This window comes from Streptococcus huangxiaojuni (assembly GCF_040930515.1).
Taxonomy (GTDB): domain Bacteria; phylum Bacillota; class Bacilli; order Lactobacillales; family Streptococcaceae; genus Streptococcus; species Streptococcus huangxiaojuni.
Genome location: NZ_JBFQEG010000006.1, coordinates 1 through 56418, shown reverse-complemented (window position 1 = coordinate 56418; position 56418 = coordinate 1). Strand labels below are relative to the sequence as shown.

Below are 56418 nucleotides of genomic sequence, written 5' to 3'. Positions count from 1 at the left end.
ACAGATTTGAAATGGGCACTGAATTTGGTTTGAAACAGAAAAAAACGGGAGAAAAGCAGAGTTTCTATAAAACTGCTCTCTTGCCCGCCCTCTTCTGCACAGAACAATCAGCTTCCTTAGCCCTAAACTTCCAACAGCTCTTTTTCTTTATTAGCTGTCATCTCATCAATATGCTTAACAGCATTATCGGTTGCCTTTTGAATATCCTTTTCCAGCATTTTCAGCTCATCTTCTGTGATATCCTTATTTTTTTCTTGCTGCTTCGCTTCATCCATTGCATCACGGCGAATATTGCGAATAGAAATTTTGGCATTTTCCCCTGTCTTTTTCACTTCTTTAGCCAATTCTTTGCGCCGCTCCTCTGTCAAAGCCGGAATCACCAGGCGGATAACAGAACCATCATTAGCCGGATTAATCCCTAAATCTGAGGCATTGATAGCATGTTCAATATCTTTCAAAGAAGATTTATCAAAGGGTGAAACCAAGAGGACACGTGCCTCAGGCACCGTAATCGACGCAAGCTGGTTAAGGGGAGTTGGAACCCCATAATATTCCACCTGAATCCGATCCAGAAGGCTGGCGTTAGCACGCCCCGCACGGATAGCTGCAAATTCACGCGACAGAGACTGATGAGACTGCTCAAAACGTTTCTGCGCTTTCTCAATAATAGCATTAGTCATAAAAATATACACTCCTTACAAGAAGATACAAAGCCCGTTAAAAGAGCAAAGCAAAAATAGGAGCCTGACCGATGAGTCACCAAAGACTCAAGGGAGGGCTGTCTTTTTTGCACAGCTCTTAGGGCGTGTTCAGTTACATCAAGATACAAAGCCCGTGAAAAAATCCGTATGAAAATAGGGGGATGGCAAGTGATGTCTTGCATCACGCTGACAGCCATCTTTTTCACTAGGATTTTAGGGCGTGTTCAGTTTAAATAAGATACAAAGCCCGTTTAAAGAGCAAAGCAAAAATGACGGTAAGCCAGAAATCTTCGATTTCGTCGGCGCACCTCTGCCAAGACGACTAGAAAGGTGCGGTCGGCTGCTAAGACGACAAAGCCTTCAGACGGCTACATCTTTCTCATCAATTGCTGGTTCTGAACCATAGCCTACGCTATATTTTCATTTAGGATTTTAGAGCGTCAGTTTTCAAAACATTGCTTCCAGCCAATTGGCCAAACCAGTAAATTCGCTAGGTTGCTGAAAACTCTCAGTTTAAAACCCTCATTAACTTTAACAGCCTTACTCATTGGACTTATTGGAGACCGTTGTCCCAATCTGTTCCCCGAAGACAACCCGTTTAATATTTCCCGGTTCATTCATGTTAAAAACAACCAAATCGATATCATTGTCCATTGACAAAGTTGAAGCGGTCGCATCCATAATTTTCAGACCTCGCTTAATGACTTCAACATGCGTCAGTTCATCAAACTTCACAGCATTGGCATCCTTTTTAGGATCTGCATTATAGACGCCATCTACACCGTTTTTGGCCATCAAGATAGCATCCGCCTCAATTTCGGCAGCCCGCAGAGCTGCTGTTGTGTCCGTTGAGAAATAAGGAGAGCCAAGTCCTGCACCAAAAATAACGACACGGTTTTTTTCTAAATGACGGAGAGCCCGTCCACGGATATAAGGCTCTGCCACAGACTGCATAGCAATAGCCGTTTGAACACGAGTATCGACTCCCACCTGCTGCAGACTGTCGGCCATAACCAGAGCATTCATGACCGTCCCAAGCATTCCTGTATAGTCGGCCTGTACCCGATCCATTCCTGCCTCCGCTGCCGGCTCACCTCGCCAGAGATTGCCGCCGCCGATAACTAAGGCAATTTGAACACCCGAATGGTGAACTTCGGCAATTTCTTTTGCCATTGCCTGAACAGTAGGCAGGTCAATACCGCTTCCTTTTTCTCCTGCCAAAGCCTCACCGGACAGTTTAATCAAAATACGATGATATTTAGGTTCCACCATTTTCCTACTCCTTACTCTATCCTCATTATTCTATCACAATTTCGCTGATATTTATAGCCCTAATTTATGATTTCTATCTTAAGTAAGAAGCAGGCCCTTTTGCATTCTTGTAAGAGACAGTCAATTCCGGCAATAAGGTGTCTCAAAGCAGACTGTTCAAATTTTTCGTTAGCCATTAATAGAGACAGGTTGTTCCTGAAATAAAATACAGCCTCTACTCCTTACCCTTTTGTCCCCAGCGGAACAAAAGTTTGAGTCAGCAGCCACAGGCCATTGTAAACAAATAATTTATAACTGATTGCATCGATACTATTAAATAAATCATGATGCCCTACCCATATAATCAGAATTTGTAAAAAACTGGATATATAGACAAAAACCATCGGCCAAAAGTGAAGGAGCGATGAAAAAGCTGCTATTCTGTTTTTATTCATATTTACCTCTAGTTGTCAAAAAGCAACTAAACAGTTTTTACACTTAAAAGAGCTTAGGATAATGCCCCAAACTCTTACATATGCCAGGCAGTAATTGACTGACTGCCTTTATCCCTCATTATACAAAAGTAAGAAAGCAGCCCAGAACAGCAAAGACTGAAAAAGCAGGGTTAAATCTGCCAACACATGCAATTAGGCTGAAAGAGTAAGACTAATCTCACATAAGCAGTCCATTCCTAACCACAAAACCCTCATTAGGACTGTCCACCTAATGAGGGTTTTAGGGATTGCTTTTTTCTGTGTTTGCGGAAACTGCGGAACAGTTACGGCTGTCCTTCTGCTTCCTTTAGACCGCAGAAAAATTTATCAACCATTTGATATTAAAGAGAGTTAGCATCAACTTTGATACCGACACCTTGTGTAGAGGTGATGGAAAGATTAGTGATGTAAGTTCCCTTAGCTGTTGACGGCTTAGCCTTGACAATCACATCGTTGAATGCTTTAAAGTTTTCAACCAGTTTATCATTATCAAAAGACACTTTTCCGATAATGGTCTGCACATTGCCCGACCGGTCTGCACGGTAAGTTACCTTGCCGCCCTTAGACTCTTCGACTGCCTTAGCAAGGTCTGTTGTCACAGTACCGGTTTTAGGGTTAGGCATCAGATTACGGGGACCAAGGACACGTCCCAGACGGCCGACAACAGCCATCATATCAGGTGTTGCAATCACAACATCGAAGTCAAGCCAGCCGCCTTGAATACGCTGAGCCAAGTCTTCTTCACCAACAACATCCGCTCCTGCCGCTTTAGCTTCCTCAGCTTTAGCACCGCGCGCAAAGACAACAACACGCGCTGTTTTACCAGTACCGTTGGGCAAAACCATTGCACCGCGAATCTGCTGGTCAGCCTTTTTGACATCAATATTTAAGTTATAAGCAACTTCAACAGTTGCATCAAATTTTGCAAAGTTAGTTTCTTTAATCAGTGCTACAGCTTCTTCAACACTGTAAGCTTTTGTGCTGTCAACTTTTTCCAGAGCAGCACGCATTTGTTTGCTTTTTTTAGCCATTTCAATTTCTCCTTGTAATGTGGTAGTATCGATTTTCATCTCCCACGTCACTTATCAAAATATGATCAAGTTTTTGCGGGCAACAGGACAGCGTTACAATTAATCTGTAACAGTGAATCCCATAGAACGAGCAGTCCCTTCAATCATACGTATTGCAGCATCAATATCTGCAGCGTTCAAATCTGGCATTTTCGTTTCAGCAATCTCCTGCACTTGCGCCCGAGTCACTGAAGCAACTTTGTTTGTATTTGGTTCTCCGGAACCTTTTTCAACACCTGCTGCTTTTTTCAAAAGCACTGCAGCCGGCGGCGTCTTCGTTACAAAATCAAATGATTTATCTTCGTATACTGAAATAACAACCGGAATAATCATACCGGCCTGATCAGCTGTACGGGCGTTAAATTCTTTGGTAAAGCCCATAATATTAATCCCTGCCTGACCTAGCGCAGGACCAACTGGCGGCGCCGGTGTCGCTTTCCCAGCAGGAATTTGCAGCTTAACAACATTTTCGACTTTTTTAGCCATTTTAAAATCCTCCTTTGTGGTTTTGGCGGTAAATAAAAGATTTTTACCTCCCACAGCTGTGCCCTAAGCACACTTAATTAGTATACACTATTTGGACAAAAAAGCAAGATTTTTCAGCGATTTTATTTACTTTCTGCAGCATTCATTATAAAATAACATTATGGATATTTACAAATTAATGGCTGCTGCCTTTATTATCTTGACGCCGCTTTTTGCTTTTATTATCGTGAAATTTTTCCGGCTGGGAAAGCTGGGGTTAAAATCCCCTGATTTAGCTCTGCCCTTATTTGCAGCAGAGATTGTTCTGGTTTCCGCCCATTTTTTTGTTCACAGCCTGCTTCCTTATTATCTGATTGTCATGTCTTTGCTGGCCATAGCATTGACCTTTGGCTTTATTCACAGCCGCTCATCCTTCTCTTACCGCCGTTTTTGCAAATTTTTCTGGCGGGCCGGCTTTATCCTGACCTTCATTTTTTACTTAGGCTTAGTTATTTTAATCTTCACATTGTAAACCAGAAACTGTTATTAGAACTGAACACAGCCTGAACGCTGTCTTAAAAGCGCCGTACCTGTTATACGGCGCTTTTTTATGAATAAGATAAAATTGCTGATTTTAACTTTCGCTGGCAAGGTGAATTATTCCCCTATTTTTATTATATCTGAGAATTCAGTCAGTCAATCTGTAATCCTGGATTCCCTTCTACTGAACATCTTTTAAGAACTTGTCTTTATAGTAATTGAAAAAAGTTTTTTTGCCAATAACACTGACTACCTTACCTTGCAAACCATATTTTAATTTAGAACTGTCTTGTTTATTGACGGGAGCTGTTGCAGTAACTTCAAAAAGATTGCCTTCTCTTGTGCTTGTTGCTGAAGCAGCAATTTTGCTAATTTTTCCTGTTACAGTGATTGAGTGATTACCTATTTTTTCCAATGTCAAACGAACTTTTTGTCCTTTTTTTAGTTGGCTGATATGTGCAGAATCAACATAATAATGAATAGCTACTTTTTGAGTTTTAACAATGTCTGGATAAATTTCAGCAACTTGACGTCCTTGAGGCAGGAGCGTTTGCCCCTCATATTCATCAGCAACATGCAAAATACCGTCTTGCTGTGCTTCCAATACAGTATTTGCTTTTAAAAGTGTGGTTTGATCGAGCTGCACCTGCAGATTTTCTTTTTCTTGCGTTACCTGAACTAATTGGAGTTCTGCCTGAGTGAGTTCTTGCTGGCGCAGACTTTCAATTTGGCTGCTGGCACTAGTATCGTAACTGCCTGATGAATAATTTGAAGCAGCCTGTGTTTGTAAACTGGAGATAGATGAATTAAGACTGTCAATCTGTCCTTGAAGATCTGTCAAAAATTGGTTCTTAAGAACCTCTTTACTGTAGTTGTTTTTGCTAACTCTCTTAAGTGAGCCAGCGAGAAATCTGAACCATAATGTTTGGCAACTGACGCCAAAGCTGCCACACCACAATCTCGTAAATCAATCTGACTAACATATTTATATCTTTTCATAGCCCTTCCTTTAAAAAAATAAACTGAAACTATTGTGCCACAAAATAGAAAGGTAAGACTTTTCAAGTCGTAAAAAGTTTAAAAAAAGTCGCAAATGGTAAAAAAATTACTATTTACGACCTAAAAACGACAAATGATGACTTGGCCATGCATTGAATTAAAAATCTGTTAAACTAAAGTCTGTCAGTTGCAACGACAAAAATATTTTTGGGAGGTAATTCAAATGAATACAAAAACTTTTGAACAATTTGCTACATTGACAGATACAGAACTTTCAGCCGTTGAAGGTGGAAAAAACAAAGACGGAAGAGATCTTGCATGTGTACTAGGAACTGCAGGGATGGCCGGTGCAGGTTTTTTGTTTGCTGGACCAGGAGGAGCTGCTGTACTCGGCGGTGCAACGGCACTTAGAGTTTGTAGATAAACTTATTTTTATGAAAGAGGTATTATTTTATGGAACAGTTTCAGTTAATTGAAGATAATGAACTAGAGATGATTGTTGGTGGAAAAGTTAGCCCAACATGCGCTGCCTTAGTAGCAGCATCTATATATGGCGGACTAGCAATAGCAGGACCTGTTGGGGTAGGTGTAGCTATGGCGGCTGGTGGGGTAGCAGCTGGAAGTTTTTGTAGATGAAAAATTGGAGAACTATCCTAAAAAATCTACTGTTTTTATCAATGGGAGTGAAAGCAATTTTATCAACAGATGATATTTTAGTGGGAACAATTCTCGTTTTTTTCACAGTGCTTATACTGTATAACATAAATAAAGCAAATTAATCCCTATGACCTACTCAATTTTTGTTATTTTACTTTGTACTATCCTAGTTATATTAGAACAATTTGAAACAATGACAGATACACAGCTTTCGACAGTTGAAGGTGGAGTCATGGAATGGATTGGAGCTGTATTGGGTGCTATAGGTAATGCTGCGCATCCTGTTGATCCTCGTCAAGTGGTAGATCAATTAAACGGAAAGTATCCACGCCGTGGTCCTGTTCGTTCTTGCCCTCCTGGAGGAACTGGAGGGACACCTAATGCTTGTTGATATTTATTTGTCTGTAAAAATTTCTAAATAATGTTATTTTAAAGATAATTTAGAAGTTTTTTAGCAAAAAGAAATACGGTATGTAAATTATGAAAGCATTATATAATGGTCGTCTGTCTGATGTATGGGAAATAAGCAAGACGAATGTTCAACCAGTATGGGTTCAGCAAGCTTTTAAACAAAATTATCTGAGATGGAACGATAATAAATTGGTAATTTCTATGAGTGGAATAAATCCGTCTATGAAATTTAATTTGAAAATCAGCTTATTGAGTTATCCTGGTTATGCCTCTTATCCTGTGGGATATATCGGAGATTTTTTAGACATTACTAATCATCGTGTTGTTTCAAAAAAACAATTTCAGAAACATTATCAAATTATTGAGGAAGACCCTCTATAAATCTCACTTATATCTAAAACTAAAGTTTAAAGCAACTCTATTGTGTACTGACCCCAAAAAGTTGGACAATTAATTATTGAAAGGACCTAGCCCTGTATTGTACAGGGCTAAGTCTTTATTGAGTTTGACTTCAATGCGTTTGTTTAAGCAAAGTTTTTCTCAGCAATAGTATACTCATTTTTCTTGTATTGTACTAGCTAATTGGAAAGGATTCTCTTATTGGGAAACGCATAATCAAGGGAGAGTGACATTTTAGAACGCTCTTCAAGAAGGACTTTATACTTTGGTTCAGGAGGATAGTAGTTATTTTGACTTTTTCGAACAACCTCTACACCATACCGATTCATGAATCTAATCATGTATTACAGGTATTAGGAACTGACAGCGCACTTTTGTCTATCGGCTTTTGTTTTAACCAAGTTTTACCATTTACGACCTAAAAACGACAAATGATGACTTGGGCATTTATCTTCCAGAAAATTTGTTAAACTAAAATCTGTCAGTTGCAACGACAAAAATGTTTTTGGGAGGTAATTCAAATGAATATAAAAACTTTTGAACAATTTGCTACATTGACAGATACAGAACTTTCAGCCGTTGAAGGGGGAGGGTGCAATTGGAGAGACGCAGATAAAGCTGGTGTAGCAGGCGGTATTGGAGGTCTTATTGGTGGTGGACCAGTTGGTGGTATAGCTGGCATTGCAGGCGGTCTGGCTGCTTATGGAGCGACTTACTGGTGGTAAATGTTATATGATGAAAAAAATAAATACAAAAAAGATACTGTACTTTCTCTCCATTGGAGGAATTGCGGGAGTAATAACTTCTTTTTGGGGAACAAAGTATTTACTTCCTTATCTTGTTGGTTTGTTTCTTTCAGTAGTATATAAGACTATTTCAAAGTAAAAGATATCTTTATATTATTCTAAGCTGGTAGTTTATCTACCAGCCTTTTTGTTATTTAGTCAAAGTCAAATCGGGAATGGTAAAAATCATGAAAATACAAAAAAATGACTATTTACGACCTAAAAACGACAAATGATGACTTCGGCATTTATCTTCCAGAAAATTTGTTAAACTAAAGTTTGTCAGCTGCAACGACAAAAATGTTTTTGGGAGGTAATTCAAATGAATACAAAAACTTTAGAACAATTTGTTACATTGACAGATACAGAACTTTCAGCCGTTGAAGGTGGAGGAAAAAACAGTGCTAATGCATTTTTGACAGGATTTGGCGGAGCTGTCGAGGGGGTAGTGCTGTGTGCTCAAACTGGAATGTTTTTACCACCTTATGCATATGCAGCATGTGCGGCTGGAGGAGCTGCCGCTAGCTTAATTTGGCCGCATTAATACAGGAGAATTATTACTATGAATGCAAAAAATTTGAAATCAGTTAATATATTGGATAGCAACCAACTTTCTGTTATTAAAGGCGGGAATAGTATTTCAGCAGGAGAATTTGGACAAGCCCTTGGGGTTTGTACGGCTGGAGGGGCAGCTGTTGGCGGTTTAATCGGCAATGTCCCTGGTGCAATAGCAGGTGGTATATACGGTGCTCAATACTGTACCTCGGTATGGGCTTTGTTAAGGACCCATTAATTCTTGGCAGGTGTTCTTTTGAATAATCAAATTCGTGTTTTAACCGCAATAGTCCTGTCTGAATTATTGATAGAGTGGGCAGGGTATCTAATAGGAATTCCGATTTCTGCAATTATTGTTTTAGTATTGACAAGTACAGTTATCGAGCTTCTTCTTCATATTATTTTTTATAGAAAATTTCATGAGGAGATAAGCTTAAAGCAATGTTTAAAAAATTATATTTCTTACGTCAAAAAAACACTTTGGTTTTTGTTAATGGTTTTATTATTACTTATCATTAATACTGTACAAAAGCATGCTTTCTTGCTATTTTTTGAATGGCATATTTTAGTTATGTTTTACACAATAGGTTTTATTGTAAGTTCAAATAATGTCCCCATAAAAAAATAATTTATAACACGGTCGTATGACATCAGTCGTCTATTTTCATCGTAATTGATCATTTTTTCAAGCTGATAGCTGGTCCTATCAGCTTTTTAACTGGACAAAAAGGCCTATAGATTATTTAAAAAGTTTGGTTTCAAGACAGATCACCATTCACGACTTAAAATTAACAATTTATGACTTAAACGACTTTCAAAACAAAACTTTGTTAAAATAAAGTTGTCAGCCATGATAGCAAAGATAATAAAAAGAATCAGGGAGCAGAACATGAAAACACTAGAGCAGTTTAAAACAATGACTGATACAGAACTTTCAGAAACGGAAGGTTTCGTTAATGGTTAGTAAACGAAAACAGAAGAAACAGCAAGAATTTTATCATCAAATAGAGTTGGTATACAATAATCCCACTTTAATGATTAGCGGAGATCTCCGACAAGAACTTCTGGAAAGCGCTGCTGGTCTTGAAAACGGCGACCGTATAAGCTACTTGGCCTATAAATTATATCCATTTGTTAGTGATGAAATATTGCATCATAAAGCTAATCGCAATGACGAGCTAATTATTTTAAAAAAATATTTAGAAAGAACACGCTGGAAATATTATTGGGGTTCAGTCCTGAGTATGGCATTTGCTCGTAATTAACAGTAAAAGACATACTTAAATGACAGCTACTCCTGCCAACGTTGTTCCATATCTATATGTTTATCAAGCAAAAGAGAATGCCTTTCTTGCTTCTGCTCAACCACTTTTTTAGTTTGATAGGTAGTTTATGAAAGAAAAAATGAAAATGGTGTTTTTCCCTAAATTAGGCGCACTTTTCTTTATTGGTCTTCATTTATTCGGTATTGAGACAGCGCTGAGTTTGATTATTTGGAAATTCAATTGGTCTTCGACAAACTTTTTTTATCCCGTTCTTGATATATTGACATCTGCTTTAACAATAGGAGCAGTTATCTATTTACGGAGGATAAGACCCGAACTTTTTAGTCTGAAGTCACTTCGAAAATTAGACTTTTTCTTGATTTTTTTGTGCTTTGGCGCGCTGTATATTTATTTCGGAAAGCTTTTATTTGTGGGAGGGAATCCCAATATTGATTTAGTCTTTTTCAGAAAAACTCCGCAGGCAATTCTAGTCGCCCTTCAGCCTTTTATTATCGGACCGATATTAGAAGAACTGCTTTATCGCAGTGTGTTGATGACGAGTTTTTTCGAAAAGTCAAAGTATTTTTTAGACTGTCTATTACCAGCCATCTTTTTTTCGATTGCACACCTCTTTTCATACGGTTTTTATTTAGACCTCTTTAAAAATTATGCTGTTATGGGCTTAGTACTTGCTCTCCTTTTTAAGAAAACACGCTCCATTTATCCGCCTGTGCTGGTTCACATCTTTTGGAATATTTATCTTGGTTGGGATACAATTTTATTTGTCTTTTTAGGTAAATAGCTGCTTAAGATTAATCCATCATGCAAAAACGACCTATATGTACCATTTAAGACTTAAAATTAACAATTTATGACTGAGACAAATTTTACAATAAAACTTTGATAAAATAAAAATGTCAATCGCGATGACAAATAAAAAAGAAAGCGGAGATTAACTATGACAGCAAAAACTTTAGAACAATTTGAAACAATGACAGCTGAAGCACTTGCCAATGTTGAAGGCGGTAATCAAGTCTTTACTGGAGGTGGAGGTACATGGAAACCTGATAAACCATGGTGGACAAAAGTTAACTGGTGCTCATTCGCTAGTGGTGCTAATGGAGGCATGACTGTTTGCTGAATCCTTTTTTTCCAGATGATTCTAGAGGAAAGCAAATAGTAATATTTGCTTTCCCTCTGGTTTTTTATACCTTATTCTTTAATATTATTCCGACGGGACTTAATGAAGCCATCACACAATATTCAGTACGTATTTTTTATGCGACCCTCATTTTTTGCACCTACTACACATTAATTTTAGGCTTAATGAGTTTCTTTTTATATTGGCAAAATAGCAGCGCCTTTTTCAAAGTAAATCTTAAAGGGAATGATGTTCTATGTGTGATACTATTGGTTTTGGCAAATCTTTTTCTTTCAACAATATTTACATTTTATTTACCATTACCGCTAAATCAAGAATTACTGAATGAGAATCAGATGATGGTATCAAAAGATGTTTTATTGGTGAGATTTTACTGGGGCGGAATTGTTACACTCATTAATGAAGAATTATTTTACCGTGGCATACTCATGTCAACTTATTTTAAGCATTCACGATATTATCTAGATGTTCTAGTATCTGCCATCTGTTTTGCCTCTGCCCATGTCATCTGGTCAGCCTGGTCATGGCTAGATTTTATTCAATATATTCCAGCAGGGCTTTCATTAGGGTTAACCTTTAAATGGACAAAGTCAATTTACTACCCAATTTTATTGCATTTTTTAGTCAACTATGGTCCTAGGATTGTTGATATTTTGTTAAATTGAAAACTGGTCATTTGAGTGACTGGTTCTCAATTTTATACGATTACATACCATATTTAAAATCAATCGTAAATGATCAAAAAGTCTTGAGACTAACACTTATAAGCAGAGATTAACTATGACTTTTGAACAATTTGAAACAATGACAGATACACAGCTTTCAGCAGTGGAAGGTGGGGTTAATGTTGCTAATGAATACGGTAGTAGCTACTGGGGGTACGTTTCATATTGTAAAGATGGTATCCATGTTACACCATATCCATACGTTTGTCGAGAAAAAAGAAGAAAATGATTCTTGCTAAGGAAGAAATTTAGCGGTTTCTACTTAACCTCTCTTTTTACAGCAGCTGCTTATCTCATTTGATGATGACAAGAATTTAATGTTACATCATTTATTGATTTGATATCAAAAGAAATGGCAAGTCACTAATACTTCTATTGGTTTAGAGCAGCGAAATTATTTTTATCGTTTTTGCGATTATAACTTGCAGACAATTGAGGCCGGGACAAATGTCCTGCCTCGTTTCACTTTTTTAGATAAATGCGTTTGGCGCAGGGGATAAGAATTTTCCTAATCAACTGTTCCACTCTCATTTTATTTCAATTCTAAGGAGAGTTTATGAAAAGAAAAACTTTGAAATTAATGATTTTCTTAGCAGCAGCTATTGTTTCTATGATTACAGCAGCGGTATTTGCTGATGAAGAAACCACTCAGACGGCTGTTGCTGTTAACGAGACTGAAGAAAATATAAAATCAGAAGAGGCAGACCCGAGAGGTGAAGCCGCTGAAAATAGCTATGCGGCCCTTGACGGAGACGCTTTGCCAACAGAGGAGGAGTCGCCAGCTGCTGTTGCATTTGACGAGGCAGACGAAAACGAAGAAACGGAAATAACGATTTATCAGTATGAGGAGAATATAAGCGATTCTAATCAAGTCCCGATTACTGAAGTTTATTCTATGTTTGCAGAAGATGGGAAAGAGCATGTGATTTATATCGGACGTCCGACTTGTTACTACTGCCGCCAATTCTCACCAGCTTTAAAGGCATTCAACGCTTTAATAGACAATCGTTTAGAGTATTATAATACTGATAGCGAAGATTTTGATGAAGAGGCAAAACATTTTCTTTACGTTACGCTCGGTATTCCTGGAACACCAACTACCATTCGTTTGCAAAACGGAAGAGTAATAAGCGCTTGGGTCGGCAGCGGTATTTCCGGCCAAGAACTCTATGATCATCTGTTCTATGACGATACTCCAGCCGCTAGGGTGGAAGCTGATTCTGCCAGTGGGACGGCAGAAACGGGGAATAAGAGCTTAGAAAGCAGTCATACTCAAACGCCAGATGCTGCTTTGTCTCAAGACATCATGGACGCTGCTCAAGCAGCACCAATAATTCTAGATAATAAAAGCTTCCCAAAGATACATGTGGAAAAAAACAGTACAGTCCAAAAAAAGATTCTGCCTCACTTAGGTATGAATGGCAATCGATTTTCCTTTTACGGTTTTATTATTTCTGCCTTAGGATTCGTTTTACTGAAACGAACTCCAAAAAATATTAAAGAAAGGTAAGTTGCATTATAGAAATGAAATATCCTCTTAAGAGTATTTTAAGCTCTAGGAAATGAGCCAAGTCTCTTTTATGTTACAATAAAACCATCGCAAATGGTGAATGTTAGGGAAGGTTTATGTTAGATATTTATATACTTGAGGATGATATCATTCAACAATTTCGTATGGAGCGTGAAATTGAAGCGATTATGTCAAAAAATCATTGGCTTTATCAAAGATTAGAGACTTTTAGTTCTTCAAAGGATATTATAGCTAAGTCATCTGAAAAAGGGGAACATCAAATTTTCTTTCTTGATTTAGAAATAAAAGAGGATAAAAAGCAAGGGATAGAGGTTGCCAAAGCTATCCGTGAAAAAGATGCAACAGCCATTATTGTTTTTGTCACAAGTCATTCAGAATTTATGCTCATAACTTATCAATCGCTGGTAGGGGCCATCGATTTTATCGATAAAAATCTGAATAAGCAGGCTTTCAGTGAACGTATAGAACTGTGTTTAAAAGAAGCCATGAAGCACCAATCTGGTTATTTTGGTGAGAGTTATTATTTATTTGAAACATCAAAAGCACGAGTACGCATACCTTATAATGATATTCTTTATTTTGAAACATCTCCTGCTGCTCATCGTGTTATCTTGCATACAAAAAATGATAGGTTTGAGTTTTATGCAACCATCGCAGAAGTGGCTAAATCTGACAAACGTCTTTTCAAATGCCATCGTTCTTTTGTTATCAATGTGGATAATGTCAAAAGATTTGATAAAAAAAGACGGAGTGCCTACTTTGAAACAGGGGATTACTGTCTAGTTTCCAGAGATAAAGTAAAAGCTCTCTTGAATGAGATGAGGTGAGAAGATGATAAGCCATTATCTGAGTGAGCTAGCTTATTATCCTGTCATTATGTTGATTTACTCCAATGTTAGAGGCGAAAAATTAAAGTTATGGGAAATAACAATAATAGGTCTATCCTTCTTTATTATTGATTCTACATGGTTTTATACAATTATCGGCCGAATTTTAATTTTGATACTTCTATCCTACTTGAAAGATAAAACACTCCCCTTTTCTTTGTATGTTTTTTATGGGAGTTTTACTTGGGTTATTGAGAGTATTATCATTAGGATAATTAGTTTTTTTATCTACCCTATGTTGCACATTAATTATATTGATTTAAGCAAGAATGATGGATTGTTTATCATTACAGAAATTTCAGTAATAATAATATATTTCTTAATGGTAAAGCTTTCTAAAATTAACTTTCAAACTTTTATCGTGCTGAGTGAGGTGAAAAAGTTAAAAAAAGTTTTAATTTTTACAAACTCAACGATGATTTTTTACTATGTAGTTATAGAATTTTTGACAGGAGTTGAATTTCAAGGAGGAGTTCCAACTTTATTTTACCGTCAGTGGCTAGTCGCTCTTTACTTTATTTTCTTTATCTTAATGCTGATTTACATGAACCGTTCCTACCAGAATTGGCTGGAAAGGGAAGTTGCAGCAGCGCGTGAGTATGAGTTACATTCTTTATCAGTCTATAGTAAACAAATTGAAGGATTGTACGAAGAATTAAGAGCTTTTCGCCATGATTATGCTAATATCTTAGCAAGTTTAAAAGAAGGAATCGACCAAAATAATATGGATATGGTACGAAAAATTTACAACACTGTGTTAGAAGAGTCAGGACATCTTGTTCAAAATAAAAAATTCGACATTGGACGATTAATTAATATTGATAACGATGCTGTAAAGAGTCTTTTATCAGCTAAGGTTTTAGAAGCAGAATCTTATCATATCGAGGTTGAACTTGAAGTTAAAGACAAAATTGGAGCTCCGGACATTCCTTTGCTGGATTACGTTCGCCTGCTGTCCATTTTGTGTGATAATGCTATTGAGGCTGCCTTGGAAGCTGAGAAACCCGCTAAATAATTGCCTGTTTTTATCAGGAAGATGAGTATATCTTAATCGTAGAGAATACTACAAAAGAAGAGCGAGTTCCTGTGGAATTAATTTACCATAAGGATTACTCAAGTAGAGGCTTAGGGCGCGGTGTGGGTCTTAAAACCATTAACAAAATGCTAAAACGCTATTCAAACTTGTCAATACAGACATCAAGTAAAAATTACCATTTTAGACAGACAATAGTTATTAAAAAACCATTCGACTAAAAGAGTCGAATGGTTTTTATTTAAGTTTGCTTTTTTTGCTTGTTTTGAAAGTTTTTCAACCAATCAAAGGGACCGGCCATTAAAAAGTTTTGACCTGTTCCTCCGATTGTTTGTGCTAATTCATCTTGTTTCAATTCTTTAAATTTTTTACTTTGTTTCATCCTATGGCCTCCAGATGCCGTTATTATAGCAGAAAAAAGTGCAAAGAAAATTACCTAGTCATAAACGGTCGTTTTTAGGTCGTAAACAGTAATTAGGCGTTCTTGAAAATAATTCTGAAACAGCATTTTAGCGTTGCTAGATAGAGCTGACAAATTTGTGCCATGAATTGAGCGAAGTTCGCCAAAGTCTGCTATTTAACTGCCATTGGCTATAGCAGAAAACTCTTTATTGGTTGGTCATCAGGACCTTTCTCGGTTTTGTTCCTTCTGCGGGGCCGATAACTCCTGCTTCTTCCAATTCATCCATCAGGCGTGTGGCTCTGTTAAAACCGACTGAGAGACGCCGCTGGAGCATAGAGGCACTGGCCTTCTGTGTTTCCAGCACCAGCGCTTTTGCTTGTGCAAACAGGGGGTCCCCCTGACTGTCTTCAGATCCAGAAAATTCGTCATTTTCTGATACCTCACCCGGATCAAAATTCTCATCGTAGTCTGCTTCAGCCTGATCTTTGACAAAGGTTACGATTCTTTCCACATCGTCATCAGAGATAAAGGATCCTTGCAGGCGGACGGGATGACTCATGCCGATCGGACTAAAAAGCATATCACCGCGTCCCAATAGCTTTTCGGCTCCATTTGCATCAAGAATCGTCCGGCTGTCTGTTCCGCTGGATACGGCAAAAGCGATACGCGACGGAACATTAGCCTTAATCAGCCCGGAAATGACATCAACGGAAGGCCGCTGTGTCGCCAAAATCATGTGAATCCCTGCAGCACGCGCTTTTTGTCCTAAACGGATAATGGCATCTTCCACTTCTTTGCTGGCCACCATCATCAAATCTGCCAGTTCATCTACAATGACAACAATCAGCGGCAATGGAATTTCTTTCTGATCAGATTTAGCATTGTGAGCTTCAACCTTGGCATTATAGCCGTTTATATTTCTGACACCGAGATGACTGAATAGTTCGTAACGGTTTTCCATTTCATCAACGACTTTCTGCAGTGCTTTACTGGCTTTGCGGGGATTGGTAACAACCGGAATCAGCAGATGCGGGATATCATTATAAACAGACAACTCAACCATTTTAGGATCAATCATCATAAATTTGACTTGATCAGGCCGTGCCTTCATCAAAATACTGGCAATAATCCCATTAACCGCAACTGACTTACCGGATCCTGTTGAACCGGCAATAAGCAGGTGAGGCATCCGGGTCAAATCAAAGCTGTGCGCCAGACCATTGACTGCTTTACCCAGCGGCACCTCCAATAATTTGTCCGGATCGGTATCCGCCTGCTCCCAGAGCTCACGAAAACTGACCGTCGCTATTTCAGAATTAGGCACTTCAATTCCCACCAGAGATTTCCCCGGAATCGGAGCCTCAATCCGCACATCATTAGCTGCAAGAGCTAAGGCCAAGTCATCTGCCAGATTAGCGATACGGTTCACACGAACACCTACAGCCGGTTTAACTTCATATTTAGTGACAGAAGGACCTATTTCAGCACGCTCAACACTGACTTTAATCCCAAAACTGGCAAAGGTTTCTTCAAGAATTCTGATGTTTTTGCGCACCAAATTTTTTTCCTTGGATTGATTTTTAGGCTTATCCGGTGCAAATAAATCAATTGAAGGCAGCTGATAGATAAGCGGAGCTTTTGGTGTAAAATCAACCTCAATAGACTCATCACCAGCATCTGCTTCTTCAGCCGGAAAAGTCTGCCCATAGTTATCGTCATCAGCCAGCTGATCCAAATCAAAAGCTGAACTTTCTGGAATTGGGGCAGTTTCGGGGAGGTCAGCGCCATAGCCATTATCATAAGCAATAATCTCAGGTTCTGCCGGATAAGCAGGAGAAGGCACTCCCTGATCTGTTTCGTTTTCCAAAGCAGCCTGCAAAGCTTCTGAAGCTTCTTTTTCGGCCAATTCACGCTCTGCTGCTGCCTTTCTTTCTTCACGTTTTACAAAACGCTCCTGTTTTTTGCGCTCATGCCGGTTCTGTAATTTTTGCAGACTGTTTTTGAAAAAATCTGTAATATCATAGATATCCCAAGGACTCATCAAAAAGAGTCCCAAAAGAATAAAAAGTGCCCCGATTAAGAAAGAGCCGATATTAGAAAAAAGAAAATCAACCGGTTTATATAAAACAGCTCCAATCAGGCCACCGCCTGTAAACTGCTTAACCTGAACATTAAGAAGCTCTTTTAAAAGAACGTTAACTGTTGTTTCAAAAATCGGTTTTCCCCTGTGAGATGCCAGAGAGAAAAAATAGGCATGCCATTCCAGCAGCAGACCGATTAAAGTCACCATAAATCCGCCTATCAGGCCTTCAAATTTCTTCAGCCATTTGAAAGCGAACAGATAGATGAGCACAGCCAAAATAACCAGATAGGCTAAACTCCCTACAAAGATACGCACCAAATTATAGACCGTTACGCCAAAAAAGCCTAAGCGAATAAGACCAAAAAAGAGGACTAGTGCCGTCAGGACAGAAAAGACCATCCTCTTAATCGCTCTTCTTTTTTCTTGTTCTGCTTTTGTCAGCCGCCCTCTTGAGCGGCCTTTCTTTCTGTTCTTTCTTTTTGCCATGATTTTATTATAGCATTTTTGAAGGTTTTTATAAAATGGCGGCTTGAAGCTTTATTCTCAAATAAACAGACCTGAGCAATCATAGATTTCTGCCTGCCCGTTCTTTTTGCTTAGCAGTTTAAATGACTTTCTAAAAAAACTCCGAAAATGATCTCGGAGTTGTCTAGAAACTATTCGGCAAAAAGAGAGTTAGCCTTGTCTTTTTAAATTAAAGCGTACAAAATAAATCATTAATAGCAGGGTTGTTAAAAATGCAATCATAATCAAACTGCTGGCAGAAGCAAGAAAGAAAAAGCTGACCGCAAAACCGCTGGCAAGCAGGAATAATTCTTGCAGACAAAATCTTTTACTAAAGCGGTGTGATTTTTTATTATAGGCCTTATGTAAGAAAAGTGCTCCCAGCAGTAAAAAAATTCCCAAATAAAGCAAGAACAGCGCAAAACCGTTGCTGGCTTCCTGTTCACCTAAAAAACCAAGCGAAACCGTGACAAAGCTCAGACCAAACAAAATCGGATAATGATAATAAATAGCAGCATTACCGGACACACCTGTCTTGTGAGCATCAATCATATGGTCCATTTCCACAATATAGATCATAAAAAGATTGGTGACAATCAGAAAAATCAAAAATGAATCAAATGACAGTTTGCTTCTGTCAAAATAAGGAGCGATGCCTATCAGCATTTCACCAAAAGTGATGATGACCAAAAGAGACAAACGCTCGATCAGATGAGGAAAATTTAAGGGCGTCACCGCCTCCTGCATCACACGTTTCTTAGGTGCTGTTAAGACGCTGGGGAGTAGCCAGGTAACAACAATCCCAGCAGCTCCAACCAGCAGACCAATACGGTAAGGAAGCCAGCCTGCCAGAAATAAAACAGCCGAACGAAGGCCTAAAATATAGAAAAACTGCTTAATAAAATGCCGGTCAGCCGGATTGTCAGTTTTAAAATATTCAGCAACATACTGAAGCAGCAAAATAAAAGAAATAAGGGCGACAGGCAGTATAAATAAAGGGAAATCTGATGACCAGTCTCCTGTAATGGCAGTAGAGGAAACTAAAAGGCAGGCCATCTGAGCGAACATAAACAGAATATTAGTCAGAGAATTGCTGCCAAAGCGATTCGTAAAGACAGTCTGCACCATCCAGGAATTAATAAAAATCATCAAACCAATAAAAAAGGTAAAAAAGGCGTAGGGTCCGACAATACCATGGTGGACATGGTGAATAAGCGAAGTCACCTGACTGATAGCATAAACATAAACCAAATCATAAAAAAGTTCTGTCAGCTCTACTTTTTTATGTTTAATAGGCGACATTGCAGCACTCCTATCTATTTCTTTTAAGCTAAAAACCTTACCAGTTATCATACTCTGCAATAAAAACAGGAGCTGATGCAAAGAGCCCTTCTTTATCAGCCCTTGCTACTGTTTAGGTTTAAGCGTCTACTGCAAAGATGAGTCAAAAAACAGGCCGCCTTGATTGACTAGAGTGCTGGCAGTTAAGCTGATTAACTTTTTGGACTGCACCATTTCTCTGGTCTGCTCCAGATAAGCAGTGAAATGCGGAGTCTGCCGATGTTTTTCATAAGCATCAGCATTTGCATAAATTTCAAAAAAACGCCAAGAAGCAGGACTGTCAGCAAGCCTTGCAGCATACATGGCGAGCACCCCTGGTTCTTCTGCCATCGCTGCTGCCATTTCTTTTGTGACAATATCCCGAAAGTTTTGATTATCTTCAGGCTTGACATCAACTTCAGCCAGTTTGACAGTAAGATCATTTTGTCCGTGAAGGCCAATCGCTTTTTCTTTTTCCTGCAGCCACTGCGGTTCAGTCTGATAAATAAGACGATCGGTCAGATGCTTAGCAGCAAAGCCTGCAAAAGACTGAAAATGCTGGGAAGCAGCATGCGCTTGATAAGCTTCATCATCCTTGTATATTTCAAGAACATAAAAGGTTGTTTTGTCCTCAGGCAAATAACTGCTGTACATGGCCAGAGTCCCCGGTTCTTTTTCGATGGATGTTTGTAAATTATGCTTTCCAATCTCCTTAAAATCTTCTAGCTTATCAGGAGCAGTTTTAAGCTTAAAAATTCTCATAAGAGGCGTTGTAGTCAAATGATTGGTCATTTTTATCTTCCTTACTTTCTATATAATTTAGCGGTAAAATTATGATAAAGGATGGCTTCTCTGTCCGACTGAGAGATAGCCATTTCTTCGACAGCAGTCAAAATCTCATCGGTAGCACCTGCAGGCAGCACACCAAGAGGGGCATCTGTTCCAAAGAACATATGGTCGCAGCCAAAATAGGCAGCTGCCAGATCCAATGCTTTTGCATTCCCCAGAAGGGCCGTGTCAGCATAAAAATTAGTGAAATCTTTAGCCAAATACTCCGGTAAAATACGGTTAATACGTTCAGAAAAATACGGAACCATAGCCCCAGCATGATGCACCAATATCTTTAAATCTGGAAATTCTTGGAAGTATTCCGCTTGGACAATCTGCAGCATGGCCTGTGACAGTTCATATTCCCATGACAGTATGATATTGTTATCCGGCTTGCGCTCATCAAAAACCGGATGCAGCCAAATCGGAAACCCTAACTGAGCACATTTGGCAAAAATAGGTTTAAAGGCCGGATCGGCAACAGACTGCCCTAAATGTCTGGTAAAAAGCTGAATACCTAAAATTTCCTTATGAACCTTGACAAAATCATCCAGCATTAGCAGGCTCTCATCGATATTATTTAACGCCAGCATAGCTACGCCGCCGGCAAAAAGATCAGAATTCTCTTGTACAGTCTGCAGCAGCTCTTCATTAGCTTTTCTAGTTAAAAGAGCGGCTGTTTTTCCGGACATATAGTCCTCCGGATTCAGATTAACATAAGAAATGACCTGACGGACTCCTGCTTTCTTATGCTGCCGTCTCAGTTCCATATTTGTCAAAAGCGGATTCTGAATGAAAGGCTGTTTTTTGGGTAAATCCTGATCCAGCATCAACATTCTTTTGTAAAACTCTGGCAAGAGGACATGGGCAAAAACATCGATGGTCTCCATTAAAAAACTCCTTCTGCTTTATTATCTGCTCCAGATGAGAAACAAGGAAGCAGCAAAATATAAAAGAAAATAAGAAAAATGCAGGGGCAGATTCCATTTTAAGTAGATGCGGCGCATTGTCTCACTCATCCGACCGCTGTTAATCTCTTCCTCACTTTCACCAAATCCTGTTAAACGGTGGGCTGCAAGCAGTAAAAGCAAGGGCAGAACCGCTCCCATTCGTGCCAGCCAAGTACCGGACTGCCAACTAAAAAACAAGGAAAGCACAGCCATTATAAACTGACCAAGCACACAGACAGCATACTGCCTAGGAACTCGTTTCTCCCGCCTGAAGGGGCTGTAATAAGCCGAAAAGCCGTCATATTTAGCGGTTTCCAGCAAATAATTAAAATACCGTCCGATAGTCAGGCAGTATGAGAGCATAAAACCAGCCATCATAGCGGTTAAAACAATCGTCACATCATATAAAAGCATTTTTCTTCCTCGCTTAGCAGCTGTTCCTTCGGTGCTGCATGCAACAGCAGACCATTTATTTCCTCTAATCCTAGCAGAAAGCCGGCTTTTAGAACTAGACTTATATTTTGCATCTGCTGTAAAAGTCAAATAAAAGGACATTTGCGGCATTCCTTAATTCAAGCACCGGTTCACTTTATTATAGCATTTGTAGTCGGCTATAAGTCAAGTTCTGACGGCCATTAAAAAATCCTGTCGTAGATAGTTAAACCGTAGGTTTCAATAATGCGGTTCAGTTTCTCCCCATAAGCTGTATCAGTGGCATAGGTACCGGTTAAGGCAGCTGTCGCTTCCTGATAGGAGCGGGCTGAAGTCTTTCTGACATTTTTATAGATATCTTTTTGAAGAAGCTGGACATAATCCTGCAGGGATTCCTTTTGACTGCCGTAAGAGCGAAAATCAGCATCAACTTGATAGTAATGACCGCTCCCATCATCTTCCAAAGTTGCCATCGTCACCGATTGCCCCATATAATCTCCTTTGATTCCAAAAAAATTAAAATTAGGAGCCTGACTGAGAGCCGACTGACCGCTGTCAGATTCCAGCACGGCTTGAGCGATCATCACTGATGCATACAAATCATTTGCGGCTGCGATTTCCTGAGCGGTGGGGCCGATGGTTTGAATAAAATCAAGAGTGGTTTGGTCTTGAAGAAGGGTTTGATTGGCTGGCTCTGTTTCTTTGTCCCGGTCTAAGTATGCAGCAAAAACAAGTGCCAAAACAGAGAAGAGCAAGATAAAAGTGAGCAGCCTGTTTTTTTGTTTTTTCTTTAATCTTAGTTTTTTCATACAATACTCGCTTTTGATTATAATATGTATTAGTATAACAAAAGTCTCTTAAAAAACCAGTTTAGAAATGCAACAAATCAACTAAAGAATTGGCTGACAAACTGCTGAAACAGAATTTTTTATGTTTTATCGATTTTCCTTTGGCTCGGTCCGCTTTCGCCCTAATGATTTCAATCTTCAGCAGCCCTAAATTTGAATAAAATGGCAGCAAAAAAAGCCAAAATCAGAGAGAGTTCAGTCTCTGATTTTGACTGCAGCAAACTATTGCTATAAAAACCTTGATAAGCTTATTACTGCGCCTTACGCAGAGCTCCAAAGAGAATACCTGATACCACTGCTCCTATCAGCACAAAGAGGATATAAAGGAGCGGATTTGAAGTCAGTGCGATAACAAAGATACCGCCGTGCGGAGCCATCAGCTTAATTCCTGCATAGCCAACAAGCGCTCCCGCCAAAGCCGAGCCAGCCATAAAGCTTGGAATTGCCCGTCCCGGATCAGCTGCTGCAAAAGGAATAGCACCTTCTGTAATGAAAGACAGGCCCATGATGATATTAGTCAGACCGGAATTCCGTTCTTCTTCTGTAAATTTATTTTTGAACAAGAGTGTTGCGACAAAAATAGCCAGCGGCGGTACCATACCGCCTGCCATAACAGCTGCCATAACAACAGATCCGCCATCGGCAATAGAGGCAGCCAGTGTTCCTGTACCAAAGACGTAAGCCGCCTTGTTGAAAGGTCCGCCCATATCAATAGCCATCATGCCGCCGAGAACCAAGCCCATCAAAACGGCCGAGCTGCCCGAAAGGCCTTCAAGGAAATTGTTTAAAGCCGTATTGATTGCCGCCATCGGGATGTTGACAGCAAGCATCAGAAATCCGGTAACAAAAACGCCAAGCAGAGGATAGAGCAAAATAGACTTAATGCCCTCAAGCGAGCGCGGCAGACCGGCAAGCAGTTTTTTCAAGACTAAGATAACACCGCCGGCAAGGAAACCGCCGACAAGAGCGCCGAGAAAACCTGACGGGATAGCATCCGGAATATCACTTGCAGCTGCTGCAAACGGTACTTTCCCAAAAGCCAGACCGGAAGAAGCAATGGCACCAGCGACAAAACCAGCAACAAGACCCGGTTTTTCAGCGATTGAGTAAGCGATATAACCTGCAAGAACTGGCAGCATAAAGTTAAAGGCCACATCTCCGATGCTCTTAAACAAAGCCGCGATTTCATTATAAGAACCAAGATTGCTTAACTGGTCCTGAGGAACCCCCAGCAGGTTATCCAGTAAAAAGGCTAAAGCAATCATAATCCCGCCACCGATGACAAAAGGCAGCATTTGGGAAACACCGCTCATCAGATGCTTATAAAAAGCACTGCCGAGGCCCTGTTTTTCTGCTTTGCTTTCTGCTGCAGAAGCCGTATCTGCAGCAGCATCAGAGGCCGTATAGGTATCCGCCTTGCCTTCAAGGATAATATTCAGCAGCTCTTCGGATTTTTTAATCCCATCAGCAACAGGCCTGGACACTAAAGGCTTACCGCTGAAGCGCGACATTTCAACAGCTTTGTCAGCAGCAATAATAACCCCTTTAGCGCGTTTAATTTCATCATCAGTTAATTTATTGCCGATTCCTGAAGCTCCATTTGTTTCCACGCGGACCTGAACACCCATTTCCTGCCCTTGTTTAATTAAGGCTTCTTCTGCCATATAAGTATGGGCAATCCCTGTTGTGCAGGCTGTAACAGCAACGACAAGCGGCTGATCATCTGATGCCGGTTCACTGGCAGCCGGTGCGGTGGCTTTGCTGTCCTCTTCTGTTTCGTCAAAAACAGCAAGCACTTGATCAGGGCTGGTTACCTGACGCAATTTATCGGCAAAGCCGTCTTTTAAGAGGTATTTTGACAATTCAGCCAAAGCAGCTAAGTGAGTGTCATTAGCACCGTCCGGAGCAGCAATCATAAAGAAAAGATCAACAGGCTGTCCGTCAAGAGCCTCATAGTCCACACCAGCTTGTGATTTTGCAAAAAGAACAGTTGCTTCTTTAACAGCTGCGTTTTTGCTGTGCGGCATCGCAATGCCGTCACCCAAACCGGTCGAAGTCTGTGCCTCACGGTTCATAATCCCTTCTTTAAAAACAGCGAAATCTGTTACAATGCCTTTATCAACCAGTTTTGTAACCATTTCATCAACAGCAGCTTCTTTGGTTACTGCCTGCAAATCAAGAATCATGACTTCTTTTCTCAGTAAGTCTTGAATTTTCATATTTTTTCTACCTCTACTTTTTCATAAGTTTCCTTAATAAACGCGGTGTCTGCCAAATCATCTGAAAAGGTGGTTGCTGTGCCGCAGGCAACTCCCCATTTCAGGGCTTCAAGGAGATTGCCCGTATTGACATATTCACCGGTAAACCCGGCAACCATTGAATCACCGGCACCAACAGAATTTTTCACCTCACCTTTAATCGGCTTAGCAAAATAGCTGACCTCCGGACTGACCAGCAGGGCTCCGTCTCCAGCCATGGAAACAATCACATGCTGAGCACCTTTTTCCAGAAGTTTATGAGCGTACTTTTCAATATCAGCCAGCCCTTCAAGTTTCACTCCAAAAATATCGGCCAATTCATGGTTATTGGGCTTCACCAACAAGGGCTCATAAGCTAGGGCATCCAAAAGTGTTTGACCTTCAAAATCACAGACAATCTGTGCCCCTGTTTTTTTAACTAAAGGAATCAGTTCTTTATAGATTTCATTGCCTAAACTGGTCGGTGCACTTCCAGCAAAAACAACGGTATCCTGATTGGACAGATTAGCGAGAACAGCCTGCAGTTCTGCAGACTTTTGGGCGGAAATAGCAGGACCTGTCCCATTGATTTCTGTCTCTTGGCTGCTTTTGATTTTGACATTAATCCGAGTATCTTCCTCGACCTCAACAAATCGTGTGCTGATTCCTTCTGACAGCAAACCATCTTTGATAAACTGACCGGTAAATCCGCCGATAAAACCAGTCGCTATACTGGCGCAGCCTAAACGCTGAAGAATACGGCTGACGTTAATCCCCTTTCCCCCTGTAAATTTATCGTCGCTTTTCATGCGGTTGACTTCTCCAAGTTCAAGTTTGTCAACGCGGACAATAAAATCGATTGAAGGATTTAAAGTAACTGTGTAAATCATACCTCGAATACCCTCGTTTTCTCTTTAATTTTTTTCATCAAGGTCAGATCGGAATGGTTGGTAATAATCTCAGCCGCTTCAATCCGAGCCACCTTAGCAAATGAAACATGGCCGATTTTGGAAGAGTCTGCTAAAATATAGGACTTTTGAGCATTCTCAATGATGGTTTTTTTGATAACTGCCTCTTCAAGATCAGGTGTAGTCAAAAAAATATCATCTACTCCATTCATTCCCAAAAACGCTTTATCAAAATTGAGCTGGCGGATCTGCTCCACTGCAACATTGCCGATACTGGCATCTGTCGTCGTTTTAACGACACCCCCGATAATAAGGGTATCAATGCCGCGCTCGACTAATTTACTGGCATGGTGAATCGAATTGGTAACAACTTTTATATCATTTTGAAATAGCTCTTCCAAAAGCAATTCGGTTGTTGTTCCTGCATCGATGAAAATAACTTCACCGTCTGCAATAAAGGAAGCCGCTTTCTTAGCAATGTCAGTTTTAAGCTGAACGTTTTTGATAGATTTTTGCTGATTAGTCAGTTCTTCCTGCAGAGAATGCAGGAGCTCAGCTCCGCCGTGCACCCGATGCAGCTTATGCTCATTCTCCAATTCATCTAAATCACGCCGAACAGTTGATTCAGATGTTTTGAGAATAGTCACCAAATTTTCTAAGGTTACAAAACTATCTTTTGAAATTTCTTCCATAATCACTTGTTTGCGTTTCGATTTTAAAATGTGCTCACCCCCTTTTTTTGAAATCGTTTACAGCTTCCATTATACTATTTTTTCAAAATCTGTCAATAGAATTCTGTCATTTTCTTTCAAAATACAAGGATAGTATCAGTTAAGAAGAAAATAGGAAGACGTCTTAGGCTCTTTGTATCTTATGTAAAAATGAGGGGGGGACAGTTGATTAGGGAAGCCGTTATCCCTTGCTTGACAAGGAATAAAAACTTCCAACCAACCGCTGCGCCAAACTCATATGTCTAAAAAAGTAAAATGAGGCAGGAACTTTTGTCCCAGCCTCATTGTCGAAAAAAATAATAGGTTTAAGCAGGTAAGCGTATGAGAATTCTGGTAAAAACACTGATCCGGCAGCTTACAGCAGGTAGCTGGCGGCAGTGTTTTCTTATTTAATCAAAGAGGTAGAATGGACCAGTCGGTTATCACGATCCGGATAAATGTAATTAATGGCCTGAGCTACAGCCGTCGGAGCCTCACCAAAACCCGAAGCAATCAAATCTATTTTTCCTTCATATGCTGCAGCATCTCCAATAGCATAAACACCCGCCTGACTTGTTTCAAAGAGCGGAGAGACCGTAATGCTGGAGCGTTTAAAATCCAGTCCCCAATTTTTGAGATTTTTATTAGAGGTTGAAAAGCCAAAACTGACAATCAAAGCATCTAAATCAAGAGTGAGCATTTCTTCTGACTTGACCTTTTGGATCTTAAGCTGTTCGGCCAGACCATTTTCGCCCTTGATTTCAATTGGAATATAAGGCGTTAAAATCTTAACATCAGAAGTTTGCAGCAGTTCAACACTGTGCTCATGTGCCCGAAAAGCATCACGCCGGTGAACTAAGGTCACACTTTCGGCCATATCTGCTAAATGAAGAGCCCAGTCCACAGCCGAATCACCTCCGCCGCAAATAACAACCTTTTTCCCGGCAAAGGTTTCTAACTGGTGCACATTGTAAAAGAGGTTATGATCAGCATAATCAGCTTCATTTTCCACACCTAAAGTCCGGGGAGCAAAAGCACCGTTGCCGCAGGCAATAATCAGCGCCCGAGAGCGGTGTTCTGCTCTGCTGGTCTGAATCGTAAAAAGGCCTTCTTCCTTAGTAAAGGTTTTAACTTCTTCTTTCAGACAGACTGTGATGCGGTCCTCAAAACGTTCCAGCTGCTTAAGCAGCTGATTCGTCAGGTCAGCTCCGCTGACAGATGGAAAAGCCGGAATATCATAGATTAATTTTTCAGGGTAAAGAACAGCAGGCTGCCCTCCCAATTCCGACAGGCTTTCAATAATTTTGACAGAAACTCCGCGCAGACCGGCATAAAAAGCGGCAAAGAGCCCGACCGGGCCGCCGCCGATAATGGTAATATCATAGATTGCTTCTTCCTTTAGCATTTCCTTCTCCATTCTAAACGATAATTAAGGACTTCCGATAAGGCAGACCGGCAGTCCCAAATTATTTAAACAACATACAGATTTCAAATACCTGCTTAACATCACAGAGCAGGCCCATTTCAGACCTTATACTATAATTAAATCCTTCATTGAGCTTGTTATATATTTAAAGCTTATTCTAGGGCTTCTTTTTTAATCTTAGCCAGAAGCTTCTCAGCCTCATCCGATAGCTGAGCATCTTTTAGCAAATCGGGCCGTCTTTCATAGGTTTTCCGCAGACTCTGCTCCAGCCGCCAACGCCGGATATTTTCATGATGTCCGCTCAGCAGGACATCCGGAACTTGCAAGCCCCGAAAATCGTATGGACGGGTATACTGGGGATATTCCAGCAAACCAGTCGAAAAAGAATCGTCCTGATGACTGGCTGTTTTCCCAAGAACGTCGGGAAGCAGGCGGACAGTCGCATCTATGACAGCCATGGCAGCCAGCTCCCCGCCGGTCAAAACAAAATCCCCCAGAGAAATCTCGTCCGTCACTAAGGTCTTAATACGTTCATCAAAACCTTCATAATGGCCGCAAATAAAGATGAGTTCTTTTTCTTCTGCCAGTTCCTCTGCATAAGCCTGACTGAAGGGCTTTCCAGCGGGATCCAGCAAAATAATTCGCGGGTGCTCTGCTTTTATGTTTTCGACAGCTGTAAAGACAGGCTGAGCTCGCAGCAGCATTCCCTGTCCGCCGCCATATGGCTCGTCATCAACATGGCGGGCATTCTCTGCCTGTTGGCGGAAATTATGGTAATGAACTTCCAGCAGGCCCTTATCCTTGGCTTTACCGAGAATAGAATGTTCTAAAGGCGCAAACATCTCCGGAAAAAGGGTTAAGATATCAATTTTCATCATCCAGTCCTTCCAAAAGATTAACAGCCACACGGCCGGCTTTGCTGTCGACATTTAGGATTACTGACGGAATATAAGGAAGCAGTAAATCCCGCTTGCCTTTGCGCTTAACAACCCAGACATCATTAGCACCGGGCTGGAGAATTTCTGAGATGCGTCCAATAAACACGTCCTTTTCATAAACGTCAAGACCGATGATTTCATGATAATAAAATTCACCCTCCTCGAGTTCCGAAAGATTGTCTTGGGCAACTTTCAGTGAAAATCCTTTATACTGTTCCACATCATTGATATGATACAAGCCCTTAAATTTGATAATATCAAAATTTTTTTGCTGACGGTGGCTGGCAATCTCTACATCTCTGATAAAACGGTCTTGATCATCAAACAGAGCCAGAACAGCTCCCTTTTTGAAACGCTCCTCAGCAAAATCAGTGACACTAAGTACCCTCATTTCCCCTTGAAGCCCTTGAGTATTAACAATTTTTCCGACATTAAAATAGTTCATTTTCCGCTCCGCTGTGCTTAGTTTTGCTTATTAACCTCTAATGCAAAAGAAAAGACAGGCCAGGCCTGCCAAAAGACTTTCACTGGGGTAGCTGGATTCGAACCAACGCATGAGGGAGTCAAAGTCCCTTGCCTTACCGCTTGGCTATACCCCAAAACTCACCTACTATTTTAGGCCAATCGCTCGTTTTTGTCAAGAGCTCATCAAAAAGTATTCTGTTTTAAGGCACTGCCTCCAATCCAAGTCAGTAAAAAACTTTCTATCAGAGACAGTGCTAAAAACAGAAAAATTTATTTCTCGTCAATAACCAGCCTTACTTTTTTTCCTTGAGTAGGGACTGAATAAACAATTGATCTTATTGCTGTGATTGTACGGCCTTTTTTGCCGATGACTCGGCCGATATCCTGAGTATCCAAATCCAGATGGTACTCAAGGAAATCCGGAGTGTCCTGAATCCTGATTGTAAATAAATCAGGCTGTGAAATTAAGGGTTTCACAATAGCAATAATCAGATTTTCGATAGTATCCATAAGCTTACATTATTTTTTTAATTTTGATTCATGGAATTTCTGCATAATTCCGGCTTTTGAAAGAATACTGCGAACAGTATCTGAAGGCTGAGCTCCTTTAGACAGCCAGTCAAGAATACGTTCTTCTTTAAGTGTTACTTGATTGTCTTCAACGAGCGGATTGTAAGTGCCGACAGTTTCGATGAAACGGCCGTCGCGCGGAGAGCGGGAATCAGCTACATTGATACGATAGAAAGGTTTTTTCTTAGAACCCATGCGTGTTAAACGAATTTTTACTGCCATGTATTAAAATCTCTTTTCTAAATGTAAAATAATGAATCAAGTTACCAGTTTCTGGCAAACCCGTCTTATCTATTGTAGCATAAAAAACAGAGGTGTCAAGTTTTTTTCTTGACACCTCTGTTTTTTATAACAATTTCTTTAACAGCCGGCCGCCGTAAATCCAAAAATACCCATAGGCCACAATAGAAAACGGCTTACAGAGCAGGATAAGCCTGATAAAACGGCTGTATGACATACTGGTGAGCCCTGTCACCATGACCATGATATCAGCCGGTGAAACGGGAGAGAGCATATTTAAAATAAAGAATTTTTCATAAGTCGGCGTAAAGAGCATTTTTTCGTAGTGGTGAAACTGCTTTTCTGTCACAAATAGAAAGATGAATTTCCTGCCGAAATGACGTGTCAGAGCAAACAAAATGACACTGCCAATCACAATGCCCAGATAATTCAGAATAAAACCAAGCACCGGACCAAAGGCCAAAAAACCGACAACTGTTGTCACACCGCCAGGTATAATTGGAATAACAACCTGAATAATCTGCAGCAGGAAAAAAAGCAAAGCGCCTAAAAGCAGACGTTCCTGTAAGAGCTTAGTTAAGGCATCCGGATTATTTAAAATATTTAAACCTTTAAATAGATAAACAAGAAAAGCAACCGTTACAAAAAGAGACAGCCAGCCGATTAATTTAAAAATTCTCTGCCAAGTATGATAAGACATCGCACTCCCTTTAACAAGATACAAAGCCCGTTAAAAACGCAAAAGGAAAATAGGGGACTGGCTGACGAATCGCCAGATTCTAAGTCAGGACATCTTTTTCCCGCAGCGTTTAGGGCGTGTTCAATTAACAAGATACAAAGCCCGTTAAAAGAGCAAAGCAAAAATGACGGTAAGCCAGAAATCTTCGATTTCGTCGGCGCACCTCTGCCAGGACGGCTAGAAGGGTGCGGCAGGCTGTTAAGACTGCAAAGCCTTCAGACGGCTACGGCTAGCTAACTTGAAATCAATTCTAAACTTAGCTATATCTTTTTTGCAAAGAGCTTAGGGCGTGTTCAATTCACAAGATACAAAGCCCGTTAAAAGCTCTCAGCAAAAATAGGAGGCTGACCGCTGAGTCATTAAAGACTCAAGGGAAGGCTATCTTTTTTGCAAAGAGCTTAGGGCGTGTTCAATTCCTCAATTATTCGTACCGTAAGGCTTCAATCGGATTCAGTTTGCTTGCTTTATTGGCAGGCAAAATTCCAAAAACAATTCCGATAAAAGCTGAGAAGATAATACTGATAACAACAACCTGAAGCGACACTTCGGGGATAATCTGCTGTGCTTTCAAAGGGTCTTTTAAAGCCTGAACGCCGACATAAGCCAAAAGCAGGCCGATAAAACCGCCTAAAATGGTTAAAACCATAGACTCGATCAAAAATTGGCTCAGTATTTTCCCGCGTGTGGCCCCTAATGCTTTACGCAAACCGATTTCCCGTGTTCTCTCGGTGACCGAAACCAGCATAATATTCATCACACCGATACCGCCGACAAGCAAGGAGATCCCGGCAATAACACCAAAGGCCAGTGTGTACATTGAAGCCAGCTGGTTGGCTTGGGCAATAATACTGTCCATATTGAAGTTTTCATAAAAACCGTCCTTGGCACCAGAAAGTTTTGTCAGCTCATTGCCAGCTTGTTTGCCGATTGTATTGGCCTTGCTGACATCATCAATATGGAAATAGACTTGATCATTTTCTTTCACACCAAATTCACTGGCCAGCTGAGTATTGGTCATAATAGCATTGCCGCCTGACGTTGTACTGTATGCATTATTGGCATTTTCATCCTTATAGACGCCGACAACTAAATAACTTTTATTCGCTAAATCAACAACTTGATTTAAAGCTGCCTCACTGTCACCAAAAAGCTGCTTGGCCAAACGCTCATCAAGCATGATGATACGGGCAAATGTTCGGTAGTCACTCTCATTAAAGGGGCGGCCTGCCAAAATTTTAAACTTCTGAATGGTAAGATAAGTCCTGTTAATTCCTGTTATATTAACATTAGCAACCGTCTTTTTCCCATAGGACACACCTGATGTTGTATTATTTGTAACATAATAGCCAGAAATACCATCAATATTCTGAGCGACCTGCTGTACCCATTCTTCTTTCAAAGTTGGTGCTTTTTCTGATAAAGCTGTACTGTCACCTGAATAATAAGGGTCTTCTTCAGCTTTCTTTTGTTCAGCTGTTTTATAGTAGACATTTAAATTTTTTTGGCTTTGGTAAACTTGACTATTAATCCCGTTCTGCAGTCCTTTTCCTAAGGCCATAATGAGAACAACGGAAGCGACACCGATAATAATTCCCAGCATAGTTAAGAAAGAACGCATTTTGTGCCCCATAATTGAACTAAGGGCAAATTTCCAATTCTCCATTTCCCCCTCCTTAGTCAATTCTGACACTGTCTGTTGTGTCGGTGCTGATTTCACCGTCCCGGATAACAATCCGGCGGCCGGCAAACTCAGCAATCTCGGGTTCATGTGTTACCATAATAATGGTTTTGCCTTCTTGATTGAGCTCTGTCAGCAGTTCCATAATCTGCTGGCCGGTCTTGGTATCAAGCGCACCGGTTGGTTCGTCAGCCAGAATAATCGCCGGATCATTAACCAAAGCTCGAGCAATAGCGACTCTTTGCTTTTGACCCCCGGATAATTCGGACGGCAGATGTTTGATGCGGTCCGTCAGTTCAACTTTCTCTAAAAACTGCTGGGCCAGCTTTCGGCGCTGTCCGACACCTACTCCTGCATATATTAAAGGCAGTTCAACATTTTGTAGAGCGTTTAATTTTGAAAGCAGGAAGAATTGCTGGAAAACAAAGCCGATTTCTTCATTGCGTACAGCTGCCAGTTTTTTATCTGTCAGTTTTTCAACCTGATTGTCATTTAAGCTGTAGTCGCCTGAAGTCGGCCGGTCAAGCAGGCCGATGATATTCATTAAGGTGGACTTTCCTGAACCCGAAGGTCCCATAATTGCCAGAAATTCTCCTTCATCAACTTTCAGGTCTATCCCCTTTAAAACTTGTAATTCCTGATCGCCGTTTTTATAGGATTTGGTGATTTGATGCAGATTGATTAATTGTTTTCTATCCTTTGTCATCTCTTCACCTCTTACTTGTCTTTAGCAGAATCGGTATCTCCTGACACGGTATTTTCAACTTTCTGGCCGTCTTTAAAGTCCTTATCAGGATTTTCGATAATGATTTGACCAAGTTCTAAACCACCTGTAATTTCCTGTGATTTGGCATCAGCATTTCCCAAGCTGACTTCGGTCTTTTTAATCTTAGAGGAACTGTCATCATAAACCCAGACATAGTTTTTATCCCCTTCACTGACCAGAGCTTTCAGCGGCACCAAGATATGTTTGCTGTCGTCCGTCACTTCAACAGAAACGCTGAAGCCCTGTTTTAAGTCATTGAGCGGACTGGTGATATCAGCCCTATATTCATAGCTCGCTCCGCTTGATCCGCCGGAAGAATTGGAGCTGCCGGATGAGTTGCTGGCTGCATTGCCTGAACTGCCGGAGTCTTTTGGATAATTGGAAATATGGGAAATCGTTCCCGTCCATTCTTGATCAGGGTAGACTTTAGAAGTGATTTTGACTTGCTGGCCATTGCTGATATTAGCCAAATCATATTCTGTCAGAGTCCCTTCAATCCGCAGCTGTCCTTCTGTAACAACATGAACCAGAGTCTGACTTTCTTTTGAGGACGGATCAACATCACGATTCACTTCAACAACAGTTCCTGTCACATCGCTGGTAATAATTGTCTGATTAAGAGCTGTCTGCGCTTTTGTAATTTCATTTTGGGCATCTGCATAAGAATCGTTAAGTTCCTGAAGCTGCTGATTATAATTAGCGGTTGCCTGCTGTGTCGGAGGTACAGTCGTCGTTGTTGTTTCTCCCGTCTCTTCATCCACTGATGTTTCTGTCGTCGGCAGATTGCCGTAGGTTTTCAGATACTCGATCTGACGGGCAATTTTGTTGGCGGATCTGACAGCACTGTCATAGGCTGCCTGAGCTGTAGTCGCATCGTACTGAACCAGCTGCTGGCCGGCTGTAACCTGATCGCCTACGGAAACATTGACTGTTGCCTGAGTGCCCTTGCTGCTGTCAAAGTAAACATACTGCTCTGAAGTCGCCTTAACCGTTCCTGACAGCAGGGTCGTTGAGTTCACGTTGCCTTCTGCAGCATTGACCAAAGAATATTCTTTAGATGCAGAACTGGACTGCGAGCTTGTCTGCTGCAGATACAGTATGACACCTATTATCAGGACACAGGCGGCTGCGGCTCCCCAGATTATTCCCTTTGTTCTTTTGCTTAATTTCTTAGCACTTCTTTTCTTGGTCATAATGCCTCCTATAGTATTGTATTATATCATTAAGACAAGTATAAAATCTTTTTGCCATCTTGTCAAGAAAAATTTAACAGTGCAAAAGATTTCACCGGCTCTTCATCACCCTTACCTTTTGCTACACTCAGTATAACCGATAAATGGCCTTTAAATCCTTACAGTTTTGTAAGAAAAACAGCCCTGCCGGATCAATGTTGCCGGGCAGAGCTGTCTTTAAAAATATCAGAATAGGTAAATACTGCCAAACAGGCTCTAGATGGCCTGAGTCAGAAAACCTCTGCTTTCCAGCACACGAATCATGGCGGCTGCTGTATCGATAGCTGTAAAGAGCGGAACTCCGTGTTCAATAGCTGAACTGCGGATGGTCTGACCGTCTTCGTCAAAGGTTCGTTTGTTGCCGACCGTATTAATAATCGCTTGAACCTTCCCTCGGCGGACCAGAGCCGGAATATCATTCTCGTCATTCTCTCCCAGTTTGTTGACTAAAACAGCCTCTAAGCCATTTTCTTGAAAATATTTAGCCGTTCCCGCTGTCGCAAAAATGCTGTAGCCTACATTAGCAAAGCGGCGGGCTAGAGTAAGAGCTTCTGCTTTTGTGTCGTCAGCAATCGTAAAGATAACATTGCCAAAAGCAGGGAGATGGAAATAAGAGGCTTCAAAAGCCTTATAAAGGGCTTTTTCAAGCGTCAGATCCGATCCCATCACTTCACCGGTTGATTTCATCTCCGGTCCAAGCAGGCTGTCTACCTTGGCCAGCTTCGTGAATGAGAAGACCGGAGCTTTAACATGGACATGGCTGCTTGCTGGATACAGACCGTCTTCAAAGCCCAAGTCAGAGAGCTTAGCACCTAAAATCAGCTGGGTAGCCACCTGCGCCATAGGAATATCGGTCACTTTTGACAGGAAAGGCACTGTCCGGCTGGCACGCGGATTGACCTCAATAACATAAACTGTTTCATCTTTAATGACAAACTGGATATTCATCATACCGATACAATTAAGTCCCAATGCTAAGCGTTTTGTATAGTCTGCTATTGTTGCCTGAAGAGATGGGGACAGGGTCTGAGGTGGATAAACTGCCATAGAGTCTCCCGAATGCACACCGGCACGTTCGATATGCTCCATTATTCCCGGAATCAGGACATTTTGCCCGTCAGAAATGGCATCCACCTCACATTCTCTGCCGACAAGGTAAGAATCAACCAACACCGGGTGTTCCGGACTGGCCTTGACCGCTGTCCGCATGTATGACCGCAAGTCTTCTTCATTTTCGACAATTTCCATAGCCCGGCCGCCTAAAACATATGATGGGCGCACAAGGACAGGAAAACCGATTTTACGGGCAGCCTGCAGGGCCTCTTCCTCATTAGTCGCTGTTTGACCAGGCGGCTGCGGAATATCAAGTTCTTTAAGGGCTTTTTCAAAAAGGTCTCTGTCTTCAGCACGGTCCAAATCAGCCACCTGTGTTCCCAGAATTTTAATACCGGCCTTTGCCAAAGGTTCAGCTAAATTGATAGCTGTCTGGCCGCCAAATTGAACAATAACCCCTTTAGGCTGTTCCAGTTCAATGACATTCATCACATCTTCAAAGGTTAAAGGTTCAAAATACAGTTTATCTGAAATCGAAAAGTCGGTTGAAACGGTTTCCGGATTTGAATTCATGATAATAGCTTCGTAACCGGCTGCCTGAAGAGCCTTGACAGAATGGACAGTAGCGTAATCAAACTCTACTCCCTGGCCGATACGAATCGGACCTGACCCCAATACAATAACGGATTCCTTGTCAGAACGAACGGACTCATTTTCCCAGTCATAGGTTGAGTAAAAATAAGGCGTTTCTGATGCAAATTCAGCCGCACAGGTATCCACCATCTTATAAACCGGAATAACCTTGTGTTCTAAGCGGAAAGCACGCAGCTGGTCCGGGCTGAGCTGCCACAAATCAGCAATTTTGCGATCTGAAAAACCATAGCTTTTGGCTTTTCTCAGTACTTCTGAGTCTCCCTGAGACGCTAGCAGTTCTTGTTCAAGTTCAAAAATATGCAGCAGTTTATCTAAGAAAAAGAGGTCAATTTTAGTCAAATCGGCAATTTCGGAAATAGCAAAACCACGCCTGATAGCTTCTGATACGTAGAAGAGCCGATCATCCTGGGCCTTGACGATTTTTTCAAAAAGTGCATCATCGCTGACCTTGCTCAATTCCGGCATTTCGTTGTGATATAGGCCGATTTCTAAGGAACGACAGGCTTTCAGCAAGCTTTCTTCAAGATTGCGCCCGATAGCCATAACTTCACCGGTCGCCTTCATTTGCGTCCCCAAACGGCGCTCGCCTCGCTCGAATTTATCAAAAGGAAAGCGCGGTATCTTAGCCACAACATAGTCCAATGCCGGCTCAAACAGGGCATAAGTCGTTCCTGTAACCGGATTAGTCATCTCATCCAGTGTCAGTCCAACAGCAATTTTTGCCGCTAATTTTGCAATCGGATAACCGGTTGCTTTTGAAGCCAGAGCTGAGGAACGAGAAACACGGGGATTAACTTCGATCACATAGTATTTAAAACTTTTGGGATCCAGAGCCAGCTGAACATTGCAGCCGCCTTCAATCTTAAGTGCGCGGATGATACTGAGGCTGGCATCGCGCAGCAGCTGATTTTCAATATCAGACAGTGTCTGGGTTGGGGCAAAAACAATTGAATCGCCTGTATGGATTCCAACCGGATCGAAATTCTCCATATTGCAGACGACAAGAGCATTATCAGCACTGTCGCGCATCACTTCGTATTCAATTTCCTTAAATCCAGCAATCGACCGTTCAATCAGGCACTGCGTCACTGGAGACAGCTTAAGACCATTGCCGGCAATCTCACGAAGCTCTTCAGCATTGCTGCACATACCGCCACCGGTTCCGCCCAAAGTAAAAGCCGGGCGAACAATGACCGGATAGCCGATAGTTTCTGCAAAATCCAGCGCTTCTGCCACACTGTTGACAATTTCCGATTCGGGAATAGGCTGATTGAGCTCTTCCATAAGCTGTTTGAACAAATCCCGATCCTCCGCCTGGTCAATGGCAGACAGCTTTGTTCCCAAAAGCTCTACACCCAGCTCATCAAGGATACCGGCTTTAGCCAATTCCATAGCCATGTTTAGTCCTGTCTGTCCTCCCAGGGTAGGTAAAAGAGCATCCGGACGCTCTTTACGCAGGATTCTGGTAACAAATTCAATTGTGATAGGTTCAATATAGACCTGATCTGCAATCTCTTTATCAGTCATAATCGTGGCAGGATTTGAATTGACAAGAACCACACTATAGCCTTCTTCTTTCAAAGCCAGACAGGCCTGAGTCCCTGCATAGTCAAATTCAGCAGCCTGACCGATGACGATAGGACCTGAACCGATTACCATAATTTTTTGAATATCTGTACGTTTTGGCATTACTTACCTCTGATTTCTATTCCTTTGCTCAATCTTTTTTGTCAGGGTTCAAAGCTCTTTTTTTGTTCATCTGCCGTCCCAAGACTGAACCTGTATTTTGCTAAGATGAACTAACAGCTCTTTTGGATCTGATAAAAGTTGATCTGTCAGTCTTTTTGATTTTGTTTAAAAGCATCAATCAATTCTAGAAACTCATCAAAAAGATAGCTGGCATCATGCGGACCCGGTGCGGCATCAGGGTGAAACTGGACAGAAAATGCGGGATAATCACGGTGGCGCACGCCCTCAACAGTCCGGTCATTTATTTCTTCATGTGTCACCAGCAAACAGTCAGGCAAAGTATCACGTTCAACGGCATAACCGTGATTTTGACTGGTAAAATCGATACGTCCGGTAGCAATTTCGCGAACGGCATGGTTAAAGCCACGGTGGCCGAAGGTCATTTTATAGGTTTTGGCCCCATTTGCTAAACTAAAGAGCTGGTGTCCCATGCAAATACCAAAAATCGGAATTTTCCCTTGAATTCCCCGTATCATCTCAGCCGCATAAGGGACATCCTCAGGATTGCCCGGACCGTTTGAGAGCATGACACCGTCCGGCGAAAGCTGTAAAATTTCCTCAGCTGTAATATTATGAGACACCACAGTCACATTGCAGTTCCGTTTAGAAAATTCACGAAGAATAGAATGCTTCAGTCCAAAATCCACCAAAACAATGTTCTTACCAATACCTGGTGCCGGGTAGGCTGTTTTTGTGGATACTTGCTCCACATTATTGGTTGGCAGAACAGTCGCTCGCAGCTGATCTTTCAAATGGTCCAAATCATCACCGACACTGGCCATAGTCGCTTTCATTGTGCCATGCCGACGGATAATTTTTGTCAGAGCCCTGGTGTCAATCCCTGCAATTCCCGGAATATGCTTAGCTTTTAAAAACTCATCTAAAGTCATCTGTGTCCGCCAATTGCTGGCCCTTCGAGCGTGCTCCCGCACAACCACCCCCTTGCAGGTTGGTAAAATCGATTCATAATCATCACGATTAATACCATAATTACCAACTAAAGGATAGGTGAAGGTCAAAATCTGTCCATTGTAAGACTGATCTGTAATGGATTCCTGATAGCCTGTCATACCAGTATTAAAAACAATCTCTCCAGTGACATCAAGATCAGCACCAAAAGCCGTGCCGGTAAAAACAGTTCCGTCTTCTAAAATTAAAAGTCTTTTTGTCATTCTATTTCTTCTCCTTAAGTCTGCTGGTCAGCATCAAACAGGCAGGCAAATGCTTTTTAGTTAAAACCTCCTAAGCAGTCCGGTCTGCTTATACTTTACCCTGCAGCACAGCCTCAATGATAGCCATACGGACATAAACGCCATTTTGCATTTGGGCAACAATCCTCGACCTCGGTGCCTCTACCAGCTGGTCAGCGATTTCGACATCACGGTTGACCGGTGCAGGATGCATGACAATGGCACTGTCCTTTAAAAGCTGGTAGCGGTCGGCAGTCAAGCCGTGCAGGTTATGGTAGCTTTCTTTTGAAAAGCTTCCGTCCTTGCCATGGCGCTCATGCTGAACCCTAAGCAGCATCAAAACATCAACGGTATCGATGATTTCATCAATAGAAACATGCTTTCCGTAAACATCAAATTCATCGCTGTACCACTGCGAAGGGCCGGCAAAATAAAGCTGAGCTCCCAGACGTTTTAAAATCTGCATATTGGATTTTGCTACTCGGGAGTGAGTGATATCGCCGGCAATGGCAATTTTCAAGTTGTCAAAAGTCCCGAATTCTTCATAAATGGTCATTAAGTCCAGCAGACTTTGACTGGGATGCTGGCCTGATCCGTCACCGCCGTTAACGATAGCAGACTGAATGGTGCGGCTGTCGACCAGCTGCTTATAATAGTCCACCTCCCAATGGCGGACAACACAAATATCTACCCCCAAAGCGCTCATTGTTAAAATGGTATCATAGAGAGTCTCCCCTTTATTGACAGAGCTGGTTTTAGCATCAAAATCAATAACATCAAGCCCCAGCTTTTTCTCAGCGACTTCAAATGACTTATGGGTTCTGGTGGAAGCTTCAAAAAAAAGGTTAGCCGCAAAATACTGCCGGTCGAGCTGGTACTGTGCTTTTTTATACTTAAAAGCCAGGCCGCGCTCAATTAAACCAAGCACTTCTTCATTGGATAAGGTTTCCATAGTCACTAAATGTTTCAGTGATACAATTCCATCTGTTACAGCCATTTTCAATTCCTCTACAATCGTCTTAACATCAGGACAGAACTTAGCAGGGCTCGGGACTCTCTCACCAAAGCAAGACCTGCATTGTTTTTATTTCTCCGGCAGAATTTGGTATAAAAGAATCCCTAAAAGCGTTGAGAATGCCACACCTGTAATTTGCAGGCCATTAATCTGCAGCATTAAGCCGCCAATCCCGGAGACTAAAATAACACTGGCAATCAGAAGATTCTTTTTATTGTCAAAATCGACCTTATTTTCAATCAAAATTTTCAGGCCGCTGGAGGCAATAACTCCGAATAAAGCGATGGAAATGCCGCCGATAACCGGGCTCGGGATAGAGGACAGCAGGGCTGAAACCTTGCCAATAAAACTCATCACCACAGCAATAAGGGCCGCACCGGCAATCACATAGACCGAGTAAATTTTATTCAGAGCCATGACCCCGATATTTTCACCATATGATGTTACCGGAGGTGCTCCGAAGATTCCTGCGATAATCTGAGCCAGACCATCTCCAGTTAAGGTTCGGTCCAGACCAGGATCCTTGAAAAAATCGCGTCCTGTCAGACTGTTAAGAACCATGATATGGCCAAAATGCTCCGTCATTGTAACAAAGGCAATCGGCGCCATCGTCAAAACAGCGCTGGGATAAAATTTAAAAGAATAATCTAAGAAGAGAATATCAAAATCCGGCAGGGAAAACCAAGAACTGCTGACAACTTCAGAAAAATCAACAATCGTTTGGTTGGTTAAAAAACCAATCGCTATGGCAAAGAGATAACCGACTGCTAAACCGAGCAAAACAGGAATTATTCCGACAATTTTCTTACCATATATATTAAAGAGAATAACAGCTAATAAGGTGACCATGCCAATCAGCAAATAGGTGAAATTATACTGACCGTCTTTAAGCATGACATCATTAACTGCTGTGGTTGCAAGACTCAAGCCGATAACAATAATAATCGGACCGACAACAACCGGCGGTAAAACTTTATCAATCCAAGCATTTCCGGCAAATTTCACAACAAGCGCAACCAATAAGTAAACCAAGCCCCCTGCTATGGCCCCTTGAGCAACAGCAGCAATCCCGCCGCTTTTCATCAAAGTCTGCATGGTCGCAATATAGGCAAAACTGGAGCCCATATAAGCTGGAATTTTGTACTGTGTTACCGATAAATGCGCCAAAGTTCCCAGCCCACTGGAAAACAGAGCGATAGCCGGGTCAATACCAACCAGAATCGGCACCAGAACCGTCGCTCCGAACATGGCAAACAGATGCTGAAAGGAAAGGCCAATCAGCAGGCCTGAAGCCGGTCTTTCATGCACATCGTATTTTATATTCTCCACTTTATCTATACCGTCCTTTTTCTAATTTAATTGGGTGATGCCAGACTGACACGGTCTTTGCCATCATATTCCAGCACTTCAACAATAATTTCTTCATCAGTACTGGTAGGAATGTTTTTGCCTACATAATCGGCTCGGATAGGCAGTTCCCGATGACCGCGGTCGACTAGAACGGCCAGACTGACACGAGAAGGACGGCCGTGGCTGACGAGATTATCAATAGCAGCCCGAATTGTCCGGCCGGTATAAAGAACATCATCAACCAAAATAATCTCTCTGCCGTTAATATCAAGCGGCATTAAACTGGTGTCATCATCGCTCTTTCTATCATCTCGAAAAGGTTTGGTATCTAATTCCGCCAGCGGAACAGACAGCCCTTCAAGCTGCTGCAGACGTTCCTGAATACGGCGGGCGATAAAAACACCTCTCGTCTTTATCCCAGCCAGGACAATCTTATCGAGATTTTTATTGCGCTCAATAATCTCGTAAGTGATGCGTGTGATGGCACGTTTCATGGTCACATCATCAACAATTTCTTTTGTTTTCATAAACAGCCTTTCTAGTTAAGAGGAGTATTAAGATTCGGCCTGCAATACAAATCAGGCAGCTGACCGGCCCTGTATCTCAGCCCAAACCTTTCATAAAAATAGAAAAAATCTCCCTGACACAAGGAGATTTCACAACTTACAGTACAGCAAAAAACAGTACTGTTTATTTATTTACTGCGATTCTCCTTGCCTGCCTCACAGGACAGTATTAAAGGATTTATATTCTTTCCATATTATACCAAAATTTAAACAATTTTCAAGTCATACCCTGCGAGCTGAACAAAAAGAGACAAAGCGCCTCAAACTCCGCCTGACAGCCCAGCCTCCCGCAGTTTGTCAAGTGTCTCTTGGAAAAGCTGGGGCAGCGGAGCAGAAAATTCCAGCAGCTCACCGGTTCTTGGATGTGTAAATCCTAGCGTTCGCGCATGCAGAAACTGTCCGGCACCCGGCAGCGTTTTTCGCGGACCATATAAGACATCACCAGCCAAAGGATGTCCAATATAGGCCATATGAACACGAATCTGATGGGTTCTGCCGGTTTCTAAAGTTAATTCCACTAATGTATAGGCACCAAAACGTTCTAAAACATGGAAATGTGTCGCAGCAGGTTTACCCTGAGCTGTTACAGCCTGCTTTTTGCGGTCTTTTTTACTGCGCCCGATCGGGGCTTCAATCAGGCCGTAATCATCAGGCAGATTGCCATGCACAATTGCCAGATACTGACGCAGCGACTTTTTATCTTTTAGTTCAGCAGCCAATTTCTGGTGCGCCTGGTCATTCTTGGCTATCATCAAAAGACCGGATGTGTCTTTATCCAAGCGGTGGACAATGCCCGGCCGAATGACCCCGTTAATGGCAGACAGATCTTTGATATGGTAAAGCAGAGCATTCACTAAGGTGCCCCTTGTATGACCGGCTGCAGGGTGCACAACCATTCCCTGCGGTTTATTGACAACAGCCAGATCGGCATCCTCATAAATAATATCTAAAGGGAGGTTCTCAGCCTTATATTCAAGAATCTCTGCCTGCGGCGTTTGATATGAAACCAAATCGCCAATCTGCACAGTATAGCTGGCTTTTTTACTTTGACCGTTAACTAAAACAAGGCCCCCTTTGATCAGCTGCTGAATCTGACTGCGGGACAGATCAGTCTGATCTGACAGGGTCTTGTCCAAACGGTCGCCTGCTGCTTTAATCCTGATTTCCATTTCTTTCATCTCTCCATAGTGCAATCATTAATACCAACACTCCAACCGTTAAATAAGAATCCGCCAGATTGAAAACAGCAAACTCCATAAAGTCCAGATTGATCATATCAATCACATACCCTAAGCAGAGGCGGTCAATAAAATTGCTTAAGCCGCCTGCAATGATTAAAATTAAGCCAAAAAGAAGCAGTAAATCGCCCTTGATATTTTTAATCAAATAATAAACAGCCACTGTAAGAACAACCAAAGTGATAAGCGCAAAAAGCCAGCCCTGATGCTGCAGTATGGAAAAAGCTGCTCCGTAATTGTGCAGATAGGTTAAGCTGAACAGCCCCGGAAGAAACGGCCGGGTTTCCCCCAACTCCATTTGCTCAGCAATCCAGTATTTGCTCAGCTGATCCAAACTCACAAGCAAAAAAGTGCAGAAAAACAGCAGTAATTTTCGCATAACTCCTCCTAAGGTCTGTATTTAGCAAAATAATCCTGCATGACGGTAACGAATTTCAGCGCACAGCTGGACAAATTTTTATCCCGCCGCTTAATATAAATCATTTTATTATCCAAATTATCTACCAAAGGAATGACAGTAATGCCATTGACACTTCGGCTGTCAAGAAAGCCGGAACCTGTCGCATAAGCATTTGTTCGTTCTAAGATACCATTTAAGGTCGCTCGATCGGTCACATTGAACATGAGCGAACTCTCCGTTGTATCAACAAAATTTTCGGAATAATAGAGGTATTCATCTTTTTCCTGAGTAAACCGGACAGTAGGCAGGCCGGCCAAATCAGCCATGGTCAGGCTTGACTTTACAGCCAGAGGATGGTCTTTGCCCAAATAGATATGGGTCTTAAAAGGAATCAGCTCCACGTACTCAAGCCCCAGCTTTTCAATCCGCTGCAAAAGCCCCTTACGATTTTGATTGTTAATGTAGATAATACCAATTTCACTGTCACCCTGAGCCACCTCATCTAAAATTTGAATCGTTGTTGATTCAAAAATGCGAAAGTTTTTATAATCAGGATAGGTCTTAGAAAAAACAGTGATTAAGGGCGGTAAAAAGTCATAATGCTGACTGGCAATAGAAAATTCATTATTTTTGGTATCTGTCTGGGAAAACTGTTTTTCAAAACTATCAAAGCTTTTAACAACTTCCAGAGCTTTTTCATAAAAAGTCAGCCCTTGACTGGTTAAAACTGTCCCTGTTGTTGTCCGTGTAAAAATCTGAAAACCCAGTTCTGCCTCCAAGTCGCGCACAGCCACTGATAAACTAGGCTGACTGACAAAAAGTTTGGCCGCTGCTTCGCGAAAAGTTCCACTGTTGGCAATCGCCACAACATACCTCAATTGTTGAATGTTCATAATACAACTGTCCCTTTTTATTTACTATTTCTATTATACAAAAAATCACACATTAGCGGTACTCTCATAACCGGATGTCACTTTAAAATCAGCTGCTCCAATCTTTAAAAAACAGCAGCAAACACGATAAGACAAAAAAACCGCTTGACTAAAGCCTAGCAAGCAGTTTTAACTGTTCATCAAGAAGACGGAACTATTTAGCAATTGGGTAAACCGATACCTGTTTTTTGCTGCGTCCTTTGCGCTCAAAACGTACGACACCTTCAACCTTTGCAAAAAGGGTATCGTCTCCTCCGCGGCCGACATTCGCTCCCGGATGAATATGAGTTCCGCGCTGACGGTACAGAATTGAACCGCCTTTGACCGTTTGGCCGTCTCCGGCCTTAGCTCCCAAACGTTTGCTTTCTGAATCACGGCCGTTTGATGTGGAACCGCCACCTTTTTTATGAGCAAAAAGCTGCAAATTAGCAAGATTCATTTTTAACATAATGGTATTCCTCTCTTTAAAACTAGTTTTCAAGCACTTTTACAGTCACGAATTCTGCTGAATGCTCAGCCAGATTGGCTAAACCCAGAAAAAATGACTCAAATAAAAGCTGAACCTTCTCTTCTTTATCAAAACCAGACGGGAGTGAGATTGCCATATATCCCCCTGTCTGTTCATTTATATCGACATCCGCAGAACAGCCGGCCAGCACTTCGAGTGAATTTACAAAATTTAGAGCCAGACTGCTGACAGATGCACAGACAATATCAAAGCCATAGTCACCGCTTCCGGCATGTCCTTTCAGCACAGCGCCTTCCAAAAGACCTGAACGGCTGCGGGTAAATGTCGCTTCAATCATAATAATTAAGCATTAATAGCTGTGATGAGAACCTTGGTATAAGGCTGACGATGGCCCTGTTTGCGATGACTTCCTTTTTTAGGTTTATATTTAAAGGTCACAACTTTCTTTTGTTTGCCTTGTTTCTCAACCTTGCCAAGGACAGTAGCCCCTTCAACGACAGGAGTCCCAACTTTAGTTGTTTCACCGCCGACAAGGACAACCTCATCAAAGGTTACTTCTGCTCCTGCTTCTAGGTCAAGCTTCTCAACATAAATAGCTTGATCCACTTCAACTTTTACTTGCTTACCGCCAGTTTTGATGATTGCATATGTGCTCATCATGCACCTCCTATATTTTTTTGAGGATATTCCTCTTGTGAAGACTCGCCGCAATCGTGAGAAAGTCACTTTCTGCTTAACTAACGATTTCCGAGCGGTTGCACTGGATGTGCATTTAGTCAACGTTACCATTCTACCATGCCAAACAGTATTTTTCAAGAACTTTAGATTTTTTATTTTACAGAAAATCTCCGGCAGCCCTTCTTTATCACGGACTTTTATCTTGACTTTAGCAAAGCCGATAAGCATAGCTCCTGCTGCTTACCGCTGCAGTGAGAAAATTTTTTCATTGCAATAGGTAGGAATAACAGTTAAAACAGCAGGGCGTATAAGCGCTGTCAAGTCAGCATTCTGCGTCCTGCTAAACAGACTTAAGGCGGGCTTTGTATCTTGTTGTAATTGAACACGGGCTAAGAGCTGTGCAGTGAAATCATCCAGTGAATGATTTCAGCCCGAACCCAGAAAAGGGAGAGTGAGGGGCTGGAAATCTGTATCGTTACCTAGTTACCGCCAGCCGTAAACAACTGAAAGCAGACAAAATTTTAGTTCCCAAATCATTGCTTGTACTATAAACAAAACGCAGTAGCCTGGCGGCATTTTAGTCGCTTTTTCAAAGCTTTAAAATGTCTGCTAGGCTTTGCGGGGACGAGACATCGAACTTTACGGTCTGGGGTTCTGTCCCGCTCCCTAGTCGTCTTGGCAGAGGTGCGTCTGCGAAATCAGAGATTTCGGACTTACCGTCATTTTCCTTTTGCGTTTTTAACGGGCTTTGTATCTTGTTGAACTGAACACGCCCTAAACGCTGCGGGAAAAAGATGGCCTGACTTAGAATCTGACGATTCGTCAGTCAGTCCCCTATTTTCCTTTTGCGTTTTTAACGGGCTTTGTATCTTGTTGAACTGAACACGCCCTAAACGCTGCGGGAAAAAGATGGCCTGACTTAGAATCTGACGATTCGTCAGTCAGTCCCCTATTTTCCTTTTGCGTTTTTAACGGGCTTTGTATCTTGTTTTATTCCCATTGCAGGTTGACTAATTCAGTCATTTCCTGATAGGCTTGATCCACTTTGGTTTGCATCGTTTCGTCTAATAGATCGCGGTACCTGCCGCCTTCAATAAAATCTTCTAAAATAAGAACCCGATAATTGAAGTATTCGTAGCCTTCGCTCCCGTATTCGCCTTTCCCCCATGACCAAACGAGAGTCGGGTGAGCTTTGACTGTTTTAATGACCGTTTGGCTGCCAGTTTTTTCAAAGGTCAGATCCATCAGCAATCCGCGTTCCGGCCAAACGTTCTCCATCCGCTCATAGGTCTGATTGGAAATAAAATTCCCCATAGAGTAAATGATAAATTTACGCTCACCGTCTTTTTCGACAATCTCCGCTGGTTCAGCTACATGAGGATGGCCGCCCAAAACAACATCTGCTCCCCAATCAACCATCTTGTGGTAGAGTTTTATCTGTTCATCAGTTGGTTCTAATGCGTATTCTGTTCCCATCTGAGGCATAACAATAGTGATGTCTGCTTTTTCTTCCGCTTCTTTGATTTCCTTTTTCATTTCTTTTTCGTCAAGATCGGACAGATGCGCTTCATATTCTGCCTCAGTCAAATTGGCCTCCATGCCATTATAGCCGTAAGCATAGCCCAAAATGGCTATTTTGATTCCTTTTACGTCCTTAATGAGAAAATCTTCCTGAGCACGGTTTGTTTTATAAATACCAATGGTGTCTAAGCCCAAACTGTTAAAAACATCAACAGTATTTAGAGCACCGGCAAGCTGAGAATCCAAGATATGATTATGCGCTAAATCGACAACATCGTAGCCCGTGTCTTTCATACAGACAGCAATTTCCGGCGGAGCATTAAAAAGCGGGTACCCCCCTAAAGGATAGTCAGGGCAAATCGTTCCTTCATAATCGCCGATAGCCAAATCGGCACCATCGATCCAGTCCTTGACATATTCAAAATAGGGCGTGAAATCATAACTCCCATCTTCTTGTCTGGCGCTGGTATAAAGAATGTCGTGCAGCAAAATATCACCATTAGCCACTAGGCGGGCAGTCTTTTTTTCTGTTTTTACATTGTCTTTTTTTACTGGAACATTTCCCAGTAAATCAAATGCCGCAGCCAAAACCAAGCACAGACAGAGTATCAGCAGACAGATTAGACTGGTTTTGCGATAAATAATCCTAAACTTTTTCATAAGAGCCTCCTTATCTGTATTATAACACTCTCATCAGATTTTCAAACAGCTTTTATGAAAAAATTAAACGGAACATAGGCCAGAGCTGCGAGGAAAGATAAAGGTCCAAGATACAGCAATCTGCCGCCGGTTTCCTATTTTCCTTTTGTGTTCTTTGCCCTTATATCAAAAAGTCTGGGGCAGACACTCCAGACTTCGCTTTTTTATTTTAAACTATTCTCCTAGCCGATAAATTTCTGATAATCCTGCACTGTTGCCAAGTCTGCCCCTTCATACTGTTTTTTCAGTAGAGAAGGAATAATTGGCGGATGGGCCAAAACCTGCAAAAAGACAAACAGCAGTTCTTCTGCAGTCTGAAAACGGTGGTTTGGCGCAATATAGCGATGATTATGAGCCGTCTGGCTGAAAGCAAAGATAATCATCTTATTTTCAAAAGCCCGTCGAAGAGCAGCAGGGACTTCAAGGCCGTGGTTAATATCCAAATAAAAATCACAGGCTTGATAGAGCTGGCTGAGCCGGGATTGATCGACACGGGGATAGAGGCGGACATTAGCATACTTCTTATAAGCTAATAACTTACTGGACATTTCCGTTGGGGCAGCAATATGAAAGCTGACTTCTGGTAGGTTGGTAACTAAAGCAGTTAAGTCCTGCAGCTGATCCGAGTAGGTGACAATCAGCACCTGACTGCGGCCGTGGTTTTCCCGCTTAAAAGGGTAGAGAAAGCCTAAGTAGTCTGTCAAAGAAGCCTCTGTTTCGGTTAAGGACTGCTGCAGTTTTTGGTAAACAGCTGAGTGCTGGACGGCGATTTTAGTAGAGCGGCTGTTCTGATGAAAAAGTTTCTTCATATTATCAGACAGGGCCGTCGCACTATTTTCCTGCCAGAAGAGGATATCTTCACCCGAATGCTGGAGTGATTGAGCCAGTAAAAAGGGATGGCCTAAAGAATTATAAAAGATACGGTCCAAATTAAACTGAGCAGCTTTCAGATAATAAAGCCAAAATTCCAGTTTATTTTTAAAGATAAAGACTTGCTGCTGATAGTTTAAAATCAGATTGCCGGTAATATAATTTTCAAGCAGCACCTCTTGGTTATTCCTGTCAAAATATGAGCGCAGAACAGGCTGGCCGGATGCATTATAGCTAATCTGAGAAAAGCGAAAGCCAACTCGGTTATAACAATCGGTCAGCCGGCGCTCCTTTCTGTCATCCAGCCAGTCCACTTCCTTGATAACACGCTGGCTGTCCGTCTGGAAAAAGCGGATACGCCCGCGCTGCCGGCCCAAATCCCAAATACCGGCCTGATTGCGGTCTGTTCTGATCTCCCAGTAAGGGGGAAGGCGCAATTCATTGAAATAAAGGGGCCGGCCGGAAACAGCTGCAAAATCAGTGAAAAACAGATAAGGTGAGGTCACATCATAGGGCAGAAATCCATCATCATTGAGGGCGATGCTGGGCTGTTTGTAGCCAGATACTAAGAGGGAGTAATGCAGATCCCAGCTGTTTTGATTGTAGCTGTCAAATAAATTAATCATTTGCCTGTCACCTCCTCAAGCAATTCCAGCCACTTATGCGCCACTCGTTCTGTCAGAAAGTCTTCGGCCTTGCGATAAGAGGCCTCAGACATGGACTCAAGACTGCCTGACTGAAAAATGTCAATGATCCTTTGACTGAAAGCTTGGCTGAGCAGTCCGTCGTTAAAATCAGAAATCGACAGGAGATAGCCATTCTTTCCTTCTTCAATAAAGGTTTGATTGCCATAAGGCACATCAAAACCAATCAAAGCCAGACCTGACCCAAGAGCTTCCATGAGCGATAAACCAAAACCTTCACTTCTTGAAGCTGTCACATAAACCTGATAATTTTGGTAAAGTTCGTCCAAATTCTGATGGCCTCGCAGGCGGATAAAATCCTCAGCCTGATTTTCCCGTATATGCTGCCGAAGCTTTGGCTCTTCACTGCCTTGACCATAGATATCAAGACTTAAGTCAGGCAGAGTTTGCCGCGCCTGAACAGTGGCTTCTATCAAAATCTCCAGCTGTTTTTCCGCTACTAAACGCGATGCCGTAACCAGAGAAAAAGGTTTCCTTGGCTGTTTGGGTCTCTTCAGGCGGCTGATACTGCCGACAGGAAGACTGACGAGGCGCGGCCGATAGGGGGTGAACTGCTGAAATTGTTCTGCCAAAACAGACTTTTGCTTTTCTGTCGCTAAAAGAAAAACATCAACCTCACCTGCGTGTGAAAAGGGGTATTCATAGTGATTGTTCCAAAGAACAGCGGCATCCTTGCTCGCCTCCTTGACAAAGTGCTCCGCATGAACAGCAACAGCCAGTTTAGCCGGCTTAACGTAAGGCAGAACCGCAGAGCCGATCCCCAGTGACCGGTCCAAAATGACCATATCCTCTGAACTTAGAGCCAGCGACCGAATAAAATACGCTATGAATTCCTCTTTTGAATAGCAAATCTGATCGGCAAGACGAAAAATCGATTCGTCGCCGTCAATCAGTTCATCATAAGCCAAGGTTCCATCTTCATTAAAAAAACGGCGCTGATAAAGACAGGCTTTATTATCTTTAGGCGCATAGTACTCTGTAAACATTCTGGTATAGGAGAAAAAATCTTTCCGAATCAGCTTCCCCTGCGAAACATATTCCACACGGTGAACAATATCTGAGCCTTCTTCCTTTAAGTAGGCCGTTAAAAAAACATCTTCCTCTTTGTAAAAAAAACGCACAAAGTTACCATTGCTCAGCTTCTGACTGAGCCTGCCATGGAAAAGCTTTTGTAAATCAGCCAGTGTGAAGGTCGTCGGAGCCAGCTTTTGGTCCGTAAAAAATGTATAAAGCCAAATAACCTCATCACTCTTAAAACCAAGATTTGCTGCCAAATCAGCAATGTTATGCCGCCAAATAAAGTCTAAAAAGATAAATTGATGATCTACATTTAACTGAGCCAGAAGCTGATTGCGGTAAGCCTGAGCATATTCGACACCTGAATTGGCCCAAGTCAGTCCAAAATTAATACTGTAAACAGTCATAGTGTCCCTTTCTTTTGCTTCTTGGAACTGCAAGACAGGAGCCGAAAAGCTCTCATAAAAGACTGGTGAGCCATTCATCAACCTCATCGCTCTCAACCTGAGGAGAGACCGTCCTTATTTTAAGGCCTGACAGCGCACCCTCTATCAGTCCTTCAATATCCAGCCGTTTTTCATACTGTTCAACATTTGCTATTTTAGGATGAGTTTTAGGCCGATCCGGAGCAAAAATCGTGCAGCAGTCCTCAAATGGCTGAATAGACAGATTAAAGGTATCAATCTTTTGCGCCATTTCAATGATTTCAAGCTTATCTATCGTTACAAGCGGCCTAATAACAGGTGTCGTCGTAACAGCATTGATTGCCTGCATCGATTCCAAAGTCTGACTGGCAACCTGACCAAGGCTCTCTCCTGTGATGATAACACGGCCTGCACGTTCCTGCCGGATACAATCGGTAATTCTCAGCATAAAACGGCGGGTCACAGTCATCAGATAAGCTTCTGGTACCTTTTCCTTGATTTCTTCCTGAATTTCAGTGAAGGGAACTTCAATAAACTGGATATCTCCACCAAACTTTGTTAATTTCCGCGTTAAATCCTGGGCCTTTTTTAATGCTCCCGGACTGGTATAAGGAGGGCTGGCAAAATGAACAGCCTCAATCGCCACACCGCGCTTGAGGGACAGATAGCCGGCGACAGGGGAATCAATCCCTCCTGACAGCATCAGCATCCCTTTGCCCGATGTGCCTACAGGAAGGCCCCCAGCCCCTTTGATATTTTCGTAGGACAGATAAGCTGCCTCTTCGCGAATTTCAATCTTTAGATTAATATCAGGCTGCTTCATCTGCACCTGAATATTTGGGAGAACTTCAAAAACTGCTCCCCCCATCACTTGATTGAGTTCTCGACTGTCCAGTTCAAAATGGTGATCGCTCCGCTTACTGGTGATTTTAAAAGTCTGTCCTTCTTGATAAATGGACAGCATGAGCTCCTGAACCGTATTTTTAAGGGCTTCAGTATCCTTTTCAATCCGATAGGAAGGCGAAAAAGCCTGAATTCCGAAAATGTCTTTCAGGGCCTCGGCAACCGGCAGATAATCACAGCCGTTGAGATAAACATGAGCCCTGTCACGATCGGCGCTTACTTTGACTTCTGGGAAAACAGACAGCACATGTTTGATATTGTTTTTTAACCGGTTAATGAAAAACATCCGGTTTTTTCCTTTAGTTGACAGTTCGCCATAGCGAATCATAATTTCTGAATACTGCATCATGGTATTATATAAGACACTTGAACACATTAACCGCAGTCTATCAGCTTGGAAACAAACTGCTCCTGCCTTTGGTTTTCTTTGGTCTCTTCCTTTCTTATTTTATTCAGCGAATCTTTGCTGTATCAACATAAATTTGACGAAAAACGGTCAAAAACTGCTCCAGCTCACTCATATTGTTATCATCATCAAGGCTGATTCGGACAGCGGTCTGTGCTGATTTGACAGGAATTCCCATGGCAAGCAAAGTTCCGGCTGGTTTTCCGGTTTTTGAAGAGCAAGCACTTGTCGTAGATATGAAAATGTCATGTTTTTCAAAAGCATGGACCAAAACTTCTCCCCGAACTCCTTTGATGCCAAAGGTTACAATATTGGGAGCAGACTGCTCATCCCTGCCCGAAAAAATAAGAACATCGTCATAGTCTGACAGCGCCTCATACAGCAGATCTCTCATTTGTATCAGCCCGGAAACAGCAGCAGCTTGTCTGTCAGCAACCAGCCTCAGAGCTTTTGCTGTTGCTGCAATAGCAGGGAGGTTTTCCGTCGTTGAACGAAGGTCTGACTCCTGACCGCCGCCATTTAAGAGGGGAGTCAGCCGTTTGCCTAATTTTTTATAAAGAATACCGAGCCCCCGAACTCCATGAAACTTATGGCTGGAAAAGCTGGCCAAATCAACTCGGTCCGTTAAATAATCATCAGCAGGAATCTTGCCGACCGCCTGAACAGCATCCACATGAAAGGTTACAGTCGGTTTATCTGCCAAGAGGTCTGAAATTTCCTGAATCGGCTGAACAGCCCCCATCTCATTATTAACAGCCATCACAGAAACCATAATCGTATCCGGCCTGATAAGATCTGCCAGAGCCTTGAGATCAACAAGGCCCTTGCTGTTTACCGGCGCATAACTGATTGTAAAGCCGTGTTCTCCCAACCATTTGGCCGACTCCTTCACAGCTGGATGCTCGACAGCTGAGATAATGATATGCTTACCATACTGCTCTTTTTCAAAAGCCAGACCTTTAAGCGCCCAGTTATCACTCTCTGTTCCGCCCGATGTAAAAAAGATTTCTTCGGCCTTGACATTGAGCAAGTCCGCAATCTGCCTGCGGCTGGCTTCTAAAACACGCTTAGCCTGATGCCCAAGGTAATGAAGGCTGGAAGGGTTGCCGTATATTTTAGCAGCAGCTTCCTGATAGGTTTTCAAAACATCCGGATAAGGCTGTGTTGTCGCTGCGTTATCAAAATAAATCATTTACTGACCTCTTTACATTTTCAATGACTTCATTATATCATAAGTCTAAATACTTCTTTATGATTTATTCCCATCTTTTTTTAGCATTTTTCAAGATAAAATCGTATAATAGGTAGTGGAGCTCAAAGAGGCTGATACAGACTGAACAAATTTAGACAGAAACACAGCCCTTAAGCTTAAATTTTATCTTGTGAATTGAATTGTACCTTGTTGGAACTGAACACGCCCTAAACGCTGCGGGAAAAAGATATGGTTAAGTTTAGACCTGATTTCAAATTAGCTTGCCGTAGCCGACTGAAGGTTTTGTCGTCTTTACAGCCGACCGTACCCTTCTAGTCGTCTTGGCAGGGGTGCGTCTGCGAAATCAGAGATTTCGGACTTACCGTCATTTTCCTTTTGCGTTTTATACGGGCTTTGTATCTTAATAACTGAACACGCCCTAAACGCTGTGTAAAAAAGATAGACTTCCCTTGAGTCTTTAATGACTCAGCGGTCAGTCTCCTATTTTTACTTTGCGTTTTATACGGGCTTTGTATCTTAGTAACTGAACACGCCCTAAAATCCTAGTGAAAAAGATGGCTGTCAGCGTGATGCCAGCATCACTTGCCATCCCCTATTTTCATACGGATTTTTTAACGGGCTTTGTATCTTAGTATAAGGAGGACTGTATGTCTCAAAATTATTCCCGTCGTAAGAAACCTAGTAAAACCACATCCGCTACCCCCAAAAAACACATCAAATCCGGCTTTTCTGCTTTGCAAAAAACAATTGCTTTAATCGGTAGTATTTTAAGTATTATCGTGGCAAGTATTACAATCAACAATTACTTAAACGGTGCCAGTTCAAAAGATAAAGATACTACCTCGACAACGACTGTTATTATTTCCGGAGATAATGACAGCAACACCGATACATCACAGGGGTCAGCGGCTAACGGTGGTTATGATTCTAATGCCAATAATAACCAGGTTTACGGCAACGACAGCTCAGCTGATCAGCAATATCAGGCACCATCTTCGGCTTCCGATGCTTCATCTGCTGCTGATACCGATACTCCTGCTTCTGCTGCAACCGATACTGTTGAGTAAAGGGCAGCGGAAACTTACTTTAGTGATAAAAGGCAAAGACGAAGCTCTTAGCTTTATTTTCTATTATATGGTATAAGGAATCTATGAAAAAATATTTTAACAAAACATTTTTAACTCAAGCTATTCAAAATGAAATTATTAAATACCTTTTCTTTGGTGTCCTGACTACTGTTTTTTACATGACAGTTCGGATTCTTATTTTTACAGTTTATCCCAGCGGGCTGGTGTCCACTTCGCTGGCTAACATCCTCGCTGTCATCTTTGCTTTTGTTACCAATGATTTTTTCGTCTTCGACCAAGAGCGAAGAGGCTGGTTTAGCCGTTTTCTAAAATTCGCTCTGGCCCGGCTCTTTACTTATTTTTTGGATGTTTTTCTGGCCTATGTCTTTGTCGATACTTTCCCCCATATTATCGGCCGATTTGTACACAACAATTTAGCCTGGGTTAATGCCATTGAGACATTTATCAGCCAAATACTCATCATGGTAACCAACTATCTTTTCAGCAAGCTCTTTATTTTTAAAAATAAAAAATCGTAATGAGCTGCAGCAGGAATTTCTCAACGGCTGATATGGGCTTGGCAAAATTATCGCTGTCAAACAGGTCGGCCGTCCGACAGGCAGACTAAAGTCATATAATAAGAAAAAGCAGCTAAACGGCTGCCTTTTTTATGCCTTTATTTTTCAAAAGAAATCCCGCACTTCTGGCAGCTCTTTCGGCCTGTCACAGTTGACAGCTCAGCTTCCCACTCATAACGGCAGCTCTCACAGCGAAAACGCCCCTTGCTCTTATCTGACTCTACCCCAAGAAAGGCTACATGGGCGATACTGAGTTCCAAGCGCCGCTTGAGCATACTTAACTCTTCAGCCTGCCGGCGCTCCTTTTTCTGCTGCTCCTGCAGCTCCTCTACAGCCTGATTGTAGGCAGTGGTTTCTTCTGTTCTAGCTTCCTCTAACTCATCTTCTTTCTGACGAATCTTACGCAGCAGCTGGTCACGCTCATCTTCTAATGCCCCTATCGTGTGGCTTGGCATAGCCTCAGGCAGATCACGGCATTGCTCTAGCAGCCAGTTAGCCAGAGTCTCTGTCCGCTTAGAGGCCTCCTGCTGCATATCCTCGCAGCGCCAAACAGCTTCGTCTATGGCTTTGACCCGCTCCAAATGCTCCTGTGTCAATTGCTCTTCTTTATCTTTCATCTCTTCCTCCCCTTTTAAGCCCGTATCAAGCTGCTAAAGTCTGCCTGAGGCCATTCGGCCAGATAGGCCGCTGCACTGTCAGCTGCCTGACCCGTAAAACAATCCGCCAGCTCAGAAGCTATCGTCCCCTGCGCTAAAGTCTGCAGTTCAGAAGCTTTCGTCTCTAAGCGGCTCTGTAAATCAAACGATTGGCTCTCCCAATCGCCTTGCTTTGCCGACAAAGCCCCCTGAATGGCCAAACGCTCCTGCGCTTTCTTCGTCTCCTTGGCCGCTTGGACAAGCGTGTCTAAATCAGCCGTTACTCCCATAACATCCCTTCCTCAAGATACAAAGCCCGTTTAAGGCGTATTCAGTTCCAATAAGTGACAATGCCCTTTATGCACCTTCTGCCTACTTGTTGTTAGTCGAAAACAAAGCTGCCCCTTCCTGATCCGCCGCTGTTAAGTTATCAGCTGCTGCATCCAACTTATCCGCAAAAGCCATCATCCTGTTCTGGTAGGCATCAGCTTCGGCCAGATTTTGGGCCTCTGCCTGACTGTCCCATAAATTCTCCATGGTGTAAGGACTCAGCAGTTCGGCCACTTCACTATCCGTCAGTTCTTCTGCTATTTGGTACATAGCCTGATGCGTCGCCGTGATGTCAGCCTGCAAATCTTCTTTTGCCTGAGCAATCTCATCTTTAATCTCTTGAACTTTAAGCTCGGCTTCCAGCCTAGCTTTCTGGGCGACCGCCCGCAGCAGATCCGTCCGTAAGCTGATTCGCTTAGACCCTGTCGCTGTTTTCAGCTGACTTCTCAGGTCCTTGACTGTCTTCTTATAAGAACTCAGAAGCTCGGCTTTGGTCGGTTCAACCGCAAAGTCGCCGTAGGTCTTGATATATTCCAGCAGATAAGTGCG

The 56418-nt window shown here is 42.0% G+C and carries 61 protein-coding genes, 1 tRNA gene, 4 pseudogenes and 1 other annotated feature; of the genes and pseudogenes, 19 read left to right on the top strand and 47 right to left on the bottom strand.

Annotation, left to right across the window (positions count from 1 at the left end):
• Positions 1-122: 122 nt before the first annotated feature.
• The 5 genes from frr to rplK all read right to left on the bottom strand — a co-directional run bounded on the left by frr (position 123) and on the right by rplK (position 4002).
• A complete protein-coding gene (gene frr, locus AB3329_RS05460) occupies positions 123-680 on the bottom strand; it encodes a ribosome recycling factor (RefSeq protein ID WP_067060610.1) in 558 nt (185 codons plus the stop codon).
• 561 nt (positions 681-1241) lie between these two features.
• On the bottom strand, positions 1242-1970 hold the full coding sequence (pyrH, locus tag AB3329_RS05455) for a UMP kinase (RefSeq protein ID WP_368394753.1): 729 nt from the start codon (positions 1968-1970) through the stop codon (positions 1242-1244).
• 224 nt (positions 1971-2194) lie between these two features.
• A complete protein-coding gene (locus AB3329_RS05450; RefSeq protein ID WP_368394713.1) occupies positions 2195-2407 on the bottom strand; it encodes a TMEM175 family protein in 213 nt (70 codons plus the stop codon).
• 380 nt (positions 2408-2787) lie between these two features.
• Positions 2788-3477 (bottom strand): 50S ribosomal protein L1, encoded by a 690-nt coding sequence (gene rplA, locus AB3329_RS05445; protein WP_368394712.1) that lies wholly within the window; start codon positions 3475-3477, stop codon positions 2788-2790.
• A 99-nt stretch (positions 3478-3576) separates the two neighbouring features.
• Positions 3577-4002: a 50S ribosomal protein L11 gene (rplK, locus tag AB3329_RS05440; RefSeq protein ID WP_067060587.1), complete on the bottom strand. Its 426-nt coding sequence runs from the start codon at positions 4000-4002 to the stop codon at positions 3577-3579.
• Positions 4003-4162: 160 nt separating this feature from the next.
• Here rplK and AB3329_RS05435 point away from each other — a divergent pair, with 160 nt between their 5' ends.
• Positions 4163-4513, top strand: coding sequence for a DUF3397 domain-containing protein (locus tag AB3329_RS05435; protein ID WP_368394711.1), 351 nt, complete (start codon positions 4163-4165; stop codon positions 4511-4513).
• Between the two features lie 189 nt (positions 4514-4702).
• On the opposite strand, the gene AB3329_RS05430 is transcribed toward AB3329_RS05435, so the two are convergent.
• Positions 4703-5362, bottom strand: coding sequence for an HlyD family efflux transporter periplasmic adaptor subunit (locus AB3329_RS05430; RefSeq protein ID WP_368394710.1), 660 nt, complete (start codon positions 5360-5362; stop codon positions 4703-4705).
• A 32-nt stretch (positions 5363-5394) separates the two neighbouring features.
• Positions 5395-5520, bottom strand: a pseudogene (locus tag AB3329_RS05425) (cysteine peptidase family C39 domain-containing protein); the annotation flags it as partial.
• A gap of 223 nt (positions 5521-5743) precedes the next feature.
• Between AB3329_RS05425 and AB3329_RS05420 the strand changes: the two are divergent.
• The 4 genes from AB3329_RS05420 (at position 5744) to AB3329_RS05405 (ending at position 6969) form a co-directional block, all read left to right on the top strand.
• Complete coding sequence (locus tag AB3329_RS05420) at positions 5744-5944, top strand: Blp family class II bacteriocin (protein WP_368394709.1); 201 nt, start codon at positions 5744-5746, stop codon at positions 5942-5944.
• Positions 5945-5973: 29 nt separating this feature from the next.
• On the top strand, positions 5974-6156 hold the full coding sequence (locus AB3329_RS05415; protein ID WP_368394708.1) for a Blp family class II bacteriocin: 183 nt from the start codon (positions 5974-5976) through the stop codon (positions 6154-6156).
• Positions 6157-6304: 148 nt separating this feature from the next.
• Positions 6305-6568 carry a ComC/BlpC family leader-containing pheromone/bacteriocin gene (locus tag AB3329_RS05410; protein ID WP_368394707.1) on the top strand — a complete coding sequence of 88 codons (264 nt, stop codon included), beginning with the start codon at positions 6305-6307 and terminating at the stop codon, positions 6566-6568.
• Positions 6569-6657: 89 nt separating this feature from the next.
• A complete protein-coding gene (locus tag AB3329_RS05405; protein WP_067060581.1) occupies positions 6658-6969 on the top strand; it encodes a hypothetical protein in 312 nt (103 codons plus the stop codon).
• A 200-nt stretch (positions 6970-7169) separates the two neighbouring features.
• On the opposite strand, the pseudogene AB3329_RS11650 reads toward AB3329_RS05405, so the two are convergent.
• Positions 7170-7331: pseudogene (locus AB3329_RS11650) on the bottom strand (IS3-like element ISLgar1 family transposase); the annotation flags it as partial.
• A 177-nt stretch (positions 7332-7508) separates the two neighbouring features.
• Between AB3329_RS11650 and AB3329_RS05400 the strand changes: the two are divergent.
• From AB3329_RS05400 to AB3329_RS05345, 12 genes and pseudogenes are all read left to right on the top strand, one after another.
• Positions 7509-7712, top strand: coding sequence for a Blp family class II bacteriocin (locus AB3329_RS05400; protein ID WP_368394706.1), 204 nt, complete (start codon positions 7509-7511; stop codon positions 7710-7712).
• A gap of 382 nt (positions 7713-8094) precedes the next feature.
• On the top strand, positions 8095-8316 hold the full coding sequence (locus AB3329_RS05395) for a Blp family class II bacteriocin (RefSeq protein ID WP_368394705.1): 222 nt from the start codon (positions 8095-8097) through the stop codon (positions 8314-8316).
• 18 nt (positions 8317-8334) lie between these two features.
• Positions 8335-8565: a Blp family class II bacteriocin gene (locus AB3329_RS05390; RefSeq protein WP_368394704.1), complete on the top strand. Its 231-nt coding sequence runs from the start codon at positions 8335-8337 to the stop codon at positions 8563-8565.
• Positions 8566-8583: 18 nt separating this feature from the next.
• Positions 8584-8955 (top strand): hypothetical protein, encoded by a 372-nt coding sequence (locus AB3329_RS05385; protein ID WP_368394703.1) that lies wholly within the window; start codon positions 8584-8586, stop codon positions 8953-8955.
• Positions 8956-9283: 328 nt separating this feature from the next.
• On the top strand, positions 9284-9592 hold the full coding sequence (locus tag AB3329_RS05380; protein WP_368394702.1) for a bacteriocin immunity family protein: 309 nt from the start codon (positions 9284-9286) through the stop codon (positions 9590-9592).
• Between the two features lie 127 nt (positions 9593-9719).
• A complete protein-coding gene (locus AB3329_RS05375) occupies positions 9720-10394 on the top strand; it encodes a CPBP family intramembrane glutamic endopeptidase (RefSeq protein ID WP_368394701.1) in 675 nt (224 codons plus the stop codon).
• A 156-nt stretch (positions 10395-10550) separates the two neighbouring features.
• The gene (locus tag AB3329_RS05370) at positions 10551-10733 is read left to right on the top strand and encodes a ComC/BlpC family leader-containing pheromone/bacteriocin (RefSeq protein WP_368394700.1); all 183 of its coding nucleotides are present in this window, start codon (positions 10551-10553) and stop codon (positions 10731-10733) included.
• Positions 10727-11419 (top strand): CPBP family intramembrane glutamic endopeptidase, encoded by a 693-nt coding sequence (locus AB3329_RS05365; protein ID WP_368394699.1) that lies wholly within the window; start codon positions 10727-10729, stop codon positions 11417-11419. Before AB3329_RS05370 ends, AB3329_RS05365 begins: the two co-directional genes overlap by 7 nt.
• A gap of 115 nt (positions 11420-11534) precedes the next feature.
• Complete coding sequence (locus tag AB3329_RS05360; RefSeq protein ID WP_368394698.1) at positions 11535-11708, top strand: bacteriocin class II family protein; 174 nt, start codon at positions 11535-11537, stop codon at positions 11706-11708.
• Positions 11709-12035: 327 nt separating this feature from the next.
• Positions 12036-12989 carry a DUF6568 family protein gene (locus AB3329_RS05355; protein WP_368394697.1) on the top strand — a complete coding sequence of 318 codons (954 nt, stop codon included), beginning with the start codon at positions 12036-12038 and terminating at the stop codon, positions 12987-12989.
• 116 nt (positions 12990-13105) lie between these two features.
• Positions 13106-13837, top strand: coding sequence for a response regulator transcription factor (locus AB3329_RS05350; protein WP_368394696.1), 732 nt, complete (start codon positions 13106-13108; stop codon positions 13835-13837).
• 7 nt (positions 13838-13844) lie between these two features.
• Positions 13845-15151, top strand: a pseudogene (locus AB3329_RS05345) (sensor histidine kinase).
• Between the two features lie 20 nt (positions 15152-15171).
• On the opposite strand, the gene AB3329_RS05335 reads toward AB3329_RS05345, so the two are convergent.
• From AB3329_RS05335 to AB3329_RS05160, 36 genes are all read right to left on the bottom strand, one after another.
• Positions 15172-15312, bottom strand: coding sequence for a bacteriocin (locus tag AB3329_RS05335; RefSeq protein ID WP_368394694.1), 141 nt, complete (start codon positions 15310-15312; stop codon positions 15172-15174).
• A gap of 226 nt (positions 15313-15538) precedes the next feature.
• Positions 15539-17902 (bottom strand): DNA translocase FtsK, encoded by a 2364-nt coding sequence (locus AB3329_RS05330; protein ID WP_368394693.1) that lies wholly within the window; start codon positions 17900-17902, stop codon positions 15539-15541.
• A 189-nt stretch (positions 17903-18091) separates the two neighbouring features.
• Positions 18092-19222, bottom strand: coding sequence for a low temperature requirement protein A (locus AB3329_RS05325; protein ID WP_368394692.1), 1131 nt, complete (start codon positions 19220-19222; stop codon positions 18092-18094).
• Between the two features lie 126 nt (positions 19223-19348).
• Positions 19349-20032 carry a putative quinol monooxygenase gene (locus tag AB3329_RS05320; RefSeq protein WP_368394691.1) on the bottom strand — a complete coding sequence of 228 codons (684 nt, stop codon included), beginning with the start codon at positions 20030-20032 and terminating at the stop codon, positions 19349-19351.
• An 11-nt stretch (positions 20033-20043) separates the two neighbouring features.
• A complete protein-coding gene (locus AB3329_RS05315) occupies positions 20044-20958 on the bottom strand; it encodes an amidohydrolase family protein (protein WP_368394690.1) in 915 nt (304 codons plus the stop codon).
• A gap of 21 nt (positions 20959-20979) precedes the next feature.
• A complete protein-coding gene (locus AB3329_RS05310) occupies positions 20980-21432 on the bottom strand; it encodes a hypothetical protein (protein WP_368394689.1) in 453 nt (150 codons plus the stop codon).
• A gap of 221 nt (positions 21433-21653) precedes the next feature.
• Complete coding sequence (locus AB3329_RS05305; RefSeq protein ID WP_368394688.1) at positions 21654-22259, bottom strand: glucosaminidase domain-containing protein; 606 nt, start codon at positions 22257-22259, stop codon at positions 21654-21656.
• Between the two features lie 290 nt (positions 22260-22549).
• Entirely contained in the window at positions 22550-24517 is a 1968-nt protein-coding gene (locus AB3329_RS05300) for a PTS fructose transporter subunit IIABC (protein WP_368394687.1), read from the bottom strand.
• The gene (gene pfkB / locus AB3329_RS05295) at positions 24514-25425 is read right to left on the bottom strand and encodes a 1-phosphofructokinase (RefSeq protein ID WP_368394686.1); all 912 of its coding nucleotides are present in this window, start codon (positions 25423-25425) and stop codon (positions 24514-24516) included. Before pfkB ends, AB3329_RS05300 begins: the two co-directional genes overlap by 4 nt.
• Positions 25422-26165 carry a DeoR/GlpR family DNA-binding transcription regulator gene (locus AB3329_RS05290; RefSeq protein ID WP_257722090.1) on the bottom strand — a complete coding sequence of 248 codons (744 nt, stop codon included), beginning with the start codon at positions 26163-26165 and terminating at the stop codon, positions 25422-25424. The genes pfkB and AB3329_RS05290 overlap by 4 nt, the downstream gene beginning before the upstream one ends.
• A 394-nt stretch (positions 26166-26559) precedes the next feature.
• Entirely contained in the window at positions 26560-27570 is a 1011-nt protein-coding gene (locus tag AB3329_RS05285; protein WP_368394685.1) for an NAD(P)/FAD-dependent oxidoreductase, read from the bottom strand.
• A gap of 161 nt (positions 27571-27731) precedes the next feature.
• Positions 27732-28454: a tRNA (guanosine(37)-N1)-methyltransferase TrmD gene (trmD, locus tag AB3329_RS05280; RefSeq protein WP_067060542.1), complete on the bottom strand. Its 723-nt coding sequence runs from the start codon at positions 28452-28454 to the stop codon at positions 27732-27734.
• Entirely contained in the window at positions 28444-28962 is a 519-nt protein-coding gene (rimM, locus tag AB3329_RS05275) for a ribosome maturation factor RimM (RefSeq protein WP_368394684.1), read from the bottom strand. Before rimM ends, trmD begins: the two co-directional genes overlap by 11 nt.
• An 82-nt stretch (positions 28963-29044) precedes the next feature.
• A tRNA-Gln gene (locus AB3329_RS05270) sits at positions 29045-29116 on the bottom strand.
• Between the two features lie 136 nt (positions 29117-29252).
• Positions 29253-29492 (bottom strand): KH domain-containing protein, encoded by a 240-nt coding sequence (locus AB3329_RS05265; protein ID WP_368394683.1) that lies wholly within the window; start codon positions 29490-29492, stop codon positions 29253-29255.
• A 9-nt stretch (positions 29493-29501) separates the two neighbouring features.
• Complete coding sequence (gene rpsP, locus AB3329_RS05260) at positions 29502-29774, bottom strand: 30S ribosomal protein S16 (protein ID WP_368394682.1); 273 nt, start codon at positions 29772-29774, stop codon at positions 29502-29504.
• Positions 29775-29898: 124 nt separating this feature from the next.
• Positions 29899-30492, bottom strand: a complete 594-nt coding sequence (locus AB3329_RS05255; protein WP_368394681.1) for a VTT domain-containing protein — start codon at positions 30490-30492, stop codon at positions 29899-29901.
• Between the two features lie 460 nt (positions 30493-30952).
• Entirely contained in the window at positions 30953-32194 is a 1242-nt protein-coding gene (locus AB3329_RS05250) for an ABC transporter permease (RefSeq protein ID WP_368394680.1), read from the bottom strand.
• 10 nt (positions 32195-32204) lie between these two features.
• Positions 32205-32915 (bottom strand): ABC transporter ATP-binding protein, encoded by a 711-nt coding sequence (locus AB3329_RS05245; RefSeq protein WP_368394679.1) that lies wholly within the window; start codon positions 32913-32915, stop codon positions 32205-32207.
• 11 nt (positions 32916-32926) lie between these two features.
• Positions 32927-34168, bottom strand: a complete 1242-nt coding sequence (locus tag AB3329_RS05240; RefSeq protein WP_368394678.1) for an efflux RND transporter periplasmic adaptor subunit — start codon at positions 34166-34168, stop codon at positions 32927-32929.
• Between the two features lie 255 nt (positions 34169-34423).
• Positions 34424-37603 (bottom strand): carbamoyl-phosphate synthase large subunit, encoded by a 3180-nt coding sequence (gene carB, locus AB3329_RS05235; RefSeq protein ID WP_368394677.1) that lies wholly within the window; start codon positions 37601-37603, stop codon positions 34424-34426.
• 146 nt (positions 37604-37749) lie between these two features.
• On the bottom strand, positions 37750-38835 hold the full coding sequence (locus AB3329_RS05230; protein ID WP_368394676.1) for a carbamoyl phosphate synthase small subunit: 1086 nt from the start codon (positions 38833-38835) through the stop codon (positions 37750-37752).
• An 88-nt stretch (positions 38836-38923) separates the two neighbouring features.
• Positions 38924-39850: an aspartate carbamoyltransferase catalytic subunit gene (locus tag AB3329_RS05225; RefSeq protein WP_368394675.1), complete on the bottom strand. Its 927-nt coding sequence runs from the start codon at positions 39848-39850 to the stop codon at positions 38924-38926.
• 87 nt (positions 39851-39937) lie between these two features.
• Positions 39938-41197, bottom strand: a complete 1260-nt coding sequence (locus tag AB3329_RS05220; RefSeq protein ID WP_368394674.1) for a uracil-xanthine permease family protein — start codon at positions 41195-41197, stop codon at positions 39938-39940.
• Positions 41198-41223: 26 nt separating this feature from the next.
• Positions 41224-41745 (bottom strand): bifunctional pyr operon transcriptional regulator/uracil phosphoribosyltransferase PyrR, encoded by a 522-nt coding sequence (gene pyrR, locus AB3329_RS05215; protein WP_368394673.1) that lies wholly within the window; start codon positions 41743-41745, stop codon positions 41224-41226.
• Positions 41746-42044: 299 nt separating this feature from the next.
• Positions 42045-42953 (bottom strand): RluA family pseudouridine synthase, encoded by a 909-nt coding sequence (locus tag AB3329_RS05210; protein WP_368394672.1) that lies wholly within the window; start codon positions 42951-42953, stop codon positions 42045-42047.
• Positions 42937-43401 (bottom strand): signal peptidase II, encoded by a 465-nt coding sequence (lspA, locus tag AB3329_RS05205; RefSeq protein ID WP_368394671.1) that lies wholly within the window; start codon positions 43399-43401, stop codon positions 42937-42939. Before lspA ends, AB3329_RS05210 begins: the two co-directional genes overlap by 17 nt.
• 8 nt (positions 43402-43409) lie before the next feature.
• Positions 43410-44315 (bottom strand): LysR family transcriptional regulator, encoded by a 906-nt coding sequence (locus tag AB3329_RS05200; protein ID WP_368394670.1) that lies wholly within the window; start codon positions 44313-44315, stop codon positions 43410-43412.
• Positions 44316-44508: 193 nt separating this feature from the next.
• Complete coding sequence (rpmA, locus tag AB3329_RS05195) at positions 44509-44802, bottom strand: 50S ribosomal protein L27 (protein WP_368394669.1); 294 nt, start codon at positions 44800-44802, stop codon at positions 44509-44511.
• A gap of 22 nt (positions 44803-44824) precedes the next feature.
• Complete coding sequence (locus tag AB3329_RS05190) at positions 44825-45160, bottom strand: ribosomal-processing cysteine protease Prp (protein WP_368394668.1); 336 nt, start codon at positions 45158-45160, stop codon at positions 44825-44827.
• 5 nt (positions 45161-45165) lie between these two features.
• Complete coding sequence (gene rplU / locus AB3329_RS05185; protein ID WP_368394750.1) at positions 45166-45480, bottom strand: 50S ribosomal protein L21; 315 nt, start codon at positions 45478-45480, stop codon at positions 45166-45168.
• A 31-nt stretch (positions 45481-45511) separates the two neighbouring features.
• Positions 45512-45590: a sequence feature (ribosomal protein L21 leader region), on the bottom strand.
• A gap of 901 nt (positions 45591-46491) precedes the next feature.
• Positions 46492-47682, bottom strand: coding sequence for a CapA family protein (locus tag AB3329_RS05180; protein ID WP_368394667.1), 1191 nt, complete (start codon positions 47680-47682; stop codon positions 46492-46494).
• Positions 47683-47903: 221 nt separating this feature from the next.
• Positions 47904-49217, bottom strand: a complete 1314-nt coding sequence (gtfB, locus tag AB3329_RS05175; RefSeq protein ID WP_368394666.1) for an accessory Sec system glycosylation chaperone GtfB — start codon at positions 49215-49217, stop codon at positions 47904-47906.
• Positions 49214-50719: an accessory Sec system glycosyltransferase GtfA gene (gene gtfA, locus AB3329_RS05170; protein WP_368394749.1), complete on the bottom strand. Its 1506-nt coding sequence runs from the start codon at positions 50717-50719 to the stop codon at positions 49214-49216. The genes gtfB and gtfA overlap by 4 nt, the downstream gene beginning before the upstream one ends.
• A gap of 52 nt (positions 50720-50771) precedes the next feature.
• Entirely contained in the window at positions 50772-51986 is a 1215-nt protein-coding gene (gene thiI / locus AB3329_RS05165) for a tRNA uracil 4-sulfurtransferase ThiI (protein WP_368394748.1), read from the bottom strand.
• Between the two features lie 106 nt (positions 51987-52092).
• Complete coding sequence (locus AB3329_RS05160; RefSeq protein ID WP_368394665.1) at positions 52093-53238, bottom strand: cysteine desulfurase family protein; 1146 nt, start codon at positions 53236-53238, stop codon at positions 52093-52095.
• A 668-nt stretch (positions 53239-53906) separates the two neighbouring features.
• Between AB3329_RS05160 and AB3329_RS05155 the strand changes: the two genes are divergently transcribed.
• Positions 53907-54326, top strand: a complete 420-nt coding sequence (locus tag AB3329_RS05155) for a DUF6556 family protein (RefSeq protein ID WP_368394664.1) — start codon at positions 53907-53909, stop codon at positions 54324-54326.
• A gap of 83 nt (positions 54327-54409) precedes the next feature.
• Positions 54410-54865, top strand: a complete 456-nt coding sequence (locus AB3329_RS05150; protein WP_067060495.1) for a GtrA family protein — start codon at positions 54410-54412, stop codon at positions 54863-54865.
• A gap of 137 nt (positions 54866-55002) precedes the next feature.
• On the opposite strand, the gene AB3329_RS05145 is transcribed toward AB3329_RS05150, so the two are convergent.
• The 3 genes and pseudogenes from AB3329_RS05145 to AB3329_RS05135 form a co-directional block, all read right to left on the bottom strand.
• Positions 55003-55521, bottom strand: coding sequence for a hypothetical protein (locus tag AB3329_RS05145; RefSeq protein WP_368394663.1), 519 nt, complete (start codon positions 55519-55521; stop codon positions 55003-55005).
• Between the two features lie 14 nt (positions 55522-55535).
• The gene (locus tag AB3329_RS05140) at positions 55536-55829 is read right to left on the bottom strand and encodes a hypothetical protein (RefSeq protein ID WP_368394662.1); all 294 of its coding nucleotides are present in this window, start codon (positions 55827-55829) and stop codon (positions 55536-55538) included.
• Positions 55830-55911: 82 nt separating this feature from the next.
• Positions 55912-56418, bottom strand: a pseudogene (locus AB3329_RS05135) (hypothetical protein); the annotation flags it as partial.

What these genes read in the sequence shown, in the direction of transcription:
- AB3329_RS05380 (WP_368394702.1), top strand. Translation starts at nt 9,284, where the DNA reads ATGGTTAGTAAACGAAAACAGAAGAAACAGCAAGAATTTTATCATCAA.
- AB3329_RS05200 (WP_368394670.1), bottom strand. Translation starts at nt 44,315, where the DNA reads ATGAACATTCAACAATTGAGGTATGTTGTGGCGATTGCCAACAGTGGA.
- AB3329_RS05285 (WP_368394685.1), bottom strand. Translation starts at nt 27,570, where the DNA reads ATGGAGAAGGAAATGCTAAAGGAAGAAGCAATCTATGATATTACCATT.
- carB (WP_368394677.1), bottom strand. Translation starts at nt 37,603, where the DNA reads ATGCCAAAACGTACAGATATTCAAAAAATTATGGTAATCGGTTCAGGT.
- AB3329_RS05155 (WP_368394664.1), top strand. Translation starts at nt 53,907, where the DNA reads ATGTCTCAAAATTATTCCCGTCGTAAGAAACCTAGTAAAACCACATCC.
- AB3329_RS05315 (WP_368394690.1), bottom strand. Translation starts at nt 20,958, where the DNA reads ATGGAGACCATCGATGTTTTTGCCCATGTCCTCTTGCCAGAGTTTTAC.
- rplU (WP_368394750.1), bottom strand. Translation starts at nt 45,480, where the DNA reads ATGAGCACATATGCAATCATCAAAACTGGCGGTAAGCAAGTAAAAGTT.
- AB3329_RS05245 (WP_368394679.1), bottom strand. Translation starts at nt 32,915, where the DNA reads ATGACAAAGGATAGAAAACAATTAATCAATCTGCATCAAATCACCAAA.
- AB3329_RS05450 (WP_368394713.1), bottom strand. Translation starts at nt 2,407, where the DNA reads ATGAATAAAAACAGAATAGCAGCTTTTTCATCGCTCCTTCACTTTTGG.
- pfkB (WP_368394686.1), bottom strand. Translation starts at nt 25,425, where the DNA reads ATGATTTACACAGTTACTTTAAATCCTTCAATCGATTTTATTGTCCGC.
- AB3329_RS05225 (WP_368394675.1), bottom strand. Translation starts at nt 39,850, where the DNA reads ATGGCTGTAACAGATGGAATTGTATCACTGAAACATTTAGTGACTATG.
- AB3329_RS05370 (WP_368394700.1), top strand. Translation starts at nt 10,551, where the DNA reads ATGACAGCAAAAACTTTAGAACAATTTGAAACAATGACAGCTGAAGCA.
- AB3329_RS05435 (WP_368394711.1), top strand. Translation starts at nt 4,163, where the DNA reads ATGGATATTTACAAATTAATGGCTGCTGCCTTTATTATCTTGACGCCG.
- lspA (WP_368394671.1), bottom strand. Translation starts at nt 43,401, where the DNA reads ATGCGAAAATTACTGCTGTTTTTCTGCACTTTTTTGCTTGTGAGTTTG.
- gtfB (WP_368394666.1), bottom strand. Translation starts at nt 49,217, where the DNA reads ATGATTAATTTATTTGACAGCTACAATCAAAACAGCTGGGATCTGCAT.
- AB3329_RS05325 (WP_368394692.1), bottom strand. Translation starts at nt 19,222, where the DNA reads ATGTCGCCTATTAAACATAAAAAAGTAGAGCTGACAGAACTTTTTTAT.
- gtfA (WP_368394749.1), bottom strand. Translation starts at nt 50,719, where the DNA reads ATGACTGTTTACAGTATTAATTTTGGACTGACTTGGGCCAATTCAGGT.
- rpsP (WP_368394682.1), bottom strand. Translation starts at nt 29,774, where the DNA reads ATGGCAGTAAAAATTCGTTTAACACGCATGGGTTCTAAGAAAAAACCT.
- AB3329_RS05190 (WP_368394668.1), bottom strand. Translation starts at nt 45,160, where the DNA reads ATGATTGAAGCGACATTTACCCGCAGCCGTTCAGGTCTTTTGGAAGGC.
- AB3329_RS05250 (WP_368394680.1), bottom strand. Translation starts at nt 32,194, where the DNA reads ATGGAGAATTGGAAATTTGCCCTTAGTTCAATTATGGGGCACAAAATG.
- AB3329_RS05410 (WP_368394707.1), top strand. Translation starts at nt 6,305, where the DNA reads ATGACCTACTCAATTTTTGTTATTTTACTTTGTACTATCCTAGTTATA.
- AB3329_RS05240 (WP_368394678.1), bottom strand. Translation starts at nt 34,168, where the DNA reads ATGACCAAGAAAAGAAGTGCTAAGAAATTAAGCAAAAGAACAAAGGGA.
- AB3329_RS05180 (WP_368394667.1), bottom strand. Translation starts at nt 47,682, where the DNA reads ATGAAAAAGTTTAGGATTATTTATCGCAAAACCAGTCTAATCTGTCTG.
- AB3329_RS05330 (WP_368394693.1), bottom strand. Translation starts at nt 17,902, where the DNA reads ATGGCAAAAAGAAAGAACAGAAAGAAAGGCCGCTCAAGAGGGCGGCTG.
- AB3329_RS05375 (WP_368394701.1), top strand. Translation starts at nt 9,720, where the DNA reads ATGAAAGAAAAAATGAAAATGGTGTTTTTCCCTAAATTAGGCGCACTT.
- AB3329_RS05320 (WP_368394691.1), bottom strand. Translation starts at nt 20,032, where the DNA reads ATGACCAATCATTTGACTACAACGCCTCTTATGAGAATTTTTAAGCTT.
- AB3329_RS05395 (WP_368394705.1), top strand. Translation starts at nt 8,095, where the DNA reads ATGAATACAAAAACTTTAGAACAATTTGTTACATTGACAGATACAGAA.
- AB3329_RS05265 (WP_368394683.1), bottom strand. Translation starts at nt 29,492, where the DNA reads ATGGATACTATCGAAAATCTGATTATTGCTATTGTGAAACCCTTAATT.
- pyrR (WP_368394673.1), bottom strand. Translation starts at nt 41,745, where the DNA reads ATGAAAACAAAAGAAATTGTTGATGATGTGACCATGAAACGTGCCATC.
- AB3329_RS05415 (WP_368394708.1), top strand. Translation starts at nt 5,974, where the DNA reads ATGGAACAGTTTCAGTTAATTGAAGATAATGAACTAGAGATGATTGTT.
- AB3329_RS05140 (WP_368394662.1), bottom strand. Translation starts at nt 55,829, where the DNA reads ATGGGAGTAACGGCTGATTTAGACACGCTTGTCCAAGCGGCCAAGGAG.
- AB3329_RS05405 (WP_067060581.1), top strand. Translation starts at nt 6,658, where the DNA reads ATGAAAGCATTATATAATGGTCGTCTGTCTGATGTATGGGAAATAAGC.
- AB3329_RS05350 (WP_368394696.1), top strand. Translation starts at nt 13,106, where the DNA reads ATGTTAGATATTTATATACTTGAGGATGATATCATTCAACAATTTCGT.
- rplK (WP_067060587.1), bottom strand. Translation starts at nt 4,002, where the DNA reads ATGGCTAAAAAAGTCGAAAATGTTGTTAAGCTGCAAATTCCTGCTGGG.
- AB3329_RS05310 (WP_368394689.1), bottom strand. Translation starts at nt 21,432, where the DNA reads ATGCTTTTATATGATGTGACGATTGTTTTAACCGCTATGATGGCTGGT.
- AB3329_RS05210 (WP_368394672.1), bottom strand. Translation starts at nt 42,953, where the DNA reads ATGGAAATCAGGATTAAAGCAGCAGGCGACCGTTTGGACAAGACCCTG.
- AB3329_RS05355 (WP_368394697.1), top strand. Translation starts at nt 12,036, where the DNA reads ATGAAAAGAAAAACTTTGAAATTAATGATTTTCTTAGCAGCAGCTATT.
- AB3329_RS05305 (WP_368394688.1), bottom strand. Translation starts at nt 22,259, where the DNA reads ATGAAAAAACTAAGATTAAAGAAAAAACAAAAAAACAGGCTGCTCACT.
- AB3329_RS05400 (WP_368394706.1), top strand. Translation starts at nt 7,509, where the DNA reads ATGAATATAAAAACTTTTGAACAATTTGCTACATTGACAGATACAGAA.
- AB3329_RS05150 (WP_067060495.1), top strand. Translation starts at nt 54,410, where the DNA reads ATGAAAAAATATTTTAACAAAACATTTTTAACTCAAGCTATTCAAAAT.
- AB3329_RS05360 (WP_368394698.1), top strand. Translation starts at nt 11,535, where the DNA reads ATGACTTTTGAACAATTTGAAACAATGACAGATACACAGCTTTCAGCA.
- rplA (WP_368394712.1), bottom strand. Translation starts at nt 3,477, where the DNA reads ATGGCTAAAAAAAGCAAACAAATGCGTGCTGCTCTGGAAAAAGTTGAC.
- thiI (WP_368394748.1), bottom strand. Translation starts at nt 51,986, where the DNA reads ATGCAGTATTCAGAAATTATGATTCGCTATGGCGAACTGTCAACTAAA.
- AB3329_RS05160 (WP_368394665.1), bottom strand. Translation starts at nt 53,238, where the DNA reads ATGATTTATTTTGATAACGCAGCGACAACACAGCCTTATCCGGATGTT.
- AB3329_RS05390 (WP_368394704.1), top strand. Translation starts at nt 8,335, where the DNA reads ATGAATGCAAAAAATTTGAAATCAGTTAATATATTGGATAGCAACCAA.
- rpmA (WP_368394669.1), bottom strand. Translation starts at nt 44,802, where the DNA reads ATGTTAAAAATGAATCTTGCTAATTTGCAGCTTTTTGCTCATAAAAAA.
- AB3329_RS05230 (WP_368394676.1), bottom strand. Translation starts at nt 38,835, where the DNA reads ATGACAAAAAGACTTTTAATTTTAGAAGACGGAACTGTTTTTACCGGC.
- AB3329_RS05255 (WP_368394681.1), bottom strand. Translation starts at nt 30,492, where the DNA reads ATGTCTTATCATACTTGGCAGAGAATTTTTAAATTAATCGGCTGGCTG.
- rimM (WP_368394684.1), bottom strand. Translation starts at nt 28,962, where the DNA reads ATGAACTATTTTAATGTCGGAAAAATTGTTAATACTCAAGGGCTTCAA.
- AB3329_RS05145 (WP_368394663.1), bottom strand. Translation starts at nt 55,521, where the DNA reads ATGAAAGATAAAGAAGAGCAATTGACACAGGAGCATTTGGAGCGGGTC.
- AB3329_RS05335 (WP_368394694.1), bottom strand. Translation starts at nt 15,312, where the DNA reads ATGAAACAAAGTAAAAAATTTAAAGAATTGAAACAAGATGAATTAGCA.
- trmD (WP_067060542.1), bottom strand. Translation starts at nt 28,454, where the DNA reads ATGAAAATTGATATCTTAACCCTTTTTCCGGAGATGTTTGCGCCTTTA.
- frr (WP_067060610.1), bottom strand. Translation starts at nt 680, where the DNA reads ATGACTAATGCTATTATTGAGAAAGCGCAGAAACGTTTTGAGCAGTCT.
- AB3329_RS05420 (WP_368394709.1), top strand. Translation starts at nt 5,744, where the DNA reads ATGAATACAAAAACTTTTGAACAATTTGCTACATTGACAGATACAGAA.
- AB3329_RS05300 (WP_368394687.1), bottom strand. Translation starts at nt 24,517, where the DNA reads ATGAAAATTCAAGACTTACTGAGAAAAGAAGTCATGATTCTTGATTTG.